This window comes from Dokdonella sp., from assembly GCF_017744955.1.
Lineage (GTDB): Bacteria > Pseudomonadota > Gammaproteobacteria > Xanthomonadales > Rhodanobacteraceae > Dokdonella_A.
The window spans coordinates 56154-113462 of sequence record NZ_JAGIAG010000008.1; the positions used below are offsets into that span (position 1 = coordinate 56154).

Annotated in this window: 47 protein-coding genes and 1 riboswitch (2 of these 48 running past the window's edge); of the genes, 24 read left to right on the forward strand and 23 right to left on the reverse strand. The window is 69.2% G+C overall.

All coding sequences use genetic code 11. The features are described from left to right. The 4 genes from J7520_RS15355 to J7520_RS15370 all read right to left on the reverse strand — a co-directional run. A protein-coding gene (locus J7520_RS15355; protein WP_291189930.1) for a citrate synthase crosses the window boundary here: on the reverse strand, nucleotides 1-129 show its start. Its footprint begins 1164 nt before the window's first position; the window shows 129 of its 1293 coding nt (coding positions 1-129); its start codon is at nucleotides 127-129; its stop codon lies off the left edge, out of view. Between the two features lie 316 nt (nucleotides 130-445). After that, nucleotides 446-688: a type B 50S ribosomal protein L31 gene (locus tag J7520_RS15360; protein ID WP_291189933.1), complete on the reverse strand. Its 243-nt coding sequence runs from the start codon at nucleotides 686-688 to the stop codon at nucleotides 446-448. Nucleotides 689-792: 104 nt separating this feature from the next. Beyond that, the gene (locus tag J7520_RS15365) at nucleotides 793-1728 is read right to left on the reverse strand and encodes a nucleoside hydrolase (RefSeq protein WP_291189935.1); all 936 of its coding nucleotides are present in this window, start codon (nucleotides 1726-1728) and stop codon (nucleotides 793-795) included. A gap of 71 nt (nucleotides 1729-1799) precedes the next feature. Beyond that, nucleotides 1800-2705 carry a 2OG-Fe(II) oxygenase gene (locus J7520_RS15370; protein WP_291189938.1) on the reverse strand — a complete coding sequence of 302 codons (906 nt, stop codon included), beginning with the start codon at nucleotides 2703-2705 and terminating at the stop codon, nucleotides 1800-1802. 166 nt (nucleotides 2706-2871) lie between these two features. On the opposite strand from J7520_RS15370, the gene J7520_RS15375 reads away from it, so the two are divergent. Next, nucleotides 2872-4140, forward strand: coding sequence for a hypothetical protein (locus tag J7520_RS15375; RefSeq protein ID WP_291189941.1), 1269 nt, complete (start codon nucleotides 2872-2874; stop codon nucleotides 4138-4140). 22 nt (nucleotides 4141-4162) lie between these two features. Here the strand turns inward: J7520_RS15375 and recG are convergent, their stop codons facing one another. From recG to rpoZ, 4 genes are all read right to left on the reverse strand, one after another. Further along, nucleotides 4163-6277 (reverse strand): ATP-dependent DNA helicase RecG, encoded by a 2115-nt coding sequence (recG, locus tag J7520_RS15380; protein WP_291189945.1) that lies wholly within the window; start codon nucleotides 6275-6277, stop codon nucleotides 4163-4165. A gap of 20 nt (nucleotides 6278-6297) precedes the next feature. Further along, on the reverse strand, nucleotides 6298-6681 hold the full coding sequence (locus tag J7520_RS15385; RefSeq protein WP_291189948.1) for a RidA family protein: 384 nt from the start codon (nucleotides 6679-6681) through the stop codon (nucleotides 6298-6300). Between the two features lie 94 nt (nucleotides 6682-6775). Further along, on the reverse strand, nucleotides 6776-8905 hold the full coding sequence (locus tag J7520_RS15390; protein ID WP_291189951.1) for a bifunctional (p)ppGpp synthetase/guanosine-3',5'-bis(diphosphate) 3'-pyrophosphohydrolase: 2130 nt from the start codon (nucleotides 8903-8905) through the stop codon (nucleotides 6776-6778). A gap of 100 nt (nucleotides 8906-9005) precedes the next feature. Beyond that, nucleotides 9006-9299, reverse strand: coding sequence for a DNA-directed RNA polymerase subunit omega (gene rpoZ / locus J7520_RS15395; RefSeq protein ID WP_291189954.1), 294 nt, complete (start codon nucleotides 9297-9299; stop codon nucleotides 9006-9008). Nucleotides 9300-9518: 219 nt separating this feature from the next. Between rpoZ and J7520_RS15400 the strand changes: the two genes are divergently transcribed. Beyond that, nucleotides 9519-10343 (forward strand): VacJ family lipoprotein, encoded by an 825-nt coding sequence (locus J7520_RS15400; protein WP_291189957.1) that lies wholly within the window; start codon nucleotides 9519-9521, stop codon nucleotides 10341-10343. A 29-nt stretch (nucleotides 10344-10372) separates the two neighbouring features. Here the strand turns inward: J7520_RS15400 and J7520_RS15405 are convergent, their stop codons facing one another. The 6 genes from J7520_RS15405 to gmk form a co-directional block, all read right to left on the reverse strand. After that, entirely contained in the window at nucleotides 10373-10693 is a 321-nt protein-coding gene (locus tag J7520_RS15405) for an STAS domain-containing protein (RefSeq protein WP_291189959.1), read from the reverse strand. After that, nucleotides 10686-11327: an ABC transporter substrate-binding protein gene (locus tag J7520_RS15410; protein ID WP_291189963.1), complete on the reverse strand. Its 642-nt coding sequence runs from the start codon at nucleotides 11325-11327 to the stop codon at nucleotides 10686-10688. The genes J7520_RS15405 and J7520_RS15410 overlap by 8 nt, the downstream gene beginning before the upstream one ends. A gap of 4 nt (nucleotides 11328-11331) precedes the next feature. Further along, entirely contained in the window at nucleotides 11332-11844 is a 513-nt protein-coding gene (mlaD, locus tag J7520_RS15415) for an outer membrane lipid asymmetry maintenance protein MlaD (RefSeq protein WP_291189966.1), read from the reverse strand. Nucleotides 11845-11854: 10 nt separating this feature from the next. Continuing rightward, entirely contained in the window at nucleotides 11855-12625 is a 771-nt protein-coding gene (gene mlaE, locus J7520_RS15420) for a lipid asymmetry maintenance ABC transporter permease subunit MlaE (protein WP_291189968.1), read from the reverse strand. Further along, on the reverse strand, nucleotides 12622-13470 hold the full coding sequence (locus tag J7520_RS15425; protein ID WP_291189971.1) for an ABC transporter ATP-binding protein: 849 nt from the start codon (nucleotides 13468-13470) through the stop codon (nucleotides 12622-12624). The genes mlaE and J7520_RS15425 overlap by 4 nt, the downstream gene beginning before the upstream one ends. Nucleotides 13471-13675: 205 nt before the next feature. Then, complete coding sequence (gmk, locus tag J7520_RS15430) at nucleotides 13676-14290, reverse strand: guanylate kinase (RefSeq protein WP_291189974.1); 615 nt, start codon at nucleotides 14288-14290, stop codon at nucleotides 13676-13678. Nucleotides 14291-14549: 259 nt separating this feature from the next. Between gmk and J7520_RS15435 the strand changes: the two genes are divergently transcribed. Further along, nucleotides 14550-16982 (forward strand): winged helix-turn-helix domain-containing protein, encoded by a 2433-nt coding sequence (locus J7520_RS15435; protein WP_291189977.1) that lies wholly within the window; start codon nucleotides 14550-14552, stop codon nucleotides 16980-16982. 107 nt (nucleotides 16983-17089) lie between these two features. After that, nucleotides 17090-19441 carry a hypothetical protein gene (locus J7520_RS15440; protein ID WP_291189980.1) on the forward strand — a complete coding sequence of 784 codons (2352 nt, stop codon included), beginning with the start codon at nucleotides 17090-17092 and terminating at the stop codon, nucleotides 19439-19441. Nucleotides 19442-19494: 53 nt separating this feature from the next. On the opposite strand, the gene J7520_RS15445 is transcribed toward J7520_RS15440, so the two are convergent. After that, nucleotides 19495-20358 (reverse strand): YicC/YloC family endoribonuclease, encoded by an 864-nt coding sequence (locus J7520_RS15445; protein WP_291189982.1) that lies wholly within the window; start codon nucleotides 20356-20358, stop codon nucleotides 19495-19497. A 70-nt stretch (nucleotides 20359-20428) separates the two neighbouring features. Between J7520_RS15445 and rph the strand changes: the two genes are divergently transcribed. From rph to J7520_RS15485, 8 genes are all read left to right on the forward strand, one after another. After that, nucleotides 20429-21154: a ribonuclease PH gene (gene rph, locus J7520_RS15450; protein WP_291189985.1), complete on the forward strand. Its 726-nt coding sequence runs from the start codon at nucleotides 20429-20431 to the stop codon at nucleotides 21152-21154. Further along, on the forward strand, nucleotides 21151-21543 hold the full coding sequence (locus tag J7520_RS15455; RefSeq protein ID WP_291189987.1) for a VOC family protein: 393 nt from the start codon (nucleotides 21151-21153) through the stop codon (nucleotides 21541-21543). The genes rph and J7520_RS15455 overlap by 4 nt, the downstream gene beginning before the upstream one ends. Next, nucleotides 21540-22133 (forward strand): RdgB/HAM1 family non-canonical purine NTP pyrophosphatase, encoded by a 594-nt coding sequence (rdgB, locus tag J7520_RS15460; protein ID WP_291189991.1) that lies wholly within the window; start codon nucleotides 21540-21542, stop codon nucleotides 22131-22133. Before J7520_RS15455 ends, rdgB begins: the two co-directional genes overlap by 4 nt. 32 nt (nucleotides 22134-22165) lie before the next feature. Next, nucleotides 22166-23338 (forward strand): radical SAM family heme chaperone HemW, encoded by a 1173-nt coding sequence (gene hemW / locus J7520_RS15465; RefSeq protein ID WP_291189993.1) that lies wholly within the window; start codon nucleotides 22166-22168, stop codon nucleotides 23336-23338. Next, nucleotides 23335-23523: a CPXCG motif-containing cysteine-rich protein gene (locus J7520_RS15470; protein ID WP_291189996.1), complete on the forward strand. Its 189-nt coding sequence runs from the start codon at nucleotides 23335-23337 to the stop codon at nucleotides 23521-23523. Before hemW ends, J7520_RS15470 begins: the two co-directional genes overlap by 4 nt. A gap of 97 nt (nucleotides 23524-23620) precedes the next feature. After that, nucleotides 23621-23856, forward strand: a riboswitch (cobalamin riboswitch). Between the two features lie 139 nt (nucleotides 23857-23995). Further along, nucleotides 23996-25834, forward strand: a complete 1839-nt coding sequence (locus J7520_RS15475) for a TonB-dependent receptor (RefSeq protein WP_291189999.1) — start codon at nucleotides 23996-23998, stop codon at nucleotides 25832-25834. Nucleotides 25835-25952: 118 nt separating this feature from the next. Beyond that, the gene (locus J7520_RS15480; protein WP_291190002.1) at nucleotides 25953-28244 is read left to right on the forward strand and encodes a DUF1631 family protein; all 2292 of its coding nucleotides are present in this window, start codon (nucleotides 25953-25955) and stop codon (nucleotides 28242-28244) included. After that, nucleotides 28241-28597 carry a PilZ domain-containing protein gene (locus tag J7520_RS15485; RefSeq protein ID WP_291190005.1) on the forward strand — a complete coding sequence of 119 codons (357 nt, stop codon included), beginning with the start codon at nucleotides 28241-28243 and terminating at the stop codon, nucleotides 28595-28597. The genes J7520_RS15480 and J7520_RS15485 overlap by 4 nt, the downstream gene beginning before the upstream one ends. Here the strand turns inward: J7520_RS15485 and J7520_RS15490 are convergent. Then, nucleotides 28581-29252: a TetR/AcrR family transcriptional regulator gene (locus tag J7520_RS15490; RefSeq protein WP_291190008.1), complete on the reverse strand. Its 672-nt coding sequence runs from the start codon at nucleotides 29250-29252 to the stop codon at nucleotides 28581-28583. The genes J7520_RS15485 and J7520_RS15490 overlap by 17 nt on opposite strands. A 399-nt stretch (nucleotides 29253-29651) precedes the next feature. Here J7520_RS15490 and J7520_RS15495 point away from each other — a divergent pair, with 399 nt between their 5' ends. The 4 genes from J7520_RS15495 to J7520_RS15510 all read left to right on the forward strand — a co-directional run bounded on the left by J7520_RS15495 (nucleotide 29652) and on the right by J7520_RS15510 (nucleotide 33408). Then, nucleotides 29652-30011 carry a hypothetical protein gene (locus J7520_RS15495; RefSeq protein ID WP_291190011.1) on the forward strand — a complete coding sequence of 120 codons (360 nt, stop codon included), beginning with the start codon at nucleotides 29652-29654 and terminating at the stop codon, nucleotides 30009-30011. A 116-nt stretch (nucleotides 30012-30127) separates the two neighbouring features. Next, nucleotides 30128-30784: a protein-L-isoaspartate O-methyltransferase gene (locus J7520_RS15500; protein WP_291190013.1), complete on the forward strand. Its 657-nt coding sequence runs from the start codon at nucleotides 30128-30130 to the stop codon at nucleotides 30782-30784. Nucleotides 30785-30835: 51 nt separating this feature from the next. Then, complete coding sequence (locus tag J7520_RS15505) at nucleotides 30836-32224, forward strand: TolC family outer membrane protein (RefSeq protein ID WP_291190016.1); 1389 nt, start codon at nucleotides 30836-30838, stop codon at nucleotides 32222-32224. 683 nt (nucleotides 32225-32907) lie between these two features. Continuing rightward, on the forward strand, nucleotides 32908-33408 hold the full coding sequence (locus tag J7520_RS15510; protein WP_291190019.1) for a hypothetical protein: 501 nt from the start codon (nucleotides 32908-32910) through the stop codon (nucleotides 33406-33408). A gap of 732 nt (nucleotides 33409-34140) precedes the next feature. Here J7520_RS15510 and waaA read toward each other — a convergent pair. Continuing rightward, complete coding sequence (waaA, locus tag J7520_RS15515) at nucleotides 34141-35445, reverse strand: lipid IV(A) 3-deoxy-D-manno-octulosonic acid transferase (protein ID WP_291190022.1); 1305 nt, start codon at nucleotides 35443-35445, stop codon at nucleotides 34141-34143. A 140-nt stretch (nucleotides 35446-35585) separates the two neighbouring features. Between waaA and lpxL the strand changes: the two genes are divergently transcribed. From lpxL to J7520_RS15530, 3 genes are read left to right on the forward strand one after another with little or no spacing between them, the layout of a single operon-like run. Beyond that, a complete protein-coding gene (lpxL, locus tag J7520_RS15520; protein WP_291190025.1) occupies nucleotides 35586-36512 on the forward strand; it encodes an LpxL/LpxP family Kdo(2)-lipid IV(A) lauroyl/palmitoleoyl acyltransferase in 927 nt (308 codons plus the stop codon). A 22-nt stretch (nucleotides 36513-36534) separates the two neighbouring features. Beyond that, a complete protein-coding gene (locus J7520_RS15525; protein ID WP_291190028.1) occupies nucleotides 36535-39222 on the forward strand; it encodes a DUF2339 domain-containing protein in 2688 nt (895 codons plus the stop codon). Beyond that, nucleotides 39219-40604, forward strand: coding sequence for a DUF3999 domain-containing protein (locus J7520_RS15530; RefSeq protein WP_291190031.1), 1386 nt, complete (start codon nucleotides 39219-39221; stop codon nucleotides 40602-40604). Before J7520_RS15525 ends, J7520_RS15530 begins: the two co-directional genes overlap by 4 nt. Here J7520_RS15530 and J7520_RS15535 read toward each other — a convergent pair. The 3 genes from J7520_RS15535 to J7520_RS15545 are packed head-to-tail and all read right to left on the reverse strand — an operon-like array spanning nucleotide 40564 to nucleotide 43177. Continuing rightward, nucleotides 40564-41841 (reverse strand): O-antigen ligase family protein, encoded by a 1278-nt coding sequence (locus J7520_RS15535; RefSeq protein ID WP_291190034.1) that lies wholly within the window; start codon nucleotides 41839-41841, stop codon nucleotides 40564-40566. The genes J7520_RS15530 and J7520_RS15535 overlap by 41 nt on opposite strands. After that, nucleotides 41834-42943, reverse strand: a complete 1110-nt coding sequence (locus J7520_RS15540; protein WP_291190037.1) for a glycosyltransferase — start codon at nucleotides 42941-42943, stop codon at nucleotides 41834-41836. The genes J7520_RS15535 and J7520_RS15540 overlap by 8 nt, the downstream gene beginning before the upstream one ends. 24 nt (nucleotides 42944-42967) lie before the next feature. Next, nucleotides 42968-43177, reverse strand: coding sequence for a zinc-finger domain-containing protein (locus J7520_RS15545; protein ID WP_291190040.1), 210 nt, complete (start codon nucleotides 43175-43177; stop codon nucleotides 42968-42970). Between the two features lie 180 nt (nucleotides 43178-43357). Between J7520_RS15545 and J7520_RS15550 the strand changes: the two genes are divergently transcribed. Continuing rightward, nucleotides 43358-44605, forward strand: a complete 1248-nt coding sequence (locus J7520_RS15550; RefSeq protein WP_291190043.1) for a Yip1 family protein — start codon at nucleotides 43358-43360, stop codon at nucleotides 44603-44605. Between the two features lie 111 nt (nucleotides 44606-44716). Here the strand turns inward: J7520_RS15550 and J7520_RS15555 are convergent, their stop codons facing one another. Further along, nucleotides 44717-45322 (reverse strand): YceI family protein, encoded by a 606-nt coding sequence (locus J7520_RS15555; RefSeq protein WP_291190046.1) that lies wholly within the window; start codon nucleotides 45320-45322, stop codon nucleotides 44717-44719. Between the two features lie 258 nt (nucleotides 45323-45580). Between J7520_RS15555 and J7520_RS15560 the strand changes: the two genes are divergently transcribed. From J7520_RS15560 to J7520_RS15570, 3 genes are all read left to right on the forward strand, one after another. Continuing rightward, complete coding sequence (locus J7520_RS15560) at nucleotides 45581-46603, forward strand: mitochondrial fission ELM1 family protein (RefSeq protein ID WP_291190050.1); 1023 nt, start codon at nucleotides 45581-45583, stop codon at nucleotides 46601-46603. A gap of 267 nt (nucleotides 46604-46870) precedes the next feature. Next, nucleotides 46871-50158 carry an amidohydrolase family protein gene (locus J7520_RS15565; RefSeq protein ID WP_291190053.1) on the forward strand — a complete coding sequence of 1096 codons (3288 nt, stop codon included), beginning with the start codon at nucleotides 46871-46873 and terminating at the stop codon, nucleotides 50156-50158. 279 nt (nucleotides 50159-50437) lie between these two features. Then, complete coding sequence (locus tag J7520_RS15570) at nucleotides 50438-51748, forward strand: amino acid permease (RefSeq protein WP_291190215.1); 1311 nt, start codon at nucleotides 50438-50440, stop codon at nucleotides 51746-51748. A 412-nt stretch (nucleotides 51749-52160) separates the two neighbouring features. Here the strand turns inward: J7520_RS15570 and glnE are convergent, their stop codons facing one another. Together glnE and J7520_RS15580 are read right to left on the reverse strand one after the other, a co-directional pair. Further along, complete coding sequence (gene glnE / locus J7520_RS15575) at nucleotides 52161-55025, reverse strand: bifunctional [glutamate--ammonia ligase]-adenylyl-L-tyrosine phosphorylase/[glutamate--ammonia-ligase] adenylyltransferase (RefSeq protein WP_291190056.1); 2865 nt, start codon at nucleotides 55023-55025, stop codon at nucleotides 52161-52163. 45 nt (nucleotides 55026-55070) lie between these two features. After that, nucleotides 55071-57032 carry a winged helix-turn-helix domain-containing protein gene (locus J7520_RS15580; protein WP_291190059.1) on the reverse strand — a complete coding sequence of 654 codons (1962 nt, stop codon included), beginning with the start codon at nucleotides 57030-57032 and terminating at the stop codon, nucleotides 55071-55073. Between the two features lie 204 nt (nucleotides 57033-57236). Here J7520_RS15580 and J7520_RS15585 point away from each other — a divergent pair, with 204 nt between their 5' ends. After that, on the forward strand, nucleotides 57237-57309 hold the 5' portion of the coding sequence (locus J7520_RS15585; RefSeq protein WP_291190060.1) for a hypothetical protein. It continues 230 nt past the right edge of the window; only the first 73 of its 303 coding nucleotides appear in the window; the start codon lies at nucleotides 57237-57239; the stop codon falls past the right edge of the window.

Consider the following 57309-nt stretch of genomic DNA (forward strand, 5'->3'; position numbering starts at 1 on the left):
GAAATAGCCGGTTTCCTTGTTGAGCTTGCCGATGTCGAACGCCGGATCGCCGAGCGTGCCGCTCACCACCGGCAATGCGGCGCTCTTGTTCGTGGCGGGGTCGGTGAGCTGGACGGTTTTGTCGGACATGGGCGTACTCCTGGCTGCGGGCCGCCCGCGCACTGGAACGTGCGACGGGGGCAGAACATGCGAATGCGACCGCCGATGCTACGCCGCGGTCAACACACAATTATTGCATGGCAGCAGGTGCGTGCGCCGGGGCCGCGAATCAAGCTCCGGAGCGCCGCGGAAGCGGCGGATGACGCATCGTTCATCTGCGCGTTCGGGCGGCGGAAACGACGAACGCCGGCACGACGGCCGGCGTTCGAAGCGATATCGGTTGAAGCGGAAGCGGAATCCCGAACCTGCGTCAGTCCACGCCGTCTCGGGAGGAGCCCTTCCGGTCTTACTTCGCGTAGCGGCGACGGAACTTGTCGACGCGACCGGCGGTATCGACGATCTTCTGCTTGCCGGTGAAGAACGGGTGCGAGTGGCTGGAAATTTCCACCTTGATCAGCGGATATTCCTGGCCGTCCTCCCACTTGATCGTTTCCTTGCTGGTCATCGTCGACTGCGTCAGGAACGAGAAATCGCTGGAGATGTCCTGGAACACGACCGGCTTGTAGTTCGGATGGATGTCGGCTTTCATGGGATGCTCCGCGGGCTGGGCGGCGATAATATAAGAGCGGCAGTATAACCCGCCCCGGAAAATCAAGGCAAGCGCATACGGCCTTCGCTCCTCCGCAGGCCCATTCAACCGGCCGGGACCCCCAGCGCATCGGCCACCACGGCCTGGAAGCGTTCCTGATCGACCTCGAGCACGATGCGCGCATTGGCCGGCCGACACAGCCGCCCTTCCCAATCGACCACGGTCGCGCCGCGCGTGGCCGCGCCGGTCAGCTCGATGCCGACGTGACGCCGTTCGGCCTTGCGCACGATGGACGGATCGAGCGCCACCGCCATCGCCAGCGCATCGGCGACGACCATGCCGTGCCGGCGCCCGTGCCCCTCGTTGAACAACCGCGCCTTGCGCGAGATCGCCGCGTAGAACTGCCCGCGCGCGTCGCTGGCGGCGACGCTGCGGTCGAACCAGGCGAAATCCATCGCGTGGCGCACGCAGGCCTCCCAATCGACCAGATCGAACTCCGGCCACGCGGAGAACACCACCTGCGCCGCCTCCGGATCGAAACCGATGTTGAATTCGGCCGGCACCAGATGCGTATTGCCGCGACCGGTCACGGCGCCGCCCATGACGACCAGACGCGCGACGCGCGACGGTAGCTGCGGGTCCAGCCGCAACGCCAGGGCGAGGTTCGTCAACGGCGCCAGGGCGACCAGGACGAGCTTGCCGGCGTGCTCGCGCGACAAGCGCAGGATTGCGTTGGCCGCGTGCTCGTCGGCCACGCGTCGCGCCGAAGGGAAATAGCCTGTGTCGCCGAAACCGTCCGCACCGTGCACGAAACCGGCGTCCTCCGCCGGCCATACCAGCGGCACCGGGCAGCCGGCGAACACTGGCGTCTCGGCACCGATCACCTCGACCAGCTTCAGCGCATTGGCGACGGTATGCGCCAATCCGACGTTACCGGCGGCGATGCTGAGTCCGACGACGTCGGCGCCGCGATGGGCCATCAGGATCGCGAGTGCGTCGTCGACGCCCGGATCGGTATCGATCAATAGGGGAAAAGCCACGAGCTCTCCTTACGCATGCGCGGCCGCGCATCATAGCCGCTACGGCCGGCCTGCTTTCGGCCGAGCGGCACTCAGCGCTTGTAGCGCACGTAGAACCGCTTCAGCAGATACGACAGCATGCCCCATGCCCCGGCGTCGGTCGCCTGCAGCAGACGGGCGTTTTCCTGATAGAGATATCGGAGCTGGTTGTCGCGGTTGCCGACCGCCTCGCGCAGCTCGGCAATGTCCGCATCCGACAGCACATGGCCGGCGCGAAAGCGCTGCTCGTCGAGCTGCCGATTGACGTAGTGCGTCGTGTGCCGACCTGCGATCTCGTGCGCCGGCCGGGTCTTCGTGTAGAAATACAGCGCGACGGATTTGCGCGACAGCTGCGCCGAATCGGCCGGCAGGCGGATCTTGTCGAAGCCGTGCCAGCTGTTTTCGGTCGTCTCGAAGATCACGCAGCGATTGAACGTCGGCACGACGCTGACGGCGGGATAACCGTCCTCGTACGGATCGCGGAAGAACTCGATGTTGCCGCCCCACTCCGCCTCCCATCGCGGATTGAGGTAGACGATGAGGTTCAGCCGCCGGTGCCAGCGCTCGCTCGGGTGGTAGTTGAAGTCGATGTGGGCGTGCAGCGTCTGCCCGTGCCGGTTCTCGTGCGTGCCGCCGCCGAGATAGAACGGATCGTAGAGCAGGTGTTCGATGCCGGTGATCTCGCCGACGACGTCGAGGAAGTCGCGCCGGCGGATCGTCGTATCCAGCTCGGCGTAAGCCGGACCCAGGGCACGCACGCGCTCCACGGTGGATTTCCCGCCGTGACGGCCGTCGTCGCCGGCGCTGTTGCCCTGTTCGAACGAAGGAAACTCGGCGAGCAGACGACGGGCGAAATCCGCGTCGAGGAAGTCGTCGATGACGACGTGGCGGAACGGCTTGGCCTGCGTGAAGCGCTCGCGCAGCGACGCGCGCTCCTGTAACACGAGTGGATTGAGCATGCCGGTGAATTCGACCCTGGAAAGCGATGATGCCGCGACGGCCTCGCGCCGATTCATGATATCGCGCGGCAGCGGGACTTCCATCGTCGAAACATCGAAAATGGCGTGGCTCAGAACCTCGCCCCCGATGCCTACCTTCCGATCTGCTTCCCGCGCCGCCTTCGTCTTGCTCGCTGCCGCCCTTCTGCTGCTCACGCTGCGGTGGCAGATCCCGATGATGCTGTGGGACCACCTCGACCTCGTTCCGATCTACGCGGCGTGGAACGACGGCGCGCTCGCCGACTCGATCTTCCTGCACATCCACGGCGGCCACGTCCACACCGCCGCCTATGCGGTCCTGCTGGTCACGACCTGCCTCTCGCAGGGCCACCCCTGGCTGGACGGCGCGGCGAGCTGGTTGTTGCTGCTCGGCTACGCCGCCATCGCGATGCGTCTCGCACGCGACAGTGTCGACGTGTCGACGCGTCGCGGGTTCGCCCTCACCTTGCTGATCGTCCTGCTGGCCTTGTTCCCCGGGCACCTGGCGAATCTGCAATGGGGCTGGCAAGTGGCCGTCTTCCTCTGCCTGTTCGGCACCATCGCGACCATCCGTTGCCTGACCCGGCCGCAATTGTCCGCTTCGGGCCTGCTCGCGGCAGCCGCCGCCACCTTGCTCGCCCTCGCCAGTTTCGCGACCGCACTCGCCCTCGTTCCGACCGCCGTGTTGCTGATTTCGTTGCGCAAGGACTGGTCCCTCCGGAAGCGTTGTGCGGCGTCGCTGCCGTGGCTGGCCGGAGGCATCGCGATCGCCTGGCTGTATCCCGCCGCTCCGGCGGTGAACGACGTCGCTACCCCGCTCTCCCTGCTGCTTTACGTCCTGAACTTTCTCGGCGGCGGAATCGCTCGCTTCGCCACACCGCTCGCGCCGTGGCTCGCCTTCGCCGGACTGATCTCCGGAGTCGCGGCCGCGTGGTCGCTGCGCCTGCGGCGCGACAGCCTGCCTTGGCTCGGCTTGTTCGTCTTCGCGATCGTCGCCGCCGGCCTGACGGCATTCGGTCGCGCCGCGCCGTTCGGCGCGGACCACGCCTTCGTCACCCGCTACGTCAGCTTCTCGTCGACGTTCTGGCTCGGCTGGGCCGGCCTGGTCGGTTGTGCATTGACCGCGGCGACACGCGTTCCTGCGGCGGCCAGGATCTTCGTCTGGACGATCGCGCTGTTCGCCGTCGTCAACGCGCTGCACATGGTCAAGAAGGCCGGCGGCGTGGCGACCAGGACCGAGTCGATGGCGCGGACCATTCGCGACTCCTATCCGCAGGTCGACCGGTCCTTGCTGGCGGAAATCTATTTCGACCAGCCGGACGTCGCGCTCGAACGTCTGCGGCGGCTGTACGAGTGGGGCTTCCCGCCTTTCGACGAACCGCGAACCGGACCGGATCGACCGCCGAATCGGCCTTGAAGCGCATCCCGCGATGAATCGGTCAAGCGCCGGCGAATCTGGCCGAACCGCCGATCCAGCGCGCCATCAACTTCTCGGCGAGATCCGCGTGATCGCGCAACATCGCCTCGCCGACGCGCTGCACGGCCGGCAGCAGCGCGGCGTCGCGCGCGAGATCGGCGACGCGGAACTGCAGCTGTCCGGTCTGGCGCGTGCCGAGCATCTCTCCGGGACCACGCAACTCCAGATCCTTCTCGGCGATGCGGAAGCCGTCGCTGGTCTCGCGCATGACTTCCAATCGCGCACGCGCCATCTGCGACAGCGGTGTCTGGTACAGCAGCACGCAACTCGACGCCGTACTGCCGCGGCCGACGCGTCCGCGCAGCTGATGCAGTTGCGCCAGGCCGAGACGTTCGGCGTTCTCGATCACCATGAGGCTCGCGTTCGGCACGTCGACGCCGACCTCGATCACCGTCGTCGCCACCAGCACGCGCAGCTCGCCGTTGCCGAACTGCGCCATCGCAGCCTGCTTCTCTTTCGGCTTCAGACGTCCATGCACCAGACCGATGCGCAGCTCCGGCAGCGCCGCCGTGAGTTCGGCGAACGCGACTTCGGCCGCCTGCGCCTCGAGCTGCTCGGATTCCTCGATCAAGGTGCAGACCCAGTACGCCTGCCGCCCTTCCGAACACGCCGCGCGGATGCGCTCGATCACTTCGCCGCGGCGCGCGTTCGAGATCGCCACGGTCTGCACCGGCGTACGCCCCGGCGGCAGCTCGTCGATGACCGAAACGTCGAGATCGGCGTACGCCGTCATCGCCAGCGTGCGCGGGATCGGCGTGGCGGTCAGCACGAGCTGGTGCGGCACGACGTCGCCGGTGCGCCCTTTCTCGCGCAGCGTCAGGCGCTGGTGCACGCCGAAGCGGTGCTGCTCGTCGATGATCGCGAGGCCGAGATGACGGAACGCGACGCCTTCCTGGATCAGCGCGTGCGTGCCGATCACGATCGGCGCGCCCTCGGCGACGGCGGCGCGCGCGCTCTCGCGTGCGCGGCCCTGCACCTTGCCGGACAGCCACACCGGCCGGAGGTCGAGCGGCTCCATCCACTTCTGGAAATTGCGCCAATGCTGCTCGGCCAGCAGCTCCGTCGGCGCGACCAGGGCGGCCTGGAAGCCGGCCTCGACCGCCGCCAGCGCAGTCAGCGCGGCAACGACGGTCTTGCCGGAACCGACGTCGCCCTGCACCAGACGCAGCATCGGCGCCGCGACACCGAGATCGCGTTCGATTTCGGCGACGACGCGCTGCTGCGCCGAGGTCAGCGCGAACGGCAGCTGCGCGCGCAGGGCGCGGCGCAAACGACCGTCGCCGGTGAGCACCGGGGCCGAATGGCGACGCACCTGGGCGCGCAAGCGCTTGAGGCCGAGGTGGTGGGTGAGCAGTTCTTCGAACGCGAGCCGCTGCTGCGCCGGATGGCGGCCCGAGGCGAGCGCGGGGATGTCGACGTCCGGCGCCGGCCGATGCACGGTCAGCAGCGCCTCGCGCAACGAAGCGAGCCGCAGCGGTTCGCGCAAGTCGGACGGAATCAGCTCGAGGATCTCGTCCGGCGGCAGGCGCTCGAGCGCGCGCTCGATCACACCGGCGAGCCGCTTCTGGCCGAGTCCGTCGGTGGTCGGATAGATCGGCGTCAACCGATCCTCGGTCGTGGCCGGCGCATCGCCGAGCACGCGCCGATAGGCCGGATGCACGATCTCCAGGCCGTGCGCACCGTGACGGATCTCGCCGTAGCAGACGAAGCGCGCGCCGGGCGCGAACTGCTCGGCCTGCGCGCGGTTGAAATGGAAGAAGCGCAAGGTCAGCGTCGCACGCGATTCGTCGCCGAGGGCGACGCGCAGCTGCGGCCGATAGCGGAAGCCGCGCTCGACCGCTTCGACGACGCCTTCGACCTGGGCGCTCTCGCCGATGCGCAGGTCGCGGATCGGCGTGATGCGCGTGCGATCCTCGTAGCGCAGCGGCAGATGGAACCAGAGGTCCTGCACGCGCTCGAGCCCGAGCTTGCGCAGCGTTTCGCGCAAGGCGGGACCGACACCGGGCAGGTCCGAAACCGGCGCGCCGCCGACGTCCACCGGCGAGGCGCGGGCGGACCTGACAGGAGTGCGCGACATGCCCGGACGGCGATGCGGCGTCAGTCGAACGCCGCGATCATGTCGATTTCGACCTGGGCACCGAGCGGAAGCGCGGCGACGCCGATCGTCGAGCGTGCCGGGAACGGCTCGCGGAAATACTGCTTCATGACGTCGTTGACGGCGGCGAAGTTGCCCAGATCGGTCAGGTAGATGCCGACGCGCACGACCTGGTCGAACGACGCGCCCGCCGCCGTCAGCACCGCCTTGAGGTTCTCGAAGACCTGGCGCGCCTGCGCGCCGATGTCGCCTTCGACGAGCTTGCCCGTGGCCGGATCGAGCGGCGTCTGACCGGAGGTGTAGAGCGTGCTGCCGATGCGCACGGCCTGCGAATACGGGCCGATCGCCTTGGGGGCGTGATCGCTGTGGACGATGGTGCGGGACATGGGGGACGCCTGAGTGGAGGGTTGGCGAAGAATAGCCAACCGCCGCCGCAATAGGCAGCTCCGTCCGGATCCCGATGCCGCGAATCTCGCAACCCTAGACGGGATGCCGCCGCACCGCCGTGACGACCTGCAGGCGACGCACGCGACGCATCACGTCGGCGAGATGCTTGCGATTGCGCACCTCGATCGTGAACAGCATCGTCGCGGTCATCAGGTCGCGTTCCTTGTACTCGACGTTCTCGATGTTGGAACCGGCGTCGGCGATCGCCGCGGCGACCTGCGCGAGCACGCCCGGCTTGTTGGCGACCTCGATACGCAGTTCGATGCGGTAGTCGCCCTGCACTTCCTTGTCCCAGGCGATTTCGATGCAGCGCTCCGGCGCCTTGCGCAGCTCCGGTACGTTCGGGCATTCGAGCCGATGCACGACGATGCCCTTGCCGGCGGACAGATAGCCCATGATGTCGTCGCCGGGCACCGGGTGGCAGCAGTTGCCGAAACTCAGCACGCCGCGCTCGGCGCCGCTGATCAGGATCTTCTCGCTGCTCTGCGGACGCACCGCCTGCAGCGTTTCGCCGTGACCGCTGAGCAGCGCCTGCGCGACGGTGTCGGCGACGCGATTGCCGAGCGCGATGTCGGCCAGCAGTTCTTCCAGCCGCTTGTATTTCTGCTCGGCCAGATAGCGATCGAGTGCCGCGTGCGGCAGGCTCTCGAGCGAAGCGTCCAGCGCGTCGAGCGCGCGGTCGAGCATGCGGTGGCCGAAGTCGACGGCGTCCTCGTGCTGCAGGCGCTTCAGATGATGGCGGATCGCCGTGCGCGCGCGGCCGGACACGACCCATTCGAGCCATTGCGGGCTCGGGCTCGCCGACGGCGCGGTGACGATCTCGACGGTCTGGCCGCTGACCAGGCGCGTGCGCAGCGGTACGAGCTTCTTGTCCGCGCGCGCGGCGACCGCGTGGTCGCCGACGTCGGTGTGCACGAAGTAGGCGAAGTCGAGCGCGGTCGCGTTGCGCGGCAATGCGAGGATCGCGCCCTTCGGCGTGAACAGGTAGACCTCGTCCGGGAACAGGTCGACCTTGACGTTCTCGATGAATTCCAGCGAGGAAGGCGTCTGCGTCTGGCGGTCGACCAGGTTCGACACCCATTCGCGCGCTCTCGATTGGGCGCTGTTGGCCGGCGTCGCGTCGGTCTTGTAGGCCCAGTGCGCGGCGACGCCGCGCTCGGCCACCGCGTCCATGTCCTCGGTGCGGATCTGGATCTCGATCGGCGCGCCGAACGGGCCGAACAGCACCGTGTGCAGCGACTGGTAGCCGTTCGCCTTCGGGATCGCGATGAAGTCGCGGAAACGTCCGTCGAGCGGCTTGTACAGGCCGTGCACGGCGCCGAGCGCGTGATAGCAGTGCGGCACGCTGTCGACGACGACGCGGAAGCCGTACACGTCCATGACCTGGGCGAACGACTTGTGCTCGTTCTGCATCTTCGAATAGATGCTGTACGGCGATTTGATGCGGCTGATGACGCGATGGGCGACGTGCTCGGATTCGAGCCGCGCGTTCAACGCCGCCTCGATGCGCGCCATCGCCTCGCGACGGTTGCCGAGCACGGCACGGATGCGCTCGGCGATGACGCGGTGGCGGTCCGGATGCAGCGCGCGGAAGCCGAGATCCTGCAGTTCGGACTTGAAGCGGTTCATGCCGAGCCGCTGCGCGATCGGCGCGTAGATTTCCAGCGTCTCGCGCGCGATGCGCCGTCGCGCTTCCGCTTCCATCGCGCCGAGCGTGCGCATGTTGTGCAGGCGGTCGGCCAATTTGATCAGGATCACGCGCAGGTCGCGCGCCATCGCCAGCAGCATCTTGCGGAAGCTCTCCGCGGCGGCTTCCTGGCGGCTGCGGAAGCGCACCTTGTCGAGCTTGGTCACGCCGTCGACGAGCTCGACCACGGTGGTGCCGAACTCGGCGGCGATCTGCTCCGAGGTCAGCTGGGTGTCCTCCAGCGTGTCGTGCAGGATCGCCGCGATGATCGTTTCGGCGTCGAGACCGAGGTCGGCGAGGATGCTGGCGACCGCGACCGGATGGGTGATGTAGGGTTCACCGCTCTTGCGCGTCTGCCCGGCGTGGGCGAGCGCGCCGATCTCGTAGGCGCGGCGCACGCGTGCGACCTGCTCGGCCGGAAGATAGACCGCGAGCTGCTGCTCGAGCGCCCGCACGTCGGCGGGAGGCTGGGCCACCGTCGGCGTCCGCGTGGGCCGGGCCGCAGTCGTGGCCATGGTGGCGTCGCCCTTCAGGCGGCCTCGCAGGGAAGTCGAGACGGGCGGCGCCAGGCGTCCATCAGAGGTCGTCGCCGCCCTTGCTCAGATCGTCGTCGACCTCGGCCGCGGCCCACTCCAGTGCTTCGCGTTCCTTGCGTTCGCGCTCCTGGCGATCGATCTCGTCGATCATGGTCTGGTCGACCTTGCGATCGGCGATCTCGCGCAGCGCGAGCACGGTCGGCTTGTCGTTGTGGGCGTCCACGGCCGCCGTCGCGCCCTTGGCGAGCTGGCGTGCGCGCTTGGTCGCCATCAGTACCAGCTCGAAGCGGTTGTCGACCACTTCGAGGCAATCTTCCACGGTGATGCGTGCCATCCGAAATCTCCGAAACGAAATCAAAGCCAATTCATGGCTTTAGCGGAGCCCATTGTAGCGTCCTGGATTTGTGCGGCGCAAACAAGACAGGGATCGCCGGGAAAATCCTGGCTCTTGTGTAGTGCACCGAGAGCCCCAATTCGCGTAGCCTAGCCGCGCGGAAAGGGACTACCCGTGGCGAAAGCGCCCAGACGCCCCGCGCCACCGAGACGAGTATCGATGCGATCCACAACCGATTTCGCCCGCCTGCGCGCGGGTCTGCTGGCTGCCAGCGTCGCCTTCCTGGCCGGCTGCACCATCGCCAAGCCGCGCACGGACGACCCGTGGGAAGGCTTCAACCGCAAGATGTACGCGTTCAACGACGCGGCCGACAAGGCGGTGATCCGCCCGGTCGCGGTCGGTTATCGCAAGATCACCACGCCGAACATGCGCCGCGTGGTGTCGAACTTCTTCGCCAACATCAAGATGCCGATCACGATCGTCAACGACGTGCTGCAGGCGGAGCCGACGTCGGCACTGCGCAACACCGGGCGCTTCGCGATCAACACCACGCTCGGCTTCCTCGGCCTGTTCGACCCGGCCAGCGAGATGAGCCTGCCGCCGGACAACACCGATTTCGGCGTCACCCTGGCCAAGTGGGGCCTGCCGGAAGGTCCGTACCTGGTATTGCCGCTGATCGGCTCGACCACCGTGCGCGACGTGTGGCGCATGCCGGTCGACAACTACTTCGATCCGCTCGGCTGGTATGCGCGCGAGCACGACGACTACGCCTTCCTGCAGCGCTACGGCCCGAACCTGGCGTATCTCGTCACCCTGCGCGCGCGCGCGATCGACGCCGAGAGCCTGCTCGAAGGCGTCTACGATCCCTACGTCTTCTATCGCGACGCCTATCGCCAGCGCCGCCTGTACGACATCTACGACCGCAATCCGCCGACCGAGCTGATCGAGCAGATGCAGGGCACGGACGACGTCGACATCGACGAGCTGCTGAAACAGCAGCACGAGTACGAGCAGCAGAAGAAGAACGGCGGCGACACGAAGTAGGCGCGGCGGGAAGTGCCGCGCCGGAAGGCTCAGGCGATGCCGAGCAGCGGCTCCACCCCACACAGGTGCGCCAGGGCACGCAGCCCGGAAGGCGTGCCGGCGAGCCGCAGCGATCGCCCGGAAGTCGCGGCGCGTGCAGCCCAGGCGAGCAGGACCGCGAGCGTCGCGCTGTCGACGCGCTGCAGGCCGGACACGTCCAGCTCGACCGCACCGCCGCCGCCGTTGCCGAACACCTCGTCGGAACGCTTGTAGGCCGTACCCGCCTCGGCGAAACCGAGCACGCCGCTGACGCGCACGCGCGTCGCGTCGACGCGCTCGATGCGCAACGCCTCGGCGGCGCGATCAGCCACCTTGCTGCTCTTTTTCCATGGTCTTCAGCGCGTCCACGCCCTGCGTCTCGAGACGCTTGATCAGCGCGTCGAGGCTGGACTTCTGGATCTCCGCCGCGACCTGGTTGCGGTAGTTGGTGACGTAGGAGATGCCTTCGACGATCACGTCGTAGGCCTTCCACTCGCCGCTCGACGTCTTGCGGAACGCGTAGTCGACCGCGATCGGCTTGCCGTCGTCGAGCGTGACCTGGGTGCGCACGATCGTCTTCTTGTCGTTGGTGTCGCCGCGGCTCGGCAGCACCTTCACGCGGCCCTTGGTGTAGTTCAGGAGGCCTTCGGCGTAGCGATGCGTGATCGACTCGTAGAACGCCTTGGCGAAGCGGGCACGCTGTTCCGGCGTGGCGGCACGCGCGTACTGGCCGAGCACGAGGATCGACGCGTAGTCGATGTCGAAATGCGGCAGCAGGATGCCGTCGATGACCTTCAGCAGCTTCTCGCGATCGTTCTTCAGCTCGGACTGATGGCCTTCGATCGCCTTGGCCAGATCGTCGGCGATGGTCTGCACGACCGTCTGCGGATCCGCCGCGGCATGCGCCGGCGGCAACACGGCGACGCCGAGCAGCAGAACGAACGCGAGACCGATGGTGCGCAACATGGAGTCACTCCTTCTGGTGGTTGTCGGCAGACGGCTTGGCGGCGTCCTGCTCCGCCGGTTTCGGCGAACCGCTGACGAGGAACTTGCCGATCAGGTCCTCGAGCTGCAGCGACGACTGCGTGAGCAGGAATTCGTCGCCGTCCTTGAACATGTCCGGCGAGCCGCCGGGCTGGACGCCAACGTACTGATCGCCCAGTAAACCGCTGGTGAATATCGCCGCCGAGGAATCGTCCGGCAGCTCGCTGTAGTGCCGGTCGATCGAGAGCTTCACGCTCGCCTGCAGCTTGACCGGATCGAGTTCGATCGCCGAGACCGAACCGATGCGCACGCCGGCCAGCTTCACCGGCGACCGCAGCTTCAGCTGGCCGATGTTGGTGAAGCTCGCCTTCAGCGTGTAGGTGTCGCCCTGGCGGAAGTTCGCCACCGAGGTCGTCTGCGTCGCCAGATAGGCCAGCGCGGCGAAGCCGAGCAGGATGAACAGGCCGGTGCCGACTTGGTAGGAACGTCGTTGAGCCATGACTTCAATCTCAGGTCAGGAATGCGGTCATCACGAAATCGAGCGCCAACACGGCGATCGAGGAGAACACGACCGTGCGTGTGGTCGCGTAGGCCACGCCCTCGCTGGTCGGCGGCGTGGTGTAGCCCTGGAACACGGCGATCAGGGCGACCACGGCGCCGAACGCCGCGCTCTTCCAGACGCCATTGACGACGTCGGTCCAGACGTCGACGTTCGTGGTCATGTTCGACCAGAACGTACCGTTGTCGAGGCCGAGCCAGGTCACGCAGACGACGTGCGCGCCGAGAATCGCCAGCGCGTTGAAGACGCAGACCAGCAGCGGCATCGCGACGATGCCGGCGAGGAAGCGCGGCGTCGCCACGTAGGCGAGCGGGTCGACCGCCATCATTTCCATCGCGGCGAGCTGGTCGGTCGCGCGCATCAGGCCGATCTCGGCCGTGATCGAGGTGCCGGCGCGGCCGGCGAACAGCAGCGCGGTCACCACCGGCCCGAGCTCGCGATACAACGCCAGCGCGACCACGGTGCCGCTCATCGCCGCGCTGCCGAAGCGCGACAGCACGTCGTACAGCTGCAGGCCGAGCACCATGCCGACGAACAGGCCGCAGGTCATGATGATGACCAGGCTCATCGCGCCGACGAACCAGACCTGCCGGATCGTCTCCTTGATGTGGCGCAGGCTCTTCGGGATCGCGCCGATCAGCTGGAACAGGAACAGGCCGCAGGCGCCGACCTGCGCCAGCGCGTCGCCGATGCGCGACGGACGGGGACGCGTCGCGCTCATCGCGCCCGCTCCGTCCGCCCGGACGGCGGGAATCCGAGATCGGCCGCGTAGTCGCGCGCCGGATACTGGAACGGCACCGGGCCGTCCGCTTCGCCGCCGAAGAACTGCCGGGTCCAGTCCGATTCGCCGCGCGCCAGCTCGGCCGGCGTGCCTTGCGCGGCGACCTTGCCGCCGGCGATCAGGTAGACGTGGTCGGCGGCGCGGCCGACCGCGGCGAACTCGTGCGCGACCAGGATGCTGGTGATGCCGAGCGTGTCGTTGAGCGTGCGGATCAATTTCAGGATCTGGTTCAGCGCGATCGGATCGAGGCCGACGAACGGCTCGTCGTAGAGGATCAGCATCGGATCACGCACGATCGCGCGCGCCAGCGCCACGCGCCGCGCCATGCCGCCGGACAGCTCGCTCGGCATCAGCTCGGCGGCGCCGCGCAGGCCGACCGCCTGCAGCTTGGTCAGCACGATGTTGCGCAGGATTTCTTCCGGCAGCTTCAGGTGCTGACGCAGCGGAAAGGCGACGTTCTCGAACACCGTGAAATCGGTCAGCAGGGCCGAGTTCTGGAACAGATAGCCGATCTTCTCGCGCAGATCGAACAGCTCGCCGCGCGCCAGCGTGGGCACGTTGTGGCCGTCGACGCGGATCTCGCCGGCGTCCGGCATCAGCTGGCCGGTGATGTGGCGGAGCAAGGTCGTCTTGCCGGTGCCGCTCGGCCCCATGATCGCGGTGATCTTGCCGCGTGGGACGTCGAGGTCGAGCCGGTCGAAGATCGTCTTGCCGTTCAGCTCCGTGCTGAGGCCGCGCACCTGGACGAGGGCGTCGGTCCGTTCTGGGGCGTTGGCTGCGCTCACTCGTGCTCGATCCGTGATGAGGAAGGGCGCGCGAACCGCGCGGCGGGGCTACCTTAGCCGATGCGGACGTTCCGCCGCCAGACGCGACGCACGTGTCGGCTCGTTCGCTTCGTCCCGGCTTCGCACGCTCGGCTCCGCCGCACGGCCCTGTGTAATTCACCTGCGGAGGATTCGATCGCGGCCGTCCTCGGCCGCTTTTTTCCGTTCACGATTTCAGCAGGTCGCCGATCAGCACGGCGTGCCGCGACAGCTGGGCGGATCGGCGCAGACGCTGGCAGGCGACGATCGCGCGCAGGTCGGCCAGCGCATCGGCGAACTGGTCGTTGACGACGATGAAATCGAAGTCGCCGGCGTGCGCGATCTCCTCGCGCGAATCGCCGAGTCGGCGCGCGATCGTCTCGGCGCTGTCGGACGCACGCGCGCGCAACCGGCGTTCGAGCTCCGCGCGCGACGGCGGCAGGATGAACACGCTGACGCTGTCCGGGCACGCCGCGCGCACCTGGCGCGCGCCCTGCCAGTCGATCTCGAGCAGCACGTCGTTGCCGGCCGCCAGCAGCGGCTCGACGGCGTTGCGCGCCGTGCCCTTCAGGTCGCCATGCACGTTCGCGTACTCGTAGAACATCCCGGCCGCGGCCATGCGCTCGAACACCTCGCGCGAGACGAAGTGGTAGTGCTTGCCGTCGATCTCGCCCGGCCGCGGCAGACGCGAGGTGTAGGACACCGACAGACTGATGCCCGGCTCGCGCTCGAGCAAGGCGTTGACCAGGCTGGTCTTGCCCGAGCCGGAGGGCGCCGCGACGATGTAGAGGGTTCCGCTCATGCGCCGACCTACGCGTCGGCCGCGCAGTCGCGGCGGTATCGGCGTGAGCTGCGTGGAAACGACTCGGGGAACCCAGCGAGGATGCGAGAGGCGGAATTCATCCGCCAATGGTATCAGCACCTTCGCGATCGCCGCCGCGAACGCACCGGCGAATCTGGCATCCTATGCGCAGATCGCCGCCGCGGCGCCAGCGCAGTCATCCGTCCATCGCGGCGGCCGGCGTTCGCATGCCGCATTCGCCGAGCATGTGACGCAGGAAATGCCCGCCTATCGTTTCGACCGTCACGATCTGGTTACCGAGTCGCGCCGCCTGACGCGCGACGGACTCGATCTCGCCGTCGGCCTGCGCGTGTTCGACGTCATCGCCTACCTGGTCGAACACCGCCGGCGCGCCGTCGGCCGCGACGAGCTCATCGCCGCCGTGTGGGGACGTTCCGACGCCGGCGAGGCGCTGCTGGCGCAAGCCGTGCTGAAGGCGCGGCGCGCGTTCGGCGACGACGGCAGCGTGCAGCATTACATCCGCACCATTCCGCGATTCGGCTATCAGTGGGTCGCCGATACCGAGGAGTGCGCGACGATCGTCGGCATGCCGCCGCCGCCCGCCGTCGCGATGCGCGAACGCGCGGAAGCGCCGCCGCCGAGCGATGCCGACGAGGACATCGCCGCGCCGCCGTCGGCGTCCGCGACACAGGCAATACGGCCCGCACCGCGCCGGCGTCGCGTCGCCGTCGCGATCGGAACCTTGCTGCTGGTCGCGTTCGCCGTCGCGGCGCAACGGTTCCTCGGCCGGCACCGGCAGCCCGATGCCGCCGCAACGACCGCGGGACTGATCCTGGTCCTGCCGACGCAGGTCCAGGGCGACGTCGCCGAAGATGGATGGATGCGCCTCGGCGTGATGTCGCTGAACGCGCAGGCGCTGGCCGACGTTCCGGGCCACGCCGTCGTGCCCGACGAGACCGCGCTCGCCGCCGTCGCGCACGCGCCCGCGAGCGACATGGCGCAATTGCTCCGGGAAACCGGCGCCAGCGTCGTCGTCGCCACCGAGGCGGTTCGTTCCGGCGATGCCTGGCTGCTGCACGCGACCGTGCGCGACGCCGGCGGCAATTCGCAGATCGTCAGCGCCAGCGCCGCCGATCCGATCGCCGCCGCCGGCGCGCTGGCGCGGGATCTGCGCGAACTGTTCGCTCCCGGCGCGCCCGCGAACGAGCACGACGCGCCGTCGCCGCAGGTGCTCGCCCTCAGCGCCCGCATGAAGGCCGCCACCCTGGAAGGCCAGAACGGCCGCGCGCTGGCGCTGGCCGATCGCGCCGATCCGAGCGTCGCGGCGGCGCCGGAGGTCGCCTTGTTGCGTACCGAGGCGCTGATCCAGCTCGGCCGCGCCGACGAGGCCGCCGCTGCGCTGCGCACTCTGATCGACGGTGCGGTGACGACACCGACGCCGCGCTGGTTGCCCGAAGCATGGACGGCGCTCGGCGACTGCGAGCTGGCCGCCGGCCGCCCGGACCTGGCCGAGACGGATTTCCGGCGCAGCCTGACCCTGCTGCGCGCTCACGACGACCGACGCGTCAGCGGCCTCGCCTGGCGTGGCCTCGGCATCGCCCAGGCCGTGCGCAACGACCTCGACGGCGCCGAAACGAGCTACCTCAACGCGCGGCTGGCCCTGGCGCCGATCGGCGATCGCCTGGTGCTCGCCCGCGTCGTCGACGGACTCGGCTACGTCGCCGCGCAGCGCGGCCGTCTCGCCGATGCGCTGCTGCGCTACGAACAGGCCGCCGCGATTGCGGCGGCGATCGGCTCGAACGAGACCGAGCTCGGCTCGCGCCTGAACATCGCGCAATCGCACGAGTACCTGCTGCAGCACGCGCTCGCGCTGGAAAATCTGCGCGCACTGCTGCCGCGCCTGCGTCGGCTCGATTACCCGGCGTTGCACCGCTTCGGCATCGTCGCCTACGTCACCGTGCTGGTCGAGACGGGCGCACTCGAGGAGGCACGCAGCGAGCTTGCGCGTCTGGCCGCCGAATCGGCGTCGGACGCGAACTACGACGCCGTGGTCGACGTCCGCCTGGACCAGGCGCGCAGCCTGCTCGCGCTCGGCGACGCGCCCGCGGCGATCCGCCTTGCCGGCTCGATCCGCGCCGGACTCGAGTCGCGCAGCTCCGCCGACTTGCGCCTGGAAACGGCGGCGGTCCTGCTGTCGGCACTGGCGGGACAGGACCGGAACGCAGCCCGCGCGCTCGCGGACGACGCGGCGATCTGGCTCCCGGCGAACGCGCTGGTGCCGGCGCGCGTGCACGCGCTCGCCGCGCAGGCGCAATGGCAGGCCAGCCAGGAACGGGCGGCGCGCGCCGACGAGCTGTACTCGCAGGCGCTGTCGCTCGCCCGCGACTTCGGCGCGCCGATCGTGCTGCGCGACGCGGCCGTCCCGTTCGCCCGGTTCCAGCTCGCGCAGGGCCGGATCGACGCCGCCGCCGAGACCGCCCGTCCGCTCGGGCCTCACGCGGACGAGGATTTCACCAGCGCCTTGACGCTGGCCCGCGTCGCCGCCGCTCGCCGCGACAGCGTGCTGGCGCGCTCGTATTTCACGCGCGCACGCCAGCTGGCCGGCCAGCGCTGGTCGGCGACGCTCGAGGGCGAGGCGTCCGCGGCCAGCGATGCGGAAGAGGCGAAAATCCCTGTTTCTACAAATGGATAAACGTGGCGCAATAAAACGCTAATGCTCGACTAATGGCCATTGCGGCAGTGCCGCCGCATGCTCGCCGCACCGAACGGCCGTGCCGACGGCCTTCCTTTGGAGGCAGCATGCGATTCACGTGGTTCGAACCGGCGACGGCGACATCCGATCCCGACCACCGGCCGGCGCGCATCGCCGGCCTGGCCTTGTCCCTCCTCGCCGGCCTCGCGGCGACTGGCCAACCGGCCGCGGGACGACCGCTGCAAGGCATCGACCTCCGCGTCACGCTCGGCACCGACGTATCCGAAGGCGCCTGCGGCAGCGACACCCGGATCGAAGCGACCCGGCTCGACCTGGTCAATTTCTGCTACCGCGTCACCAACCAGTCCGATGTCGCGCTGAACTACCAGAGCCTCGACGACGACGTCGCCGGTTCGATCCTCAGCGCGGTCCCGGTCACCCTCGCCCCCGGCGCGAGCCACCAGTTCAACCGCATCGTCACCGCCCGGCAATCGCAGTCGCCGGTGTCGACCTGGAACGCCTACGACGTGCATCCGGGCTACGCCTACGGCGACGGCACGCTGGATCCGGACGCGATCTTCCACGACGGCTTCGATGCGAGCGGGGCGTCGGGCCGCTACGACTTCGTCGACATCACCGCCACCGGCACGCCGCTGAACCTGGAATTCGACGACCACGCCGTGCCGGCGGACATCGGTTTCCCCTTCACGTTCTACGGACTGACCGCCGACCAGATCATGATCGGCTACAACGGCGGCCTGTTGTTCGACCTGGAGTCGGTGTTCTTCACGCAGGAGAACACGCCGCTGCCCAGCACGGCCATCGGCCCGGCGATCCTGCCGTACTGGACGGACATCTATTACCAGCAGCCCGAGGACGGCAACATCTACTACGCGACGCTCGGCACCGCGCCGAACCGGCGCTTCGTGGTGGAGTGGTTCAACCTGCCGGTCATGATCGGCGGCATTCAACAAGACAGCGCGACCTTCGAAGCCGTGCTGTACGAAGGCAGCGACCAGATCCTGTTCCAGTACGCCGATACCAGCGTCGGCGATCCGCAGCGCGACGACGGCATCACCGCCACGATCGGCCTGAACGCGCCGGACGGCGTTCCCGCGGCGCTGCAGTATTCCTACAAGCAGGCATCGGTCAGTGCCGGCAAGGCGATCCTGTTCTCGCCGACGACACCGGTCGCCCTCACGGCAAGCGAGCAGGTCGAAGTCGCCGTCGGCGTGCCGCAGATCGTCGTGACGCCGGGCCAGTTCGACGTCAGTGCGGCGGCCGGGGCGTCGACCAGCGGCACGCTGACGATCGGCAACATCGGCGACCGTCCGCTGACCTGGAACCTCGGCTCCATCGCCTCGAACGCGCACTTCCCGCGAGTCCCGCGCATCACGCGCCCGTTCGGCGACCCGGCGTCGAGCAGCGCGCTGCCGGCGCCGCGCTCGCATCGCCTCTCTGCCCCGGCGACCGACGCCCGGGCCGAACCGCTACCGCTGGCGGCTCCGGTCGCCGCGTTCGGAATCGACCTCGACTCCGCTTCGCTGGTGGGACTGGATGCCGCCAACCCGACCGATCTGACGCCGGTGGCGAGCGTCGGCGACCTGATCCTGACCGCCGGCGCCTTCGTCGACGAAAACTTCGGCAAGCTCTATGCGCTCGACTACTACACCACGCACCTGTTGACGATCGACACCGCCAGCGGCGCCATCGACCTCGTCGGCACCGCGGCCCTGCTGGGTGGCTCCGGCATCAGCTGGAGCGGGCTCGCCTGGGACCCGACCAGCGCCACGTTGTACGCGATCGCCTACCAGCAGGGACGCGACGGCACGCAGTCGTTCCTCTACACGATCGATCCGCTGACCGCGACGCCGACCCTGGTCGGAGCGATCGGCGGCATCGGAATACCCGGGCCCGGCCAGGGCACCGGCGCGCTGGTCTCCGGCCTCGCCGTCGACGCCGACGGTCTGATGTACGGCATCGACATCCTCGCCGACGACTTCGTCGCGATCGACAAGAGCAGCGGCGCCGCCGCCGTGATCGGCTCGCTCGGTTTCGACGCGAACTACGCCCAGGGCCTGGACTTCGACGACTACACCGCCACGCTCTACTACTCGGCGTTCGACGCCAGCACGGGCCAGGCGGAGATGTACACGATCGACACCGCGAGCGGCGCGCTGACCGAGGTCGCCCCCATCGGCACCAGCCCGAGCGAGACCCAATTGGCGGCATTCGCGATCGCGCGCCTCGGCGGCGTCTGCGCGTATCCCGATCCGGTGCCGTGGCTGAGCTTCAGCGCGACGCGCGGCTCCACCGCCGCCGGCGACAGCACGCCGGTCGGCGTCACCTTCGATGCGTCGAGTCTCGACGCGGGCATCTATCGCAGCCACCTCTGCGTGACGAACAACGACGCGACCCAGCGGCGCGTCGCGGTCCCGGTCACGTTCACGGTGAACTGAAAAACATCAGCCGGCCGCCGCGGCACCAAGCTGCGGCGGCTTCGGTTCCGGGATCACTCCAAATTCTGGATTTGCTCGCGCATCTGCTCGATCAGAACCTTCAACTCGACCGCGGCCTTGGTCGTGCGCGGGTCGGCGGCCTTGGAGCCGAGCGTGTTCGCCTCGCGGTTGAACTCCTGCATCAGGAAGTCGAGGCGGCGACCGACGGCTTCCTTCAGCCCGAAGATGCGGCGCGCCTCGGCGACGTGCGCGGTCAGGCGGTCGAGCTCTTCGTCGACGTCGATGCGCTGCAACTGCAGCACGACTTCCTGCTCGATGCGGCCCGGATCGAGCGGCTGCTTCAGTTCGGCCAGGCGCGCGTCGAAACGCGCGCGCAGGGCCGTGCGCACCTCGGGCAGATGCGCGCGCACCTCGGCGACGAGACGCTCGATGCCGTCGAGACGCTCGCGCAGGAAACCGCCGAGACGCTCACCCTCGCGCTCGCGCGCGGCGACCATGTCGTCCAGCGCCGCGTCGAGCACGGCCAGCGCCGCCTCGCGCAGCGATTCCAGATCGGTATCGCGATCGAGCAGCACGCCCGGCCAGGCCAGCAGCGAGGTGAACTCGACGCGCATCTCCGGAAATTTCGCGCCCAACGCGTGCGCAGCCTCGGCCAGGCGCGCGACGCGATCCTGGTCGATCGCGATCGTCGACGCGTCGGCAGCCGCCGGCTTCCAGCGCAGCCCGAGATCGACCTTGCCGCGCGCGAGGCGGGTCGCGACGCGCTCGCGCACGATCGGCTCGAGCGAACGCAGTTCGTCCGGCAGGCGCAGGCCGAGTTCCAGATAGCGGTGATTGACCGAGCGCAGCTCGATCGCCAGCGTGCCGTGACCGCTGTCGGACTCGGCGCTGGCAAAGGCGGTCATGCTGCGCAACATCGGCGTATCCCGGAACGAAAGGGGCGCAATGGTAAACTGCGCGGCTTCGATCCCCAAACACGCACCCTCCATGAGCCTCGCCCGCCCCTCCGGCCGCCGCGCCGATCAACTGCGCCCGGTCAGCATCGAACGCCACTACACGCGCCACGCCGAAGGTTCGGTGCTGGTCTCCTTCGGCGACACGCGCGTGCTGTGCACCGCCAGCATCGAGGAGAAGGTGCCGCCGTTCCTGCGCGGCAAGGGCGAAGGCTGGGTCACGGCCGAGTACGGCATGCTGCCGCGCGCGACCGGCCAGCGCACGCAGCGTGAAGCGGCGCGCGGCGGCCAGGGCGGCCGCACGATGGAAATCCAGCGCCTGATCGGCCGCGCGCTGCGCGCCTGCGTCGATCGCCACGCGCTCGGCGAGCGCACGATCACGCTCGACTGCGACGTGCTGCAGGCCGACGGCGGCACGCGCACCGCGGCGATCACCGGCGCCTACGTCGCGCTGGTCGACGCGATCGGCTGGCTGAAGTCGCGCAACGCGATCAAGCGCGATCCGGTGTTCGGCGCGGTCGCCGCGGTCTCGGTCGGCATCTACCAGGGCACGCCGGTGCTCGACCTCGACTACGCGGAAGACTCCGCCTGCGATACCGACATGAACGTCGTCATGAACGACGGTGGCGGTTTCATCGAGGTGCAGGGCACGGCCGAAGGCCATGCGTTCCGCCGCGAGGAACTCGACGCGCTGCTCGCTCTCGCCTCGGCCGGCGTCACCGAGCTGTGCGCGAAACAACGCGAGGCGCTGGCGAAGTGAGCCGTCGCATCGCGTACATCGCGCTGCTGGTGCACGACTACGACGAGGCGATCGCGTGGTTCGCGAATGCGCTCGACTTCGTGCTGATCGAAGACAGCGACCTCGGCGGCGGCAAGCGCTGGGTGCGCGTCGCGCCGAGCGCCGACGCGGCGTTCCAGCTGCTGCTGGCGCGCGCGACCACGCCCGAGCAGCAAGCCGCGGTCGGACGCCAGCACGGCGGCCGCGTCGGCTTCTTCCTGCACACCGACGACTTCGCGCGCGACCATGCGCGCCTCGCCGCCGCCGGCGCACGCATGGACGCCGCGCCGCGCCACGAGGCCTACGGCACGGTGATCGTGTTCGAGGATCTCCACGGCAACCGCTGGGATCTGATCGGACCGCCGCAATGAAGCTCGTCCTCGCCAGCGGCAACCACGGCAAGCTGGCCGAGATGCGCGAAGTCCTCGCCGGACTCGACGTCCAGCTCGTCGCGCAAGGCGAACTCGGCGTCGACGACGCCGAGGAGACCGGCACGACCTTCGTCGAGAACGCTCTGCTGAAGGCGCGTCATGCGGCGCGGATGACCGGCCTGCCGGCGCTCGGCGACGATTCGGGCATCTGCGTCGACGCGCTCGACGGCGCGCCGGGACTGTATTCGGCACGCTACGCCGGTCGCCACGGCGACAGCGGCGCGAACATCGCCAAGCTGATCGAGGCATTGCGCGGCGTCGACGAACCGCAGCGCACGGCGCACTTCCATTGCACGATCGCGCTGCTCCGGAGCGCCGACGATCCCGCGCCGCTGATCGCCGAAGGCCGCTGGTACGGCCGCATCCTCGACGCGCCGCGCGGCGGGAACGGGTTCGGCTACGATCCGGTCTTCTTCGATCCCGTGCTCGGGCTCGGCGCCGCCGAGCTCGATGCGCAGACGAAGAATCGCCTCAGCCATCGCGGCCAGGCGCTCGCGCAATTGAAATCCCTTCTCGAACGCCTCACCTGAGGCCGGCGGCCGCTCGCCGCAGCCCGACGACCATGTCACTCCTCGCCCCGCCGCTTTCGCTCTACGTCCACATCCCGTGGTGCGTGAAGAAGTGCCCGTACTGCGATTTCAACTCGCATGCGCAAGGCGGCGCGCTGCCGGTCGAGGATTACGTCGACGCGTTGCTGGCCGATCTCGATCGCGATCTGCAGACCCACTCGGACGCGCTCGAGCGGCGTCCGCTGCACAGCGTGTTCTTCGGCGGCGGCACACCGAGCCTGTTCGCACCGGAAGCGATCGCGCGCATCCTCGACGGCGTCGCCGCGCGGATCGCGCTGCCGTCCGGCACGGAGATCACGCTCGAAACCAACCCGGGCACGGTCGAGCACGGCCGCTTCGACGGCTATCTGCGCGCCGGCGTCAACCGCGTCAGCTTCGGCGTGCAGAGCTTCGACGACGACAAGCTGCGCCGCCTCGGCCGCATCCACTCGGCGGGCGAGGCGGCGCGTGCCGTCGCGGAGGCGCAGGATGCGGGTGTCGAGAACATCAACCTCGACCTGATGTACGCGCTGCCGCAGCAGACGCCGGACGGTGCGATCGCCGACGTCGAGCGCGCGATCGCACTGCGACCGGCGCACATCTCGCACTACCAGCTCACCTTGGAGCCGAACACGCTGTTCGCGGCGAAGCCGCCGCCGCTGCCCGACGAGGACAGCGCCTGGGACATGCAGGAAGCCTGTCAGGCGCGCCTCGCCGAAGCCGGCTACGCGCAATACGAGGTCTCCGCGTATGCGCGCGACGGGCGCCGTTGCGCGCACAACGTCAACTACTGGCAGTTCGGCGACTACCTCGGTATCGGCGCCGGCGCGCACGGCAAGCTCAGCCGCGCAACCGACGGCGCGATCGTGCGCACCACGAAAGTGAAGCTCCCGCGCAGCTATCTCGAGCGGGCCGCGCGCCACGAGGCGTTCGGCGGCGTCGCCCCCGTCGCGCCGGCGGATCGGCCGTTCGAGTTCATGCTGAACGCGTTGCGGCTGAACGACGGCGTCGAGGCGGTACTGTTCGAGCGACGCAGCGGCGTCGCGCCGGAGCGCATCGCCGAGCCGCTTGCGCAGGCGCGAGCGCGCGGCTGGCTGGTCGACGACGCGACTCGCCTGCAACCGAGCGCGGACGGCCGCCGCTTCCTCAACGATCTGATCGAACTGTTCCTGCGAGACGACGCATGATCGAGACCATCGCCATCGACTGCCCCTACTGCGGCGAGCGCTTCACGACCACGGCGGACGTCTCCGCCGGTTCGCAGAGCTACGTCGAGGACTGCGCGATCTGCTGCCGGCCGATCGAGATCGCGCTGCGGGTGGACGAGAACGGCGAATTGACCGGCATCGACACGCGCACCGATCGCGACTGACGCTTTCCCGCACGGCCATCGCGGCTCGCGAACCGGGCGCCCGCGGCTACCTTTCCGCCGAGCCCGCCTTCAATTGAAGCCGCCCCTGCGCTCGACTACACTGCGCGCCGCCGCAGGTGCCCTGCCCGCGTCATTGCGCCCAGGGTGAAACGGGAAGTGAGTGCGAAGCTCACGCTGCCCCCGCAACGGTAAGCGAGTCCGGCTCGATCGAATGCCACTGTCGCATCCGCGACGGGAAGGCGATCGGGCCGATGCGCCGGAGCGATCTTCGCAAGATCGCCTCCGCCGCATCGCTCGCAAGCCCGGAGACCGGCCTGAGGCTTTCGTCGTTCGCGACCGCGGCCGTGCGCCCCGCCGTGAAGACGATCAGCTCCAGGCGTTGCGGCGGGCAACGGACGGGCACGGGCGTCCGTCGCCCTGCGCCTTCCTCCTTCCGACCCTGGCCCGCGGGTGTGCGACAGGAGGATTCACCGTGCTTCAACGTTCCATGCTTTTTCTGGCGCTGTCCGGCGCCCTGTGCGCGAACGCGCGCGCGGACGACGAACAATTGCAGCCGACCGTACAGGTGACCGCCTCGCGCGTCGCCGAAACCGTCGACTCGACTCTGGCCGACGTCAGCGTGATCACGCGCGAGGACATCGACGCCAGCGTCGCGCGCGATGCGATCGACCTGCTGCGCCTGCAAGCCGGCGTCGACCTCTACCGCACCGGCGGCGCCGGCCAGCAGACCTCGCTGTTCCTGCGCGGCACCAACTCGAACCAGGTGCTGGTGCTGATCGACGGCGTGCGCGTGTCCTCGCAGAACACCGGCGCCTTCGCTTTCGAGCAACTGCCGCTGGACACCGTCGAGCGCATCGAGATCGTGCGCGGTCCGCGCGCGAGCTACTGGGGTTCCGACGCGATCGGCGGCGTGATCCAGATCTTCACGCGCAAGCTGGACGGCCCGCGCGTCGCGCTCGGCTACGGCAGCTACCGCGACGCCGACGGTAGCGCCGGCTTCGGCCACTGGGACGGCGCCAATGGCTACAGCGTGCAGGTCGGCGCGCGTCACGTCGGCGGCTTCTCGGTCACCAATCGCCGCATCTGCAATGGGCCGGACGATCCGTACTGCATCTTCAACCCGGACGACGACGGCTACCGCAACACGAATTTCGCCGGCCGCGCCGCGCACCAGTTCGGCAGCCAGGTGCTGTCGGCCTCGCTGTACCGCAGCCAAGGCCAGACGCAGTTCGATCAGGGCTACTCGGACGTCATCGAGCAGTCCGGCGGCATCAACCTCGAAGGCGCGCTCGGCGAGAACTGGAACCATCGCCTCGCCTTCGGCAATTCGCGCGAGGACCTCGACACGCCGGCGTTCACGACGCTGTATCACACGCGCCGCAACAGCCTGCTGTGGCAGAACGAGTTCCGCCTCGGCGAGCAGCAGCGCCTGATCGCCGGCATCGACTTCGTGCGCGAGAAGGGCGAGACGATCGACACCTTCAGCCACACCCGGACCTACGGGCGCGAGCGCGACAACCGCGCCGTGTTCGCCGGCTGGCGCGGCGACTTCGGCGCGCTCGACAGCGAGCTTTCGCTGCGTCGCGACGACAACGACGACTTCGGCGGCGCGACCACCGGCTCGCTCGCCCTGGGCTGGCGCTTCAGTCCGCTGCTGCGCGTGTACGCCAACGTCGGCCGCGGCTTCCGCGCGCCGACCATGAACGAGCTGTACCACCCGGGCTACGGCGGCTGGTTTGCCGGCAACCCCGATCTCGATGCGGAACGCTCGCGCAGCACCGAACTCGGCGTGGAGTTCACGCCGGACGCGAACCAGCGCATCAAGGCGAACCTGTACACCACCCGCGTCAAGGACCTGATCAGCTTCACCGGTCCGCAGAGCCGCGCCGAGAACATCGCCAAGGCGGACATCGACGGCGCCGAGATCGAGTATCAGCTGAAACTCGACGCCTGGTCGCTGCGCGCGAACTACACCTGGATGGACGCACGCAACGGCGACACCGACCAGCAGTTGCTGCGCCGGCCGAAGCAGAAGTTCACCGGCGTGGTCGAGCGCTCCTTCGGCGAGCGCTGGCGCGCCGGCGCTGAGCTGGTCTACGCCGGCCGCCGCCACGATACCTTCGGCGGCAACACGATCGACCTGTCCTCCTATGCGATCGTCAACCTGCGCGCGGGCCTCACGCTGAACCGCGACTGGAGCCTCGCCGCGCGCGTCGAGAACCTGACCGATCGCGATTACGAGCTGGTGCGCGGCTACAACACCGCCGGACGCTCGGGCTTCCTGGAAGTGATCTGGCAGCCTCGCCCGTGATGTGACGTGAGGTGACCGCCCCGACGCAGGGTGCGGTGACGTGCCAGAATACCCCCGGCCCGGCCGACTTCCCGGCCGTGCCAGGGGGCGTCGATGCGCGGATCCGCGCTCGATGCGAATGGGCTTTCGTCCGGCGGCGCCCGCCCGTGCGCCGCCGCAGGGGAGAAGGACGATTCGCGACCACGGTGCGACGCATGCTTCGCTGGCGCGGCGGGCCGACCTGCCGCCGCGCGTGCGCGCGGTGCTGGACGAACTGCTGAGCACCACGTACGCGCATTTCGGCGCGGCGCTGCAGCAGACGCTGGACGAGCTCGACCGCAACCTGTTCAAGCTGGCCGAGCACGCCGTCAGCAACGGACAGCAGCAGACCCTGTTCGAGAGCCTCGGCGAATTGCGGCGCAACCGCGCCGAGATCGTGCCGCGCTTTCTGCAGCACGTCGAATCGACGCTGGCGCGCATCCGCGGCGGCAAGACGCCCGCCGCGGCGACGCCCGCGCCGACGACCACGCTCGAGCTGGTCGATCCCTCGGCGCTCGAAGAAGAACTCGCGCAGCGCGAAGTCGCCGGCAAGTCGGAAATCCGCAACAGCCAGGCGCTGTACGCGCTGGCGCATCGCTTCGGCGTGCTCGCTGCGGCGCCGGCCTGGCCGCACGAAACCTTGCCGCTCGGGCCGGCGCAGCTGATCGCCGCCTTCCGTCACGCGCTCGACGGCATCGACCTGGGCGTCGAGCGGCGCGTCCTCGCCTATCGCACGTTCGATCGCGTCGCGCTGGCGACGCTCGGCCGCTACTACGACGCGATCCACGCCCATCTGGTCGCCCATCGCATCCTGCCGAATCTGCACTGGAGCGCGCAGCGCGCGCGTCCCGCGAGCACGCCGATGCCTGCGCAGACGTCGTCGGCCGCCGAGGCATCGCCGGTGCCTGCAGCGAGCGCGCCCTCGATGTGGGCGAATGCGGGTGCCGCCGACGACGTCGAGCTGTTCGGCACGCTGTATCGCCTGCTGGCCGAACGGCGCCGCCGGGAAGGAGGTCACGCGGCCGCGCCATCGGCGGTGCCGGCCAGCCGCGCCGACCTGCAGATCCTGCTCGGCGTCCTGCAGCGCGAGCGCCGCGCGCCCGACTCGACCAGCGCCGAGCCGGGCTACGACAACGCGCAATTCAAACGCGAACTGTTCGACCGCCTGCGCAAGGCCGGCCCGCACGGCGGCGCGCTGCGTCTGCAGGACGAGGACAGCGACACGATCGACCTGGTCGGCCTGCTGTTCGAATACATCGGCACGAACCTGCGCGCGAACAGCGGCGCGCGCGCCCTGCTCGACCGCCTGCACGTGCCGGTCTTGCGCGTCGCGCTCGGCGATCGCAGCTTCTTCACGCAGCGCTCGCATCCCGCACGCGAACTCCTCAACACGATCGCCGAGACCGGCGAGCGCTGGATCGACGAGAGCGATTCCGATCCGGATCTGTCGGCCAAGATGCGCCTGGTCGTCGACAGCGTCAGCGCCGACTACGACGGCGATCCCGCCTTGTTCGGCAATCTGCTCGCCGACCTCAGCGGCCACATGCAACTGCTGGCGCGGCGCGCGGAAGTGTTCGAGCGGCGCCAGATCGAGGCGGCACAAGGGCGCGAGCGGATCGAAATCGCACGCGCGACGGCGCGCGGAGCGGTCGCGCAGGCATTGCAGCACGGCACGCCGGCGCCAGCGGTGCGCACCCTGCTCGAGCAGGCCTGGACCGATGCGCTGGCGCTCAGCGCGCTGCGCCACGGCAGCGGTAGCGACGAGTTCCGCCGCCGCCTCGCGGTGGCGGCGGCGCTGGTGCGCGGCGACGCGGCGAAGACGATCGACGATTCGGTCCGGCAGGAACTCGAAGCCGGCCTCGCCGAGATCGGCCTGCCCGCCGACGACGTCGCCGGCGTGCTCGCCGGGCTCGCCCCGGAACCGGCCGCGACCACCGCCGACGCATCGCCGGATCGGCCGCGCGTCGAGGAGGTCCTGCGCGGCCGGGCCCGCTTCGGGGAACCGGCCGCTCCGGCCGCGACGACCGAACCGGCGACGAAGCCGCAACCGATTCCGTTGAACGCGACCGAGCTGGCGACGCTGGAACGCCTGCGCGAAGTCCCGTTCGGAACCTGGTTCGTGTTCACCTTGAATCAGCAAGGCGCGTCGGTGCGTCGCAAGCTGGCCTGGTTTTCGACGGTGACGAAGCGCTGCCTATTCGTGAACCAGCGCGGCGCGCGCTGCGAGGACCGCACGCTGGATCAACTGGCGCGCGATCTCGTGCGCGGTCAGGCGCGCATCGAGATACCGCCGCAGACCTCGCTGATCGACCGCGCGTGGAAGGCGATCCTCGACACCCTGTCCAAGCCGGATGCGTCCGCGGCGGACCGCTCCGAACGGGAGGCACCGTGATCGAGAAACGCCGCGTTCCGCGCAAGCGTCCGACGATGCCGCTGCAGGTGACCGACGCGATGAGCGGGAGCGTCGTCGGCCAGCTCGGCAACCTGTCGCTCGAAGGCATGATGCTGCTGACCGATATCGCCGTCGTCGACGACGCGCTGTACCAGTTTTCGTTCCAGCTGCCCGATCAGCACGGCCGCCTGCAGCCGATCGAGGTCGGCGTGCACGAAATCTGGAACGAACCGACGCAGCGGCCCGGCCGCTACTGGGCCGGATTCCGCTTCATCGACCTCGGCGAGGCGGAAGAGCGCGTGCTGCGCGAATGGCTCGGCGCGCTCGCCGGCGCCGTCAGCGCACCGCCTTGATCATCGCCGCGCGTTCCGCGCAAGGCGCATAGGCGCGCAGGAAGAACTCGACCGTGGCGCGCACGTGCGTCTCCACCTCGTCGGTGGTGATCGGCTGCGAGCAGCCGCACAACATGCGCGCGTGCAGTTCGCCCTTGAGCAGGGCGAAGAACTGCGAGGTCGCGCGCGTCACGTCGTCGATGTCGAGCTGGCCGTCCTCGACTTCCTGGCGCAGAAATTTCTCGAAGTCCTCGTGCAAAAGACGCGGACCGGAATCCCAGAACAGCTGCGCGAGCTTGTGCGCCGAAGCGGTGCCGGCGGTGATCAGCCGATGCAGGGCGATCGACTCGGGCTGCGTGATCAACGCGAAGAACGCGCGTCCGATCGCTTCCAGCTGGCGGCGCACCGGCGCCTTGCGGTCGATCGAAAACAGCGTCGCCGGCATCTGCTCGGCGCAGCGTTCGCGGATCGCGGCGACGAACAGCGTCTCCTTGTCCGTGAAGTGGCTGTAGACCGTCAGCTTCGACACGCCGGCCTCGGCGGCGATCGCGTCCATGCTGGTGCCTTCGAAGCCGGAACGCGGGAACAGGTTCTTGGCGGCGTCGAGGATCGCGGCGCGTTTCTCGAGATCCTTCGGGCGGCCCGGGCCGCAGGACTTGGCGATGGCTAGAGTCATGGCATTGCTACTGGACTGCTGAGTTCATTTACTATACTATACCGGTCGGTACATGAAAAGCCTGCGCGCGATTTTAAGCGTGTACGCAGCGGCCGAACAGATGGAAGGCAGAGGACGATGAAATCGAGGCCGCCTTCCCTTGAAAGATTCGGTTCACGTACCCCAGTTCAAGTCTCTCGCCGCGTCGCCCGGGAACTCTCCCCCTCCCGCACCCGGGCGACGCGGCCGAGAGCATTATCACAGGGCAATCCGGCGTCTTCGACGCCGGATTTTTCGTATCCGGGTCGATCACATCCGCGTTGGCGTGTGTCTTGCTAGGAGGGACACCATGCAACCTTGTCTGCGTACCGAGCATCTGTATGCCACAACTCGTGCCATTGCCGCTTCGAGGGTTCAGCGATGAACCTGCCGGCGATCGCGACGAACACGCAATCTCCGGGCGGCGACGTCGGTCTGCCGCTGCGTCTGGCGCAGCGCGCGTTCGCGGCGCTGCTGGAAGCCAGGCGCGGCCCAGCGGCCGCCTTCCGGCTGGCGCAGCTGCGCAGCGCGGCGCGGCGGACATTGTCCGCACTGTCCGCGGACGATCACACGCAACTGCAGCGCTGGCTCGGGCTGCAGCTGGCGAGCGGCAAGGCGCAGGCGGCGGATGCGGTGCGCCTGTTCGCGCGCATCGACGCGATGCTGGCCGCACAGGTCGGCGCCGCGCTGACGCGGACCCGCGAGGAGCTGTCCGTTCACGCCGCCGGCGCGGCGGCCTGAACGCGATGACTTCCGGCACTTCGGTCCCGTCCGTGGCGCCGTCAAGGTAGATTGCAGCAAGCGCGGGGAGTGCCTATGCTCCCGATCCTTTTGTTTGCCGGTTGGAGTTGTCCGTCATGTTGAACACCGAGCTGGCCAGACAGAACATGGTCGAGAACCAGGTGCGCCCTTCCGAGGTGCTCGACATGCGCGTGCTGGACACGCTGCGCCGCGTGCGCCGCGAGGAGTTCGTGCCGCCGCAGCACCGCAGCCTCGCCTTCGCCGACCTCGCCCTGCCGATCGGCCACGGCGAAACGATGCTGAAGCCGATCGTCGAAGGCCGCATCCTGCAGGCGATCGCGCCGGAAGCCGGCGAGCGCGTGCTCGAGATCGGCACCGGCAGCGGCTTCCTGACCGCCTGCCTGGCGCTTCTCGCCGACCTGGTCATCAGCGTCGAACGTCACCCCGATTTGGTCGAGCGCGCACGCGCGCATCTGGCGGCCGCGCAGGTTCGCAACGCGCGCCTTGAAATCGGCGATGCCGTCCGCGATTTCACCACCGGCGAACAGTTCGACGCGGTCGTCGTCGGCGGCGCGGTGCACTCCCTGCCGGAGCGCTTCCGCAGCTGGGTCAAGCCGGGCGGTCGCCTGTTCGCGATCGTCGGCGACTCGCCGGCGATGCAGGCCACGCTGTTCCGGCGTCTGGACGAGACGCACTGGCAGCAGGAAGTCCTGTTCGAGACCGATGTGCCGTACCTGAAGAACGCCGAACCGCCGCGCCGCTTTGTTCTGTAAGCGCACGGCGGTGGAATGCCCCCACTTTTCGAGGACGATCGAATGATCCGCATGAGTTCCCTCTCGCTGGCCTTGCTGCTGGCGTTCGGCGCGAGCGCCGCGCAGGCCGACGACCTGATCCAGGTCTATCAGGAAGCGCGCGTCTCCGACCCGACCCTGGCCGGCGCCGAAGCGACCAAGCTGGCGACCGACGAGGGTGTCGACCAGGCGCGCTCGTTCCTGCTGCCGCAGCTCGGCGCGAACATCGACTACACGCGCTCGCGCGGTGGCAACGACGCCGACGGAGTCCTCAAGCAGGAAGCCCTCGACGGCACCCCGCTTCCGCCGCTGGCCTACACCAGCACCACCGTCACCAATCACACGCGCACCTACGGCGCGTCGCTCAACCAGAGCATCCTCGACATCAGCAAGTGGACCGCTCTGAAGTCGAGCAAGTACACCGCCGAGGCCGGCGAGGCGACCTACAGCGCCGCGCAGCAGCAGCTGATGATCGACACCGCGCAGACGTACTTCAACGTGCTGACCTCGATCGACGCGCTGAAATTCGCCAACGCCAACGAGAAGGCGCTCGCACGCCAGCTCGAGCAGGCGCAGCAGCGTTTCGAAGTGGGTCTCGCCGCGATCACCGACGTCAACGACGCCAAGGCGCAGCACGACCAGGCCGTCGCCAGCGTGATCAGCAACCAGAACGCCGTCGACACCGCGCGCGAAGCGGTGCGCCGCCTCACCAACAAGGAACCCGGCGAGTTCAAGAAGCTGCGCGAGAACCTGCCGCTCGACCATCCCACGCCGGACGATCCGGCCGCCTGGGTCGACGTCGCGCTGAAGCAGAATCCGAGCCTGGCCTCTTCCTCGCTGCAGGTCGATGCGGCGAACACGAACATCAACACCGCGCGCGCCGGCCACCTGCCGACCATCACCGGCCAGCTCGGCTATTCGAAGAGCTCGCAGTGGGGCGACACCCGCTACGGCGGCATCGGCCGTTCGTTCCACGACGGCGCCGGCGAGCCCAAGTGGGGACCGTCGGTCACGTTCTCGCTGAACGTGCCGATCTTCAGCGGCGGCTACACGCAATCGCGCGTGCGCCAGGCGATCCACCAGCGCGACTTCGCGCAGGACCAGTTCGAATTCAACCGCCGCCTGGTCGAGGCGAACACGCGCAACAGCTATCGCTCGGTCATCGCCGGCGCCAGCCAGGTCGAAGCGACCAAGGCCGCCGTGGTCTCGGCGCAGAGCTCGGTCGACGCCACCCAGGCCGGCTACGAAGTCGGCACGCGCACGATCGTCGACGTGCTGATCAGCCAGCAGACCCTGCTCAACGCGCAAAGCCAGTACTCGGCCGCGCGCCACGCCTTCGTGGTCAACGGCCTGCTGCTGAAGCAGGCGGCTGGCGTGGTCGAGCTGAAGGATCTCGAGGCGGTCAACGCGCTGCTCGAGTGATGCTCGATTTCCAGGGTGCGCGAACCGCGCACCCTGGCTGATCGCGAATCCGGTTGTGCACCGGCATTTTCGAACTGGGCTCACGGGCCCTCACTCGACAAATGCGATCGCACGAATGTCACTTGGACCGCACCGCAAAAAACGATGCTGCGCGCAACCGCTGAGCTGGCAGTGGTCCGTTCGATCCGGGGCTCTCCTGCCCTCAAAGCCGCCGCCGCTATCGCTAGCGATTTTTCAGCGGCGACGTAGGTGATCGATATCACCGCGATGCATTGCCGCGCAGGCTCGCCAATCCAACGCGACACCTGCTCCAGCAATCGAAAATCCAACCGCGTGAGGCGGCGGCCCTATTGGAGCGGCCGAGAGGGCGCTGACCGGAGTGCCCAGTCGAGTGAACTCCCGAAGGCGCCTCCTCCTCCCCGCCCGCAGCCCCTGGGCGCCGACCAGCAAGGCGACCATGTCGCGCGCAAGATCGTCGATCGCACGGGGAGGGATCTCAGACCCCTGATTCCCGCTTTCCGCCTCGCAAGTTGACACAATCGAATCAACCGGTGTAACAAGACGAACAGGCGCTTGTCCGCATGAGCGTCGGCTCGGGGGTACCACCGCGTAGCTCACTCGCATGGTCGAGTGATTCGCCACGCGCGGCATTTATGGCCACTCAACAATCGCATTGGATCGACATGAAAAAGCATCTGCTGACCATCGCGGCCGCGATCGGCTGCCTGACAGTCGCAAGCGCCGCATCCGCTCAAACTTGCACGGCATTCTCCGGACTTATCGCCACCAAGGGCGGCTCAGTTCAAGGCGACTCCTGTCAAGCAGGCGGGTCGGCCCTTGCAGGGGCATGCAGCAACGCGGAGACATTGAATGGCGCTGGCGTGGCCATCTATGAGCTTCATATTCCCGATGAAGCCTCATATACTATAACTGTAAATACGACCGCATTCGTTCCGTGGCTAGGCTATATTCGTGGAACTTGTTCTTCCAATACGGCGTGTATCGACGATGTTACGCGATCGGGGCCTGGCGAAATATTCATTACGCATAGCGCAGGCGATACCCCTCCGGGCACCTACTATCTGATCGTGGGCGGCGTTGATGTAGATACTCCCGGGTGCGGTTCCTTTACTGTCAATTGGCGCATTACACCGGTCGAATTGCAGTCCTTCTCCATCGAATAATGACTTAATGTCACGAAGATATATTTTTGTTTGGTAAAAAAATCTTCAGACCACCAAAATTAAAAAACCACTTCAGCCATTCCATAGGAATGTGAAATGAAAAGGCATTTTCTAGCCACTGCTGTAGCGGTGAGTGTTTCGGTTTTCGCACAATCCGCATCCGCTCAAACTTGCACGGGGTTTTCGGGCTCTCTCCGCGAGGGCAATTTTGTAGGCGACACTTGTCAAGCAGGCGGCTCAGCCCTTGCGGGGGCATGCAACAACGCGGAAACGTTGAATGGCGCCGGCGTAGCCATCTACGAACTTATCGTTGGCCAGCCCGGCCTTTCCTACAATATTACCGTCAATACGACGGCGTTCGTTCCGTGGCTTGGTTATGTTCGAGGAACGTGCTCTTCCAACACGACCTGCATAGACGACGTCACACGCTCGGGGCCTGGTGCAATATCTATTTCGCACGATACCGACGACACGCCTTTAGGCACTTATTATCTGATCGTGGGTGACGTCGACGTAGACACACCCGGATGCGGCTCCTTTACGCTCAGCCTGAGTGCGCCGGTTGAGTTGCTGCACTTCTCCGTCGAGTAGCGAACTTCGTGGAGTATGGCTTTACATTCTTCATGGAGTCACTCAAGAGAAGTTCTCAGATAGCGAATCGCCTGCTCCAGTCGGGGCGGGAGTTCGCATTCCACGGAGCCTGAGGGCGCGGCACATACGGCACGGGAAAGCTTAGGGACTTCCATTCCCCGCGCCCGAGCGCTCCGCTTCCACCAGCACGTTCTCCACAATCGCCATCGTCCGCGCGACCGCCCCGCGCTCGCGCTCCATCACCGCCCGCGCCGCCTCGCCCATGCTGCGTCGTTCGACGTCGCGTGAGAGCAGGCGCACCACCGCCGGGCCGAGCTCTTCGGGGTCGAGGATGCGCATGACCGCGCCGGCGCCGATCAGATCCTCGGTGACTTCAGCGAAATTGAAAGTCTGCGGTCCGACGATGACCGGTCGCGCCAGTGCGGCCGGTTCGAGCAGGTTGTGGCCCCCGACCGGCACCAGGCTGCCACCGACGAAGGCGACGTCCGCCGCGGCGTAGAACGCGAGCAGTTCGCCCATCGAATCGGCCACGAAACACTGGCAGTTCGGATCCGCGCCGCCCTCTTCGCTGCGCGTCAGCGTGCGGAAGCCGAATGCGCGGCAGGCGGTGGCGAACGGCTTGAAGCGCTCGGGATGGCGTGGCGCGACCAGCAGCAGCGCGTCCGGAAAGCGGCGCAGCACCGCCGCGTGCGCCTTCAGCACCACCAGCTCCTCACCCTCGTGGGTGCTCGCCGCGATCCACACCGGCCGGCCGCCGCCGGCGGCGCTGCGGAACGCGGCGCCGCGCTCGCGCACGTCGTCGGGCACGCTCATGTCGAATTTCAGATTGCCGACCACGGCCAGCCGCGGTTCCGCCGCGCCGAGCGTGCGCAGACGCTCCTCGTCGGAGGCCGACTGCGCCGCGACGAAGCTCGCGCAGCGGATCGCGCGTCGCACCAGCGGCTGGATCGGCCAGTAGCCGCGCAACGACTTCTCCGACAGGCGCGCGTTCGCGACCACGATCGACACGCTGCGCTCGGCGCAGGCCATGAACAGGTTCGGCCAGATCTCCGTTTCCATGATCACGGCCAGGCGCGGCCGCACGCGATCGAGGAAGCGCCGCACCGCCGTGGTCAGGTCGTACGGCAGGTAGACGTGGAACACGCGGTCGCCGAACAACTGCAACACACGGTCGGAGCCGGTCGGCGTGACCGTGGTGATCACGAACGGCGTGTCGCGATAGCGGCGCATCAAGGCTTCGATCAGCGGCACCGCCGCGTTGACCTCGCCGAGCGAGACCGCGTGGATCCAGATGCTGTCCTTGATGCCGGGATCGGCGAAGAAGCCGAAGCGCTCGCGCCAGCGCGCGAAATAGCCGTGATACTTGAAGCCGCGCGCGGCCAGCCGGTAGACGACGAACGGCGTCAGCAGGTACAGCGTCAAGGTGTAGATGAAGCGCTGGAACACGAATCGAGTCGGCAACGGGGGCGGCGCAGTATAGCCAGCCGGCCCGCTGCGACGGACCGTTCGGCTTTCCGGACGGCATGAGCCGGAGTGCACCGATCGAGAGCGCATCGACGAGAGCGTCCCCCACTACAATCGCGCCGATGCCACCGACCGCTCCGCCGTTCCGACCCACCCTGCTCGCCCCGCGCCACTGGCCCGCCTGGATCGGCCTCGGCTTCATCCGTCTCGCCGCCACGCTGCCGTATCGCTGGCTGCTCGGGATCGGCCGCGGCATCGGCTGGCTCGCCGCGCGCGGCCTGCGCGATCGGCGCGACGTCGCCGCGCGCAATCTCGATCTGTGTTTCCCGCAGCTCGACGCCGCCGAACGCGCGGCGATGCTGGAGGAAAACCTGCGCGACGGCGGCGTCATGCTGATCGAGTTCGCGCTGGCGTGGATGGGCTCGCAGCGCGCGATCGACCGCATCCCGCTCGAGATCGAAGGCCTGCACCACCTCGAGGCCGCGCGCGCCGAAGGCCGGGGCGTGCTGCTGGTCGGTGCGCATTTTTCCCATCTGGAACTCTGCGCGCGACTGGTGTCGCAGCGCATCCGCATCGCCGGCATGTACCGCGAACACGAGGACGCCGCGTTCGAGTGGGCGATCAAGCGCGCGCGGCACGCCTACGCCGACGCGATGTTCACCAAGGACGAGCTGCGCCAGAGCGTGCGCTGGCTGAAGAGCGGCGGCACGATCTGGTACGCGCCGGACCAGGACATGCGCGGCAAGGACGCGGTGTTCGCGCCGTTCTTCGGCGTGCAGGCGGCGACGATCACGGCCACACACCATCTCGCGCGACTGTCCGGCGCGCTGGTGATCCCGTTCTTCCACCGCCGCCTCGACGGCGGCGGCTACGCGATCCGCCTCGAAGCGCCGCTGCAGGATTTTCCGAGCGCCGACGTCGTCGCCGACACGGCATGCGTGAACGCCTGCATCGAACGCATGGTACGTGCGGCACCGACGCAGTACCTTTGGATGCACAAGCGCTTCAAGACGCGCCCGCCCGGGGAAGCGGACGTCTACCGCCGATGAAGCGACCGACTGGGGAGATCGCATGAAACTGCTGGGATTCCTCGCCGCCTTCATCGCCGGCGTCGTGATCGCCTTCCAGACCGAGTCGGTACCGATCGGCTTCTTCAGTGCGATCGGCATCGGTTTCGTGCTGGCGCGACTGCACACGCTGACGCGCACCGTCGACCAGCTGCGCGGCGAAATCGCCGAACTGCGCGGCGCGCGCGAGCCTTCCCCCGCCCGCACCGACGCCGCGACGAGCACCGAATCGCCGCCGGCCGTTCCCGTCGCCGCACCGCCCTTCGCGCCCGCCGCCGTGGGCGAAAGCGTGCCCGGCGCGGACGTCGAAGCCGTCGAAACGCCACCAGCATCGACGCCGCCTTCCACACCGCCCCGCATCGACGCCGCGGCGCCGAGCGCGCCCACCGAACCCGGCCTCGCCGAGAAGCTGGCCGCGGCACTGAAGCGCTGGTTCACCGAGGGCAACGTGCCGGTCAAGATCGGCATGCTGGTGCTGTTCGCCGGTGTCGCCGCGCTGCTGAAACTCGCTTCCGACCAGGGCTGGCTCAGCGTGCCGATCGAACTGCGCCTGGCCGCGATCGCGCTCGCCGCGATCGGCGGACTGGTGTTCGGCTGGCGCCAGCGGCACACGCGCCGCAGCTTCGCGCTCAGCCTGCAAGGCGGCGCGATCGGCGTGCTGCTGCTGACCGTGTTCGCGGCGTTCCGCCTGTACGGTCTGCTCGGACCGGAAGCGGCATTCGCCCTGATGCTCGTGCTGGTCGCCGGCGCCGGCGTGCTCGCCGTATTGCAGGACGCGCTCGCGCTGGCCCTGCTCGGCATTCTCGCCGGCTTCGCCGCGCCGATCCTGATCTCCACCGGCAGCGGCAACCACGTCGTGCTGTTCGCCTACTACGCGCTGCTGAACCTGGCGATCTTTGCCATCGCCTGGCTGCGGCCGTGGCGCGCGCTGAACCTGCTCGGCTTCTTCTTCACCTACGCGATCGGCACCGCCTGGGGCGTGCTGCGCTATCGCAGCGAACTGTTCGGCAGCACGGAACCGTTCCTGCTGATCTACTTCGCGATCTATCTCGCCGTGCCGATCCTGTACGCGCGCCAGCAGGCACCGCAGCGGCGCGATCTCGTCGACGGCACGCTGCTGTTCGGCAATCCGCTGATCGCGTTCGCGCTGCAGGCGGCCCTGCTCGACTACGCGCGTCTGCCGCTGGCGTATTCGGCGCTCGCATTGGCGGTGATCTACGCCTTGCTCGCCTGGCGCCTGCTGCCGCGCGAACGCCTGCGCGTGCTCGGCGAATCGTTCGCGGTGCTCGCCGTCGGCTTCGCCACGCTGGCGGTCCCGCTCGCGCTCAGCGCACGTTCGACCGCGTGCACGTTCGCGCTCGAAGGCGCCGCCCTGGTCTGGCTCGGCCTGCGCCAGCAGCGCCTGCTGCCGCGCCTCGGCGGACTGGCGTTGCAGGCGCTCGCCGCCGGCGCGTTCCTGCTCGGATCCTTGAACACGGCCGGCGACGACGCGACGCCGATCGCCAACGGCACCTTCATCACCGCCCTGCTGCTCGCCGGCGCCGCCTTCGCCAGCGCCTGGTTGCACGATCGCGCCGAGGCCAAGCCGCCGCAGGCGCTGGTGCTGTACTTGTGGGGCCTGCTCTGGTGGTTCGCCGCCGCGGCGTACGAGATCGAGCGCTTCGCCGATCCCGCCCTGCGTGCGCACACCTGGCTCGCCGTCGCGGCGCTGACCGGTGCACTCGCCGCGTTCGCGTACCGGCATCTGCCGCGCGCGGCACTGGCCTGGACCGCGGCGGTGGCGGTCGCCGCCGCGCTGCTGATCGTGCCGGGCATGAGCGAAACGGGTGCGCGCCTGTACTCGCCGGCGGCACTCGCCACGCTGGCGTTCTACGCGGCGTGCGGCATGTTCGCATTGCGCACGCTGCGCGACGGCGAAACCGTGCCGCTGCGCGTCGCGCACCTCGGCTGGCTGTGGAGCTGGACCTTCGCCGCGGCGATCGCGCTGGAACAATGCGCGACGGACGCGAAGCTCGCCGACGGCTGGCACGACGGCCTCGCCGCCGTGCCGCTGATCGCCGCGTTCGCGCTCGCGCTGCTGCGCCCGGCATGGCTGGCGCCGCCGCTCGGCGCGCGTTTCGACGGCCATCGCGGCCTGCTGCTCGCTTCGCAGGCGGCATTCGGCGCGCTCGCCTTCGTCGCCCTGCTCGCCTCGCCCGGCGCCAGCGCGCCGCTGCCGTTCCTGCCGTTGCTCAATCCGATCGAGCTGGCGCAGATCGGCCTGCTGCTCTGCCTCGCGCGCTGGCTGGCCGATCCGGCGACCGCGGCGCTCTCCGCGCAGCAGCGCAGCCTGCCGCTGGCGATCGCCGCGTTCGCCTTCGTCACGATGGCGACCTTGCGCGCCGTGCATCACTACGACGGCGTGCCGTGGAGCGATCAGCTGTGGCAATCCAATCCGGCGCAGACCGCGTTGACGGTGGTGTGGAGCCTGGCCGGCGTGGTCGCCTGGATCCTCGGCTCGCGCCGCGGCCAACGCACGCTGTGGCTGGCCGGCGCGGTGCTGATGGGCCTGGTGCTGGCCAAGCTGCTGCTGATCGACCGCCTGCGCCTCGGCAACCTGTTCGGCATCGCCTCGTTCATCGCCTACGGCCTGCTGTGCACGGTGATCGGCTACTTCGCACCGGCGCCGGCGCGCGCGAAGGAGGCCGCATGATGCGTTGCGCGGTCACCATCGCCGCCGCCCTGTTCCTGCGCGTCGCCGCTGCGGCGACGCCGGCCGACTACGCCTACACCTTCCCGATCGAAACGAGCCCGCCCGCGAGCGGCGGCGCAGGGACCAGCAGCGCCTGGCGCATCGAGCTCACGCCGGAGGCGTACGCCTGGGTGCAGGACGCCGACTTGCGCGACCTGGCGGTCTTCAACGCGGCGAACCAGCCTGTGCCGGTCGCGCGCATCCGCAGCGCGCCGGCGGCGCTGACGCGCGAGCATCTCCTCGCCCTGCCGACCCTGGCCCTTCCGGCCGCCGCGGCGACGTCGAACGGAAACGACCTGCGCCTGGTCATCGACCGCGACGCCGACGGGCGCCTGCGCCGCATCGACGCCGGCGAGCAGGCCGCGGCGAACGCGCGCCCGCGCGACTGGCTGATCGACGCGACCGCGCTCGACCGTGCCGTCGACGGATTCGCGCTCGACTGGTCCGCGCCGACTTCCGGCGTGTCGGCGCGCTTCGCCGTCGCCGCCAGCGACGATCTGCAGAGCTGGCGCGATCTCGGCACCGCCGGCGTCGTCGCGCTCGAACGCGACGGCGTGCGCATCGACCGCCGCGAGTTCGCGGTCGCGCCGACCCGCGCGCGCTACTTCCGCCTGCACCGCCTCGACGACGGCGCCGAACTCGACGGTCTCTCGGTGCAGGCACGCTCGACCGAGCGCACGCAGAACGAATCGCCGCGCAGCTGGCTGCGCGCCGAACCCGCGGCCGCGAGCGATACGCCCGACGGGTTCGACTACGCCTTGCCGGCGCGACTGCCGGCCGACCGCGCTCGCGTCGAACTCGCCAACGACAACGCGCTGGCGCAACTGACGCTGCTCGCGCGCGGCGACGACGCCGCGACGTGGCGGCCGCTGGCGCAGTTCGATGCGTACCGCCTGCGCCAGGGCGAGGGAATCGTGCGCAACGACGACGTCGAACTGCCGCCCGGCCCGCCGCTGCGCACGTTTCGCATCCGATCACGCACGCCGCTGGCAGCCGCGCCGCAGCTGACGCTGGGCTATCGCGCCGATGCCTTCGTGTTCCTCGCCGAGGGCGCCGGGCCGTACACCCTCGCCGTCGGCAGCCGCAGCGCGCACCGTCCCGACTATCCGGTCGACACCGCGCTGGCGAGCCTGCGCACGACGCTCGGTCGCGACTGGCAGCCGCCCACGGCGACCCTCGGCGCCGCGCGCGTCAGCGCCGGCGACGTCGCGCTGCGCGCACCCGAACCGCCGCTGCCGTGGCAGCGCTGGCTGCTCTGGGCGGTGCTCGTCGCCGGCGCGGCGGCGGTCGGCGGCTTCGCGCTCAGTCTGCTGCGCGAGAAGAAACAGGACCTTTCGAAATAGCCGGCGCTTCGTCGGCACCGAGCGCTGCGCAATACAGCGCCAGCAGCCACCAGAACAGCAGGCCCCACCAGGCCGAATAGAACGCGAGGTGCGTGTTCAGCGGAAAGCACATCGCGACCAGGGCCAGGCCCGGCGCGAGCGCGCGCTCGCGCGCGGCGGGCGCGGCGCGGCGCCATGCGCGCAGCGCGAACCAGGCGCCGGCGAGCCAGAACGCCAACCCGACCAGGCCGGTTTCGCTGAGCACTTCGAGCACGATCTGGTGCGCATGCGAGGCGCCGACCTCGCCGTCGGTGTCGACGAAGCGGTCGTTGGCCGACGCGTACTTCGGATAGGCGTAGCGGAAGCCGCGCACGCCGACGCCGCTCAGCGGATGCGCGGCGGTCATCTTCAACGCCGTGCTCCAGATGCTGAGGCGTCCGGCCGAGGCTTCGTCGACCGCGGCCTCGGTGCCGCGCAGCGCGAGCAGGCTGCGTTCGACGCGCGCGCCGAAGCGTTCGGAGTCGCGCAGCGCGAGGGTGCCGAGCGCGGCGACGCCGAGCGCGAGCACCAGCAGCGCCAGAGCGAAGCGGCGCTTGCTGCGCGTCTCGTGCCAGGCGATCAGCAGGCAGACCAGGGCGTAGCCGAGCCAGGCGGCGCGCGAACCGGCGAGCAGGATCGGCGGCGTCAACACGGCGAACGCGAGCAGCAGTCCACGCAGTCCGAAACGCGTGCGCGCGGCGAGCAGCACGAACGGCGACAGCACCGCCAGCGTCGGGCCGAGCTTGAGGTTGCCGGCACCGAAGATGCCCGACAGCCGCTCCTTGTCGGCCGCGCCGCCGAGGCTGTGGCCGCTGGCCATCTGCACGTAGGCGTCGAGCAGCCACAGCAGCACGACCACCGCGATCGTCGCGTTCACTGCGCGCCAGCTCGACGGACGCCGCAGCGCCCACGCCGTGAACAGCGCGAACGGCAGGAAGCGCAAGGTGACGCCGACGGTCGACCAGGTCTTGCCAGGCTCCACCGCACCGAGGCCGGAGACCAGCGCCGGAATCCAGTAGCAGGCGAACAGCGCCAGCACCCATCGGCTCGCGTCGCGACGCCAGTCGAGCCGGCCGCGCGCGAGCAGCACCAGCGCCGCCAGCGCGCCGAGCACGATCGGCGCTTCGGCGCTGCGGCCGAACGGCAGCAGCACGATCACGGCGAGCACCAGCGCGACCGGCCAGGCGGCGAGGCGCGTCTTCAAGGTCGACTCAGCCATCGGCGAGTTCGCGATACAGCGCCAAGGTGGCGTTCTGCATGTCGACGAGCCGGTAGCGCGTCAGCGGCGGAATCGCCGGCGCGTAGCGCAGCAGTTCGGCGGCACGCTCGGCCAGGCGCTCGCGGTCGCCCGGCGCGACGCGGCCGGCCGGATACAGATCGGCCAGCAGTTCGCCGACGCCGCCGTGGTCGTAGCCGAGCACCGGACGGCACAGCGCGATCGCCTCGACCACGGTGCGGCCGAACGACTCCGGCTTGTTCGACAGTTGCAGCACCAGCGCCGAGCAGGCGTAGACGTCGCGCGCGTCGTCGCGCGGCGCGCTGATCGCCAGGCGGTCGGCGACGCCGCGTTCGAGGGCGAGTCGCTCGAGTTCGGCGATGTACGCCTCGCGCCCGACCTGGCGCGCACCGAGCAGGAGCAGGCGCGTGTCGATGCCGCGCGCCTTCAGGTCGGCGACCAGCTCGATCGCATCGGGGTGGCCCTTGAGGCGCGTGCCGCGTCCGGGCAGGGTCAGGAGCGGCGCGCCGGCGAGCTGCGGGAATTCGGCGAAGAACCATTCGCGCCACGGCGCGTCGGGCTGGTGGCCGTACGGGAATTCGGCCGGATCGATGCCGCGCGGAATGACCACCAGCTTGGCCGGATCGGTGTGCGGATAGTGGCGCAGCAGATAGTCGCGCACGGTGTTCGACACGCAGATCACGCGCTCGCCGCGCGTCATCACGCTGCTGTAGAAACCCGGCGTGTTGAGACCGTGCGCGGTGGTCACGAAGCGCGGCCGGCCACGCCAGCCGCGCAGCGCGAGCCAGCCGAGCCAGGCCGGCACGCGCGAGCGCGCGTGCACGAGGTCGACCCGCTCGCGCTCGAACAGCGCGCGCAGCGCCGGCACGCGGGCGAGGCTGGCCGGCGACTTGCGCGCCAGATCGAGCTCGACGTGCTCGCTGCCCTCGGCGAGCAGCCGCTCCACCATGCGCCCGCCGCGCGACAGCACGATCGAACGATGCCCGTCGGCGACCAGCGCGCGCGCGATCTCGAGCGTCGAACGCTCGGCGCCGCCGGCGTCCAGCGCCGGGATCAGTTGCGCGACGGTGAGCTTGCGCGACATGGGCGCGGACGTCGATCGAACGGATCAGTCGGCCAGGTCGTACTCGGCGCCGCAGTACGGGCACTTCGCGTGACCGCCCTGTTCGGCGATCGGCAGGTAGACCTTCGGGTGCGAATTCCACAGCGACATGCCCGGCATCGGGCACGACAGCGGCAGATCGGCGCGGGTGATGCGATAGCGGTTCTCCGCGTTGGCGGGAATGCGGGCTTCCGCCGCGGGATTGGGGCGCGACATGGGGGACTCCATCGGTGGTGACCCGCGCGGTCCGCGACGCGCCGCGGCGGGGGTGCGAGTTTAGCAGCAGGACGCGTGCCAACTCCCCACGTCGCGGACCGGGACGCGATCGGAACGAGATCGTCGGAATTCTGGCCTAGAATGCCGCCCGCGGAGTTCCCAATCGACGAGGGGGTTTTCATGGATTTCAACAAGCTCATCGCGCGTGCCAAGGCCATCCTGACCACGCCGAAGACCGAGTGGCCGGTCATCGCGGGCGAATCGACCACGGTTCCCGACCTGTACAAGAACTACATCGCGATCCTGGCGGCGATCCCCGCCGTGGTCGGCTTCGTCAAGGGCAGCCTGATCGGCTACAGCGCGTTCGGCGTCAACGTGCGCGTGCCGGTCGGCGCCGGCCTGACCGCGGCGATCCTCGGCTACGTGCTGTCGCTGGCGCTGGTCTACGTGATGGCGCTGATCATCGACGCTCTCGCGCCGACCTTCGGCGGCCAGAAGAACCAGGTCCAGGCGCTCAAGGCGGTCGGCTATTCCTACACCGCCAGCTGGGTCGCCAACGTCGGCCTGATCGTGCCGTGGATCGGCTTCCTCATCGCCCTCGCCGGCGGCATCTACGCGATCTATCTGCTGTATCTCGGCCTGCCGGCCACGATGAAGGCGCCGCCGGAGAAAGCCGCCGGCTACACCGTGGTGAGCATCCTCGCGGCGATCGTGCTCGGCTGGATCCTCTCGCTGGTCGTCGCCGGCGTCGTCGGCACCAACGCGATGATGGGCGGCGCCGCGATCAGCGGCGCGGGCGGCCAGGTGTCGATCGACGGCAACAGCCCGGCCGGCCAGCTCGACGCGTGGAGCAAGAAGATGGAAGCGGCCGGCAAGCAGATGGAGGCCGCGCAGAAGTCCGGCGACGCCGCGGCGCAGAGCAAGGCGCTCGGCGCCGTGATCGCGGCGGCGGGCGGCGGCGAGCCGGTCGAGGCGCTGGCGCCGGACGTGCTCAAGCCCTTCGTGCCGGAAACGCTGGCCGGCCTGAAGCGCACGGACTTCTCCGCCGAGCGCAACGGCGCGCTCGGCATGCAGGTGTCCGAGGCGCGCGCGACGTACTCCGACGGCGGCGACCGCCGCGTCGAGCTGGAAGTGACGGACATGGGTTCGGCCAAGGGCCTGATGGCGCTGGCCGGCTGGGCCGCGCTCGACAGCCAGAAGGAAACCGACCACGGCTACGAGAAGACCTACAAGCAGGACGGCCGCCTCGTGCACGAGGAATGGAACGGCCAGGACAAGCACGGCGAGTACGCCGTCGTCGTCGGCGAGCGCTTCTCGGTCAAGGCGCGCGGCAATGCCGACAGCATCGACCAGCTCAAGGCCGCGGTCGCCGGCATCGATCTCGGCGGACTGGAAGCGCTGAAGACGCAGGGCGTCAAGAAAAGCTGAAGCCGCGGCGGTTTCCCGCTCGCGGCTTCGCGTTCCCATCCCGCCCGGCGCACGCGCCGGACGGCGTAGCGACGACGGCACCGCGCGTTTCGCGCCGGCGCCGTCGCGCAATCACTTCTTCTTCTGGCTCTCGGCGTAGGCCTTGGCCTCGATCGCCTCGACGGTGATGTTGATGCCGACTTCGTCGCTGACGTTCGGCGCGTACTTGCCGATGCCGAAGTCCGAGCGCTTGATCGTGGTCTTGGCGTCGAAGCCGACCGCCGGCGCCTTGCGCATCGGGTGCTCGCCGACCTTGTTGACCTTGACGTCGAGCGTGGCCGGCTTGGTCACGCCGTGGATGGTCAGGTCGCCGCTCACCTTGAGCTGATCGGGCGCCGCGCCCTTCTCGACCTTGGTGCTCTTGAAGGTCGCTTCCGGATACTTGGCCACGTCGAAGAAGTCGGCGCTCTTGAGATGCTCGTCGAACTTGGCGACGTTGCTGTTGATGCTGGCGGTGTCGATCTTCACGTTGACGGACGACTTGGTCGGATCGGCCTGGTCGAACTCGACCGTGCCCTCGATCTTGCCGAACTGCGCTTCCGGATTGGAGAAACCGAAGTGGTTCCATTGCAGCACGACCTGGGTGTGGCCCGGATCGAGCGTATAGGCGGTACCGGCGGCGAAGGCCGGGGCGGACGCCAGCGCGACGGCGGCGGCGAGAGCGAAGCGACGGATCATGGACAACTCCTGTAGGCAGAACGTGCTGGGGTCGAAGCGAGGGTCGATCGGGTCGATCGATTCCGGTTGGAACGCGTTGCGCCGGGTGAAGTTTCCCGACGATACGACAGACTTCCCCGAAAACGAAGTTGCAGGATGGGTCGCGGTGGAGCGCATCACAAGAGGCTCCGGCAGGAAACATCGTTTCGGCTGCGGAAACAATCGCGCCGCGGGGACACGCGATTCGCGGCGGCGCCGCCGGTCCGCTACCCTGCCCGAATGACCCTGTCGACTCCGACCTGCTGGGCGATCAGCGACGGCGCCGCCGGCAACGAGAACCAGGCCGTCGCGCTGGCGCGCGCGCTCGGGTTCGCGCCGCGCGTGCTGCGCGTGCGCCTGCGCCAGCCGTGGGCCGCGCTGGCACCGCGCCTGACGCTGGGGGCGTCCGCGGCGATTCGCGAGGAACGCGGCGAGGCGCTGGCGCCGCCGTGGCCCGATCTCGCCATCGGCTGCGGCCGGCGCGCGGCGCTGGTCACGCGATTGCTGCGCGAGTGGAGCGCGCGCCGCTGCTACGCGGTGCAGATCCTCGATCCGCGCATCGACAGCGCGGCGTTCGACCTGGTCGTCGCGCCTCAGCACGACGGCATCGACGGCGACAACGTGATCCGCAGCATCGGCGCGTTGAACACGGTCGACGCCGATTGGCTCGCCGCCGGCCGTGCGCGCTTTTCCGATTTCGCGCAGGCACCGGCGCCGCGCACGGCGGTGCTGATCGGCGGCTCCAACCGCGCGCAGCGCATCGACGAGGCCTATCTCGACGCCCTGCTCGATCGCCTCGCCGCGCGTCACGCCGACGAGGGCGGCAGTTTCCTGGTCAGCCTGTCGCGCCGCACGCCGCCGGCGCTGGCGGACAAATTACGCCGCGCGTTCGCCGCGTTTCCGGGCCGCTTCTGGAGCGGCGACGCGGACGGCGCGAATCCGTACGCGGGCTATCTCGGCTGGGCCGATCGCATCGTCGTGACGCCCGATTCGGTCAACATGATTTCCGAGGCCTGCGCGACCGGCAAGCCGGTCTACACGTTCGCGCCGCGTGCGATCGAGGGCAAGCTCGCCGCGTTCCACGCCGAACTCGCCGGCAGCGGCCACCTGCGCCGCCTCGACGATCCGCTGCAGGGACCGCCGCAACCGCCGCCGCTGGCCGAAACCGCGGCGATCGCGGAACTCGTGCGCGAACGCTGGAAGGCGGCTGACGCGCCACGGCTCGCTTCATCCGCTGACCGGACACGCGGTCTGTCCGGCTGAGCCGAAAAAAAGACGGATTTCTCGCAGAGGCGCAGAGAACGCAGAGAGAGAAAAAAAGCCGAAGAAGCTTTTCTCGGCGTTCTCTGCGCCTCTGCGAGACAACGCCTTTGAATCACGCCCCCGGTCCTCCGGCAACCCGATGCGGCGCCCGTCCGGAGAGATCGAAAAGCCGGTTGCGAGACGGCCGCTTCCAACCGGGACTTTCGGCCCGCCCATCCGCGCGACGCATCGCCTAAGCTCGGCGGAATTTGCCCAGGGAGCCCCTCCATGCCTTCGCTTCGCCGCACCGCCCTCGCCGTCTGCATCGCGCTCGTCTGCGCCTCCGCCCAAGCCGCCGGCGACGACAAGCCGAAATGGGACGTCGACGCCGCGCACGGCCCGACCAAGACGGTGAAATTCTCGACCGACGAAGGCACCTGGCTCGACCTCGACGTCAGTCCGGACGGCCGGCAGATCGTGTTCAGCCTGCTCGGCGACCTCTACCTGCTGCCGATCGACGGCGGCACGGCCAAGCGCCTGTCCTCGGGACCCGCCTGGGACGTGCAGCCGCGCTTCTCGCCGGACGGCAAGGAAGTCGCGTTCACCTCCGACCGCGGCGGCGGCAACAACCTCTGGCGCATGCCGGTCGGCGGCGGTGCGCCGACGCCGGTGTCGAAGGAGGACTTCCGCCTGCTCAACAATCCGGCCTGGACGCCCGACGGCCAGTACCTGATCGGCCGCAAGCACTTCACCGGCGAACGCTCGCTCGGCGCCGGCGAACTGTGGATGTACCACCGCGCCGGCGGCGCCGGCCTGCAGCTGACCAAGCAGAAGAACGACCAGCAGGACCTCGGCGAACCGGCGGTCAGTCCGGACGGCCGCTACGTCTACTACTCCGAGGACGTCTCGGCGGGTCCGTTCTTCCAGTACAACAAGAATCCGTACGACGTGATCTACGCGATCAAGCGTCTCGATCGCCAGACCGGCGAGACCGACACGATCGTCGCCACGCCCGGCGGCGCGGTGCGCCCGCAGCCCTCGCCGGATGGCAAGTCGCTCGCCTTCGTCAAGCGCGTGCGCGAGAAGAGCGTGCTGCACGTGGTCGACCTCGACTCCGGCAACGTGCGCCCGCTGTGGGACGGCCTCTCGCACGACATGCAGGAAGCCTGGGCGATCTTCGGTCCCTACGCCAACTTCGCCTGGACGCCGGATTCGAAGAATCTGGTGATCTGGGCGCAGGGCAAGCTGTGGCGCGTCGACGCGGACAAGGGTACGCCGACGCAGATTCCGTTCACCGCCGCCGTCGAGCAGACCGTCGCGCAGCCGCTGCGCTTCGAGCAGAAGCTCGACCAGGGCAGCTTCCAGCCGAAGATGATCCGCGACGTCGCCACCAGCCCGGACGGCCGTACGCTGGTCTTCCACGCGGTCGGCCATCTGTGGAAGAAGGCGTTGCCGAACGGTGCGCCCGAACGCCTGACCGCCGACGCCGCGCAGTTCGAGTACCAGCCCGCCTTCAGCCCCGACGGACGCAAGCTGCTCTACACGACCTGGTCCGACGCCAAGCAGGGCGCGATCGTCGAGCGCGACCTCGCCAGCGGCCAGACGCGCACGCTGACCGCCAAGCCCGGCTTCTACTACGGCCCGCGCTACTCGCGCGACGGCGCGCGCGTCGTCTACGCGAAGACCGCCGGCGGCTCGATCACCGGCAACCTCAATTCCGGCGAAGCGGGCATCTACCTCATGCCGTCCAGTGGCGGCGAAGCGAAGCGCGTCGCCAAGTCCGGCGCCAACCCGCAGTTCTCCGCCGACGGCAAGCGCGTGTTCTATCTCGTCGGCGACGGCCTGAAGAAGAAGCTGATGAGCGTCGGACTCGGCGGCGAGGAGCCGCGCGAGGTGTTCGACCTCAAGTACGTCGACTTCGTCAACGTGAGCCCGGACGGCCAGTGGGTCGCCTTCACCGAGCTCTTCAACGCCTACGTCGCGCCGCTGCCGCAGACCGGCGGTGCGATCGTGCTTTCCAAGGACACCAAGGCGATCCCGGTCACGCCGGTCAGCAAGGACGTCGGCTCCTACCTGCACTGGTCCGACGACTCGCGCGCGCTGCACTGGATGGTCGGCCGCGACTACCACACGCGCGAACTCAAGGACGCGTTCGCTTTCGTGCCCGGCGCGCCGAAGGAACTGCCCAAGCCGGGCAGCGACAAGGGCGTCGACGTCGGCCTGGCCGTGCCGATGGATCGCCCGAGCGACGTCTTCGCGTTCACCGGCGCGCGCATCGTCACGATGCGCAACGCGCAGGCGGGCGAACAGGAAGTCATCGAGAACGGCACTCTGGTCGTCGAAGGCGACACGATCAAGGCGGTCGGCGCGAACGTCGCGATCCCGCCGAATGCGAAGGTCGTCGACGTCAAGGGCAAGACCATCGCGCCGGGCTACGTCGACGCGCACGCGCACGCCAACCACTTCTTCACCGGCGTGGTGCCGCAGGCGAACTGGGCCTACTACGCGAACCTGTCGTTCGGCATCACGACCATGCACGATCCGTCGGCGACCACCGAGACGGTGTTCTCGCAGGCCGAGCTGGTCAAGGCCGGCGACCTGGTCGGCCCGCGCGTGTTCTCGACCGGCTCGATCCTGTACGGCGCCGACGGCGACTTCAAGGTCGTCGTCAATTCGCTCGACGACGCGCGCGCGCACCTGCGCCGCATGCAGGCGAACGGCGCCTTCAGCGTGAAGAGCTACAACCAGCCGCGCCGCGAGCAGCACCAGCAGATCAACCAGGCCGCGCGCGAACTGGGCATGCTGGTGGTCGAGGAAGGCGGTTCCACGCTCAACCACAACCTGCCGATGATCCTCGACGGCGTCACCAGCATCGAGCACAACCTGCCGGTCGCGCCGCTGTACGCCGACGTGATCGGCCTGTGGAAGCAGACCGACGTGCGCAACACGCCGACCCTGGTCGTCAACTACGGCGGCCTGTCCGGCGAGTACTACTGGTACGCGCGCGACAACGTGTGGGAGGACAAGAAGCTCAACCGCTTCTTCCCGCGCGAGACGCTCGACGCGCGCTCGATCCGCCGCGAGACCGCGCCGGACTGGGACTACTACTACCAGACCGTCGGCGCCGCGGCGAAGAAGCTGCGCGACGCCGGCGTGAAGATCCAGACCGGCGGCCACGGCCAGCTGCAGGGATTGTCGGAGAACTGGGAGATCTGGATGCTCGCGCAGAGCGGCTTTTCCAACTGGGAAGCGCTGCGTGCGGCGACCTACGACGGCGCCGACATGCTCGGCCTGTCCAAGCAGATCGGCTCGATCGAAGCGGGCAAGCGCGCCGACTTCGTGGTGCTCAATTCCAACCCGCTGGAGAATATCCGCGCCACCGCCGACACGCGCTACGTCGCCGTCAACGGCCGCGTGTTCGACGTCGACGCCGACATGGCCGAAGTCGGCGGCAAGGGCCGCGCGGCGCCGGAGTTCTACTGGCAGCGTCATCGCGACGGCCGCAGCTTCGGCATCGAGTTCGGGCCGACGGCGATGTGCCATTGCCCGAAGTCCGGAACGCGGCACGTGCACTGAGCTCGACTCGTGCGCCTGCGCGCATGAGCAAGACCCCAGCGGCGAGACGCCGACCGCGAGTGCCGTCGCGGTCGGCGCCGACCTCCCGGGCCGCCGCTCGGCGCGGCGCCTAGGCGCGAACGCCGGCGGCGGCTACTGTTCTCCCGTCCAGGCCCTCGAATCCCGCCGATGTCCCGTCCCGAACGATCGTCCGACCCGCTCTCCCAGTCCCTCGCGTCCGCCGGCGACCACGTCGGCCAGACGCAGCTGCGCCACGCCTTGAGGCCGCGCCAGCTGACCATGATGGCGCTCGGCAGCGCGATCGGCGCCGGCCTGTTCCTCGGCTCGGGCATCGGCGTGCAGACCGCCGGGCCGGCCGTGCTGGTGTCCTACCTGGTCGCCGGCACGCTCGCCATCATCGTGATGTTCGCGCTCGGCGAGATGGCCGCGGCGCGACCGGCCAGCGGCGCGTTCTCCGTGTATGCCGCCGAGGCGATGGGAGCGACCGCCGGCGCCACGGTCGGCTGGCTGTGGTGGGCTCAGCTGGTGGTCGTGATCGCGGCGGAATCGGTCGGTGCCGCCGGCCTGCTGGCGACGCTGTGGCCGGCGCTGCCGGTCGCCTGGATGTCGCTCGGCTTCATGCTGGTGTTCACCGTGATCAACCTGCTCGGCATCCGCAATTTCGGCGAATTCGAGTTCTGGTTCGCGATCCTCAAGATCGCCGCCATCGTCGCCTTCCTCCTTGTCGGCGCCTTGCTGCTGCTCGGCCTGCTGCCGGGCGTCGCCTCGCCGGGATGGACCAACGTCTTCGGCAGCGACGGCTTCGCGCCGAAAGGCTGGACCGGCATCGGCGCCGCCTTGCTGGTGGTCGTGTTCGCCTTCGGCGGCACCGAGATCGTCGCCATCGCCGCCGCCGAGACCGAGCAGCCGGAGCGCAGCATCGCGCAGGCGACGCGCACCGTGCTGTGGCGCATCCTGGTGTTCTACCTCGGTTCGCTCAGCGTGATCGTCGCGGTGGTGCCGTGGACCAGCGAGGCGCTGAAGTCGCCCTTCGCCGCGGTGCTGCAGCAAGCCGGCATTCCGGGCGCGGCGAGCGCGATCACCCTGGTCGCCGTGATCGCCTTGCTGTCGGCGCTGAACGCGAACCTCTACGGTGCCTCGCGCATGATCTTCTCGCTGGCCGAGCGCGGCGAGGCGCCGCGTCGGCTGGCCTACCTCGATCGCCGCCAGGTGCCGATGGTCGCGGTGCTGGCGAGCGTGGCCTTCGGCTTCTTCGCGACGCTGCTCGAACTGCTCTATCCATCGCGCGTGCTGCCGGCGCTGCTCAACCTGGTCGGCTCCACCTGCCTGCTGGTGTGGACGATCTCGCTGCTCGCGCAGCTGATCCTGCGCCGCCGCGCCGATCGCGCCGGCACGCCGCTGCCGTTCCGCATGCGCGCGTTTCCCTGGCTGACCGGCTTCGGCCTGGCCATGCTCGGTGCGATCTTCGCGCTGGCGCTGTCCATCGAAGGTCCGCGCCTGCAGCTGCTGTCGACGCTCGGGCTGACGTTGGCCATCGCGGTGTGCAGCGAAGTGGCGCGGCGGCTGCGCGGGCGGCGGCCGGGTCGGTGATTGCCGTACGGCGGCGAGCCGACTGACACGACCGGCGGCAACTTCCTTCATCCATTGGACGTTCGGTTGCGCCACCGAGCCCGGACGTCGAGCTGCCAGAGGAATCTTTCCATGCTCAGAGCACTACGAACCGGAAGCGCCCTGGCGACAGGAACTCTTCTGTACGGCGTGCTCGTTTCAGGTCTCGGCACCTACAGGCTGGACTGGCCGAGAGCGATCTTTATTGGCGCCATCGGCTTTCTCGCTCATGGGCTGTACTCGTTGCGCGAATCGAAGCGGCCTCGCTCCTCGGCCTAGCCGTCGGATCGAGCGGAATGCCGAAGGGCGATTGCGATAAACAGGAATCCATCGCGGTATCGGCGTTTGCCTCGGCACCGCATATTCGCTCCAGCAGATCCCCGGCTTCCATCCACTACGGATTCCAGCCGAAGCCCAATCTCTCTGCGATTTCCCGCACCACCAACGCTTCCTGCTCGACCTCCCCGCCGCGCGCGACGATGCGCGGACGCCCGTCGAGCGTGCAGCGGATCGCGCGTGCGAGCAGGTCGGCGTGCGCACGTGCGAGCGCATCGGCGTCGGTCGCATCGAGCACGCCGATCTTCGCCAGCAGCGCGATCAGCTCGGCCGAGTTGCCGCTGCCGCGCAAGTCCGCATGCCGCGCGGCATGCGTCAGCACCAGCGCCTGCAGCAAGAATTCGATGTCGACCAGTCCGCCGGAGCCTTGCTTGAGATCGAACGCCTGCGCGTCGGAGCGGTCGCGGTCGGCGCGCCAGCGCGCGCGCATCGCGACCACGTCGTCGCGCACGGCCTGCGCGTCGCGCGGCGTCGCGAGCAGGGCTTCGCGCAACTGCGCGTAGCGGCGCGCCAGCGTGACGTCGCCGGCGATCGCACGGGCGCGCACCAGCGCCTGCAACTCCCAGGTCCAGGCGCGTTCGCGCTGGTAGGCCTCGTAGGCGGCGAGGCTCAGCACCAGCATGCCCTTGCTGCCGTCCGGGCGCAGGCGCACGTCGACCTCGTACAGACGTCCGGCGCGCGTCAGCACGCCGAGCAGATGCACGATGCGTTGCGCCAGGCGCGCGTAGTAGCGCTGGCCGTCGAGCGGACGCGCGCCGTCGGATTCGACCTGCGCGAGCTCGCCGTCGTAGAGGAAGACCAGGTCGAGATCGGAACCGAAGCCGAGTTCGGCGCCGCCGAAGCTGCCGTAGGCGACGATCGCCAGGCCCGTGCCGTCGTGCGCGCGCTCGCCGAGCTTGCCGTGCGCGGCGACCAGGTCGCGCTCGGCGATGCGCAGCACCGCGGCGAGCACGACTTCGGCCACTTCGGCCAGCGCGCGCGCGCTCGCCACCGCGTCCAGCCGCCGGCCGAGAAAGGCGAGCCCGATGCGGAACAGCGCGGACTGGCGCACCTCCTGGATCAGTTCGATCTCCGCCTCGGTATCGGCCTCGCCGAGCGCGGCGAGGCGACGCTCGAGTTCGTCCTCGACCTCGCGCCGCGTCGGCGCGCCCTGGTCGACGCGGTCGTCGAACAGGTCGTCGAGCAGCAGCGGATGGGCGATCACGCGCTCGGCGAGAAACGCGCTGGCGGAGAACACGGCGCTGAGCCGCTTCAGCGCCGCCGGCTGCTCGTCGAGCAGCGCCAGGTAGACCGAGCGTCGCGCGACCGCATGCGCGAGCTTGAGCAGGCGCGTCAGCGTGCGCACCGGCTCGACCTGCGCCGCCGCGGCGGCGAACAGCGCCGGCATCACGCGATCGAGCCGCTCGCGCGAACGCGCCGACATGTTGCGCAGCGCCGTGCTGCCGAGCAGGGCCTCCAGTTCGGCAGCGGCTTCCTGCGGCGGATCGAAGCCGACGCTCGCCAGCGCGCGCGCGTCGACGCCCTCGCCGTTGGCGAGCGCGCGCCACAGCTCGCCCCACTGCGCCTGCGTCTGCTGCACGGCGGTGCGCGCCTCGACCGCCATCAGCGCACCGAACTCCTCGGCCACGGCGGCGCGATGCTTCTGCAACTCGCGCTCGAGCGTCGCCCAGTCGCTGCGGTCGAGCGCGAAGGCGAGGCGCTCGCGGATCGCCGTGTCGGCCGGAATCTCGTGCGTCTGCTGGTCGGCGAACATCTGCACGCGGTTCTCCAGCCGGCGCAGGAAGCGGTACGCCGCACGCAGGGTCTGCGCGCGCACGGCCGGAATGAAGCCGAGCTGCTCGCAGGCGGCCAGCGCCGGCAGCAGGCCTCGCGCGCGCAGCGTGGGCTCGCGGCCGCCGCGGATCAGCTGCACCAGCTGCACGATGAACTCGATCTCGCGGATGCCGCCCGGACCGAGCTTGAGGTGATCGGCCAGATCCTTGCGCGCGACCTCGGCGTCGATCAGCGCCTTCATCTCGCGCAGGCCGGCGAACGCGCCGTAGTCCAGATAGCGGCGGAACACGAACGGCCGCAGCGCGTCGAGCAGACGCGCGCCGGCGCCGCGATCGCCGGCGACCGGGCGCGCCTTGATCCAGGCGTAGCGCTCCCAGTCGCGCCCTTCGCGCTGGAAATACTGCTCCATCGCCGCGAACGACAGCGCGACGCGGCCGGCGCTGCCGAACGGCCGCAGGCGCAGGTCGACGCGGTAGACGTAGCCGTCGGCGTCGCGGTCGGCGAGCAGCGCGACCAGCGCCTGGCCGATGCGCGCGTAGTAGGCGCCGGCGTCGAGCGGCCGCGGACCGTCGCTGTCGCCGTGTTCGGCGAAGGCGAACACGACGTCGATGTCGGAAGAGAAGTTCAGCTCGCCGCCGCCGAGCTTGCCGAGCGCGAACACGACCAGTCGCTGCGGCTGGCCGCCGGCGTCGCGCACGACGCCATGGCGCGCGGCGACCTGGTGCTCGGCGCCGCGCAGCGCGGCCTCGATGCAGGCCTCGGCCAGCACCGAGGCGCCGGCCAGCGTGGTCTCGACCGCGTCGGCGCCGTTGACGTCGCGCCAGATCAGGCGTAGCGCCTCGCGGCGGCGGAAGTGGCGCAGCTCGGCGCGCAGCTCCTCGTCGTGCAGCTCGGCCAATCCGCCGGCGCGCGCGTCGGCATGGCGCGGATCGCTCATCAGCTGCAGGAACTCCGGACCGAGCAGGCGCGGATCGCGCAGGAAGCTCTCGTAGGCGAAGTCGCTGGCGAGCAGCACGCGCTGCAGATGATCGTCGACGCCGGCGTCGTCGTAGAACGGCACGTCGGCCTCGCGACAGGCGTGTTCCAGTCGCGACAGGCGTTCGTCGAGGAAGGCGGCCGTCGCACGCGGCCAGTTCGCTTGCACAAGCATGCGGCGATTGTCGCAGCAGGATCGTGACCGCGGCCAGCGCCGCGCTCAATCGCAGGCGGCGCCGTCGCCCTGCGGCCGGCACTGCGGCGGGAAGCCGTGCGCGCGCCAGTAGTCGAGGATGCCGTTGTCGCGCAGGTAGTCCTGGAACGCCGGATCGCGGCGCAGATGGACCAGGTCGCGGGTCCACAACAGCAGATCCCAGCTGGAATAGCCGCGCTGGCGGATCTCGTTGAGCTTGCGGATCGTCTCGGCATCGTGCGCCTGCGCGCCGGGCGCGAACACGCGGGAGAAATTCCACATGCCGGTGCCGAGCTCGTACTTGTCGAACTCGGCGAAGGCCTGCGGCCACAGCGTCGCGTCGGTCAGCGCGCGCGAAGCGGCGAGGTATCCCGGGGCGAGCTTGGGCGCGTAGGAGTCGGGATTGTCGGGCGAGCCGATGTCCGCCTCGGCGACGCGCAGGGCGGTGGCGTAGTCGCGGCGCCACACCGCGTTGAACCAGCGCGAGTAGGCGCTGGGAAGCTTGTCGGACTGGTCGAACTCGAGCCGCGCCTCGTCGTGACGGCCGAGCGTGTCGAGTATGCGGCCGAGCCAGAAATGCCGGCCCGGTGCGAGCGGGTCGCGGGCGACCATTTCGCGCTGCGCCTGCTCGGCGCGATCCAGATATCCCAGCCGGGCCAGGACGACGATGTACGCGCCGACGGTGGAAGGATCGCTCGGCGCCAGTGCGCACGCCTTGGCCAGCAGCCCCAGGCAGTGCTCCCAATCGTTTTCGCGGCACAGGCCGGACTGCACCGCGTACGGGCCGGGCAGGCTCGGATCGAGGCGCGAGGCAATAGCGGCCTCGCGCTGCGATTCCTTGCGCAAGGTGATCGCCAGCGGCGGCTTGCGTTGCGCGCGAACCTCCAGGGCAATGGCCAGCGCGGCGTGCACGCGCGCATCGTCGGGGCGCTCGCGCAGCAGCTCGCGAAACTCGCTTTCGGCGAGGTCGGTGGATTCCTCCGCCGGCAGGTCGCGGCGGTCGATCAGCGCCTGCGCGGCGAGGAAGCGGCGCAGGAATTCCGCATCGCCGCTTCTCGCCACGCGCGTGGTCGCCAGGCCCAGCTTCAACGCCAGCGAGGCCGCCACCGACTCGGCGATCTCCCGTTGCAGCAGCAGTACCTCGGAGGCGTCGCGGTCGAAGTCCTTCGCCCACAGCGCGCGGCCGTCGCCGGCTTCGACCAGGCGCAGACGCACGCGCAGCGACTGGCCGTCCCGTTGCAGGCTGCCCGTCAGCAGATGGGTGATGCCGAGGCGCTGCGCCAGTTGCGCCGGGTCGGTGGATTGGGCGGCGGCGAGCTGGGTCGATTCGCGCGCGATCACGCGCAGTCCGTCGATCCGCGCCAGGTTGCCGATCAGTTCCTCGCTGAGTCCGGCGGCGATGGTCGCCGCGCCGTCGGCGTCGCCGATCGGCTTGAGCGGCACCACCACCAGCGTCGGCGTCGTCGCTGCGATGGTGGCCGCCGGAGATGGCGGAATCGACGACGGCGAAGGCGCGAGAGCGCGCCAGAGAATCAGCGCGATGCCGGCGAGCAGGAACGCAAGCGCGAGCAGGCGCCGCGCTCGCCGCGGCCGGTCCGCGGCGAGCGCCGTCGCGCGCGAACGACGATCCGCCTGCGTCCGCCGCTCCGCCGACGCGTCGACGGGCGGCGACGGCGGCAGGTCGAAGCGATAGCCGGTGCCGTGCACGGTGTGCAGCCGGCGCGGATGCTGCGCGTCCTCGCCGAGCGCCTGGCGCAGCAGGGTCATGATGCGGTTCAGCACGCCGGGCGTGACGTGGCGATGCCCCCACACCGCATCGAGGATGTCGTCGCGCGCGAACACGCGGCCCGGCGCGCCGGCCAGCAGGGCGAGCACGGCGAACGCCTTCGGCTCCAGCGGCTGCACGACGCCTCCGCGCCACAGCCGCCGACCGGCGAAGTCGATGCGCACGTCGTCGAAGTTGAGGTCGGACTCTCGCTGCGCATCCACGGGCGATTCTCCCCGGCGCCGCCGACTATCAAAGCGCAACTCGCGCGCCGCGTCCACGCCCGCGCGGGCGGCGCGGCAGGTGTTCCCAAGCAATCCCCAAGCTTTCCCAAGCACACCCCGCGGCGCGCCTAAAGCCTTCGCCGAGCGGCGGCGGGAAGCTGCCCGTGCCGGAACGAACCGGCCAAAGCCCTCGAGGAATCCGCCATGAAACGCCGCCTGCCGATCGTCCCCTTCCTCTTCGCCGCCGTGTTCTGCGCCGGTGCCTCGGCCGCCGAAA

What these genes read in the sequence shown, in the direction of transcription:
- J7520_RS15435 (WP_291189977.1), top strand. Translation starts at nt 14,550, where the DNA reads ATGCCCGCCTATCGTTTCGACCGTCACGATCTGGTTACCGAGTCGCGC.
- gmk (WP_291189974.1), bottom strand. Translation starts at nt 14,290, where the DNA reads ATGAGCGGAACCCTCTACATCGTCGCGGCGCCCTCCGGCTCGGGCAAG.
- J7520_RS15470 (WP_291189996.1), top strand. Translation starts at nt 23,335, where the DNA reads ATGATCGAGACCATCGCCATCGACTGCCCCTACTGCGGCGAGCGCTTC.
- J7520_RS15490 (WP_291190008.1), bottom strand. Translation starts at nt 29,252, where the DNA reads ATGACTCTAGCCATCGCCAAGTCCTGCGGCCCGGGCCGCCCGAAGGAT.
- J7520_RS15545 (WP_291190040.1), bottom strand. Translation starts at nt 43,177, where the DNA reads ATGTCGCGCCCCAATCCCGCGGCGGAAGCCCGCATTCCCGCCAACGCG.
- J7520_RS15530 (WP_291190031.1), top strand. Translation starts at nt 39,219, where the DNA reads ATGATGCGTTGCGCGGTCACCATCGCCGCCGCCCTGTTCCTGCGCGTC.
- mlaD (WP_291189966.1), bottom strand. Translation starts at nt 11,844, where the DNA reads ATGGCTCAACGACGTTCCTACCAAGTCGGCACCGGCCTGTTCATCCTG.
- J7520_RS15565 (WP_291190053.1), top strand. Translation starts at nt 46,871, where the DNA reads ATGCCTTCGCTTCGCCGCACCGCCCTCGCCGTCTGCATCGCGCTCGTC.
- J7520_RS15385 (WP_291189948.1), bottom strand. Translation starts at nt 6,681, where the DNA reads ATGTCCCGCACCATCGTCCACAGCGATCACGCCCCCAAGGCGATCGGC.
- J7520_RS15505 (WP_291190016.1), top strand. Translation starts at nt 30,836, where the DNA reads ATGAGTTCCCTCTCGCTGGCCTTGCTGCTGGCGTTCGGCGCGAGCGCC.
- J7520_RS15370 (WP_291189938.1), bottom strand. Translation starts at nt 2,705, where the DNA reads ATGCTCAATCCACTCGTGTTACAGGAGCGCGCGTCGCTGCGCGAGCGC.
- J7520_RS15480 (WP_291190002.1), top strand. Translation starts at nt 25,953, where the DNA reads ATGGGCTTTCGTCCGGCGGCGCCCGCCCGTGCGCCGCCGCAGGGGAGA.
- J7520_RS15555 (WP_291190046.1), bottom strand. Translation starts at nt 45,322, where the DNA reads ATGATCCGTCGCTTCGCTCTCGCCGCCGCCGTCGCGCTGGCGTCCGCC.
- J7520_RS15400 (WP_291189957.1), top strand. Translation starts at nt 9,519, where the DNA reads ATGCGATCCACAACCGATTTCGCCCGCCTGCGCGCGGGTCTGCTGGCT.
- J7520_RS15550 (WP_291190043.1), top strand. Translation starts at nt 43,358, where the DNA reads ATGGATTTCAACAAGCTCATCGCGCGTGCCAAGGCCATCCTGACCACG.
- J7520_RS15445 (WP_291189982.1), bottom strand. Translation starts at nt 20,358, where the DNA reads ATGTTGCGCAGCATGACCGCCTTTGCCAGCGCCGAGTCCGACAGCGGT.
- rpoZ (WP_291189954.1), bottom strand. Translation starts at nt 9,299, where the DNA reads ATGGCACGCATCACCGTGGAAGATTGCCTCGAAGTGGTCGACAACCGC.
- J7520_RS15360 (WP_291189933.1), bottom strand. Translation starts at nt 688, where the DNA reads ATGAAAGCCGACATCCATCCGAACTACAAGCCGGTCGTGTTCCAGGAC.
- J7520_RS15560 (WP_291190050.1), top strand. Translation starts at nt 45,581, where the DNA reads ATGACCCTGTCGACTCCGACCTGCTGGGCGATCAGCGACGGCGCCGCC.
- J7520_RS15570 (WP_291190215.1), top strand. Translation starts at nt 50,438, where the DNA reads ATGATGGCGCTCGGCAGCGCGATCGGCGCCGGCCTGTTCCTCGGCTCG.
- J7520_RS15510 (WP_291190019.1), top strand. Translation starts at nt 32,908, where the DNA reads ATGAAAAAGCATCTGCTGACCATCGCGGCCGCGATCGGCTGCCTGACA.
- J7520_RS15440 (WP_291189980.1), top strand. Translation starts at nt 17,090, where the DNA reads ATGCGATTCACGTGGTTCGAACCGGCGACGGCGACATCCGATCCCGAC.
- J7520_RS15540 (WP_291190037.1), bottom strand. Translation starts at nt 42,943, where the DNA reads ATGTCGCGCAAGCTCACCGTCGCGCAACTGATCCCGGCGCTGGACGCC.
- rdgB (WP_291189991.1), top strand. Translation starts at nt 21,540, where the DNA reads ATGAAGCTCGTCCTCGCCAGCGGCAACCACGGCAAGCTGGCCGAGATG.
- J7520_RS15525 (WP_291190028.1), top strand. Translation starts at nt 36,535, where the DNA reads ATGAAACTGCTGGGATTCCTCGCCGCCTTCATCGCCGGCGTCGTGATC.
- lpxL (WP_291190025.1), top strand. Translation starts at nt 35,586, where the DNA reads ATGCCACCGACCGCTCCGCCGTTCCGACCCACCCTGCTCGCCCCGCGC.
- recG (WP_291189945.1), bottom strand. Translation starts at nt 6,277, where the DNA reads ATGTCGCGCACTCCTGTCAGGTCCGCCCGCGCCTCGCCGGTGGACGTC.
- glnE (WP_291190056.1), bottom strand. Translation starts at nt 55,025, where the DNA reads ATGCTTGTGCAAGCGAACTGGCCGCGTGCGACGGCCGCCTTCCTCGAC.
- J7520_RS15410 (WP_291189963.1), bottom strand. Translation starts at nt 11,327, where the DNA reads ATGTTGCGCACCATCGGTCTCGCGTTCGTTCTGCTGCTCGGCGTCGCC.
- rph (WP_291189985.1), top strand. Translation starts at nt 20,429, where the DNA reads ATGAGCCTCGCCCGCCCCTCCGGCCGCCGCGCCGATCAACTGCGCCCG.
- J7520_RS15535 (WP_291190034.1), bottom strand. Translation starts at nt 41,841, where the DNA reads ATGGCTGAGTCGACCTTGAAGACGCGCCTCGCCGCCTGGCCGGTCGCG.
- mlaE (WP_291189968.1), bottom strand. Translation starts at nt 12,625, where the DNA reads ATGAGCGCGACGCGTCCCCGTCCGTCGCGCATCGGCGACGCGCTGGCG.
- J7520_RS15495 (WP_291190011.1), top strand. Translation starts at nt 29,652, where the DNA reads ATGAACCTGCCGGCGATCGCGACGAACACGCAATCTCCGGGCGGCGAC.
- hemW (WP_291189993.1), top strand. Translation starts at nt 22,166, where the DNA reads ATGTCACTCCTCGCCCCGCCGCTTTCGCTCTACGTCCACATCCCGTGG.
- J7520_RS15500 (WP_291190013.1), top strand. Translation starts at nt 30,128, where the DNA reads ATGTTGAACACCGAGCTGGCCAGACAGAACATGGTCGAGAACCAGGTG.